This is a genomic window from Marinobacter litoralis (assembly GCF_003336705.1).
Taxonomy (GTDB): Bacteria; Pseudomonadota; Gammaproteobacteria; order Pseudomonadales; family Oleiphilaceae; genus Marinobacter; species Marinobacter litoralis.
Window position 1 is genome coordinate 230686 of the sequence record NZ_QMDL01000004.1, and the last position, 53535, is coordinate 284220.

The 53535-nt window shown below is 54.3% G+C and carries 52 protein-coding genes (1 of these 52 only partly in view); 23 read left to right on the top strand and 29 right to left on the bottom strand.

Translation table 11 applies throughout. The annotated features are described in order from the left end of the window. The 3 genes from purM to DOQ08_RS14555 all read left to right on the top strand — a co-directional run. Positions 1-809, top strand: the 3' portion of a protein-coding gene (purM, locus tag DOQ08_RS14545; protein WP_114335707.1) for a phosphoribosylformylglycinamidine cyclo-ligase. Its footprint begins 250 nt before the window's first position; only the last 809 of its 1059 coding nucleotides appear in the window; its start codon lies beyond the left edge, outside the window; it ends in the stop codon at positions 807-809. After that, positions 806-1468, top strand: coding sequence for a phosphoribosylglycinamide formyltransferase (gene purN, locus DOQ08_RS14550; protein WP_114335708.1), 663 nt, complete (start codon positions 806-808; stop codon positions 1466-1468). The genes purM and purN overlap by 4 nt, the downstream gene beginning before the upstream one ends. Before the next feature lie 72 nt (positions 1469-1540). Next, complete coding sequence (locus DOQ08_RS14555; protein ID WP_114335709.1) at positions 1541-2281, top strand: DUF3108 domain-containing protein; 741 nt, start codon at positions 1541-1543, stop codon at positions 2279-2281. Here the strand turns inward: DOQ08_RS14555 and DOQ08_RS14560 are convergent. From DOQ08_RS14560 to apbC, 4 genes are all read right to left on the bottom strand, one after another. Further along, the gene (locus tag DOQ08_RS14560; protein ID WP_114335710.1) at positions 2272-3555 is read right to left on the bottom strand and encodes a valine--pyruvate transaminase; all 1284 of its coding nucleotides are present in this window, start codon (positions 3553-3555) and stop codon (positions 2272-2274) included. The two genes, DOQ08_RS14555 and DOQ08_RS14560, sit on opposite strands and share 10 nt — an antisense overlap. Before the next feature lie 62 nt (positions 3556-3617). After that, positions 3618-4217, bottom strand: a complete 600-nt coding sequence (locus DOQ08_RS14565; RefSeq protein WP_114335711.1) for a YjaG family protein — start codon at positions 4215-4217, stop codon at positions 3618-3620. Then, positions 4214-4780: a dCTP deaminase gene (gene dcd, locus DOQ08_RS14570; protein ID WP_114335712.1), complete on the bottom strand. Its 567-nt coding sequence runs from the start codon at positions 4778-4780 to the stop codon at positions 4214-4216. Before dcd ends, DOQ08_RS14565 begins: the two co-directional genes overlap by 4 nt. Before the next feature lie 303 nt (positions 4781-5083). Further along, on the bottom strand, positions 5084-6184 hold the full coding sequence (gene apbC, locus DOQ08_RS14575) for an iron-sulfur cluster carrier protein ApbC (protein ID WP_114335713.1): 1101 nt from the start codon (positions 6182-6184) through the stop codon (positions 5084-5086). A 178-nt stretch (positions 6185-6362) separates the two neighbouring features. Here apbC and metG point away from each other — a divergent pair, with 178 nt between their 5' ends. The 8 genes from metG to nth are packed head-to-tail and all read left to right on the top strand — an operon-like array spanning position 6363 to position 14572. Beyond that, a complete protein-coding gene (gene metG, locus DOQ08_RS14580) occupies positions 6363-8396 on the top strand; it encodes a methionine--tRNA ligase (RefSeq protein WP_114335714.1) in 2034 nt (677 codons plus the stop codon). A 25-nt stretch (positions 8397-8421) separates the two neighbouring features. Further along, positions 8422-9003: an electron transport complex subunit RsxA gene (rsxA, locus tag DOQ08_RS14585; protein WP_114335715.1), complete on the top strand. Its 582-nt coding sequence runs from the start codon at positions 8422-8424 to the stop codon at positions 9001-9003. Positions 9004-9015: 12 nt separating this feature from the next. After that, entirely contained in the window at positions 9016-9588 is a 573-nt protein-coding gene (gene rsxB, locus DOQ08_RS14590) for an electron transport complex subunit RsxB (protein ID WP_114335716.1), read from the top strand. Beyond that, a complete protein-coding gene (rsxC, locus tag DOQ08_RS14595; protein ID WP_114335717.1) occupies positions 9588-11405 on the top strand; it encodes an electron transport complex subunit RsxC in 1818 nt (605 codons plus the stop codon). The genes rsxB and rsxC overlap by 1 nt, the downstream gene beginning before the upstream one ends. A gap of 21 nt (positions 11406-11426) precedes the next feature. Continuing rightward, entirely contained in the window at positions 11427-12485 is a 1059-nt protein-coding gene (gene rsxD / locus DOQ08_RS14600; RefSeq protein ID WP_114335718.1) for an electron transport complex subunit RsxD, read from the top strand. Then, entirely contained in the window at positions 12482-13183 is a 702-nt protein-coding gene (rsxG, locus tag DOQ08_RS14605) for an electron transport complex subunit RsxG (RefSeq protein WP_114335719.1), read from the top strand. Before rsxD ends, rsxG begins: the two co-directional genes overlap by 4 nt. Before the next feature lie 2 nt (positions 13184-13185). After that, on the top strand, positions 13186-13902 hold the full coding sequence (locus DOQ08_RS14610; RefSeq protein WP_114335720.1) for an electron transport complex subunit E: 717 nt from the start codon (positions 13186-13188) through the stop codon (positions 13900-13902). Positions 13903-13933: 31 nt separating this feature from the next. Continuing rightward, a complete protein-coding gene (gene nth / locus DOQ08_RS14615) occupies positions 13934-14572 on the top strand; it encodes an endonuclease III (protein ID WP_114335721.1) in 639 nt (212 codons plus the stop codon). A 78-nt stretch (positions 14573-14650) separates the two neighbouring features. Here the strand turns inward: nth and DOQ08_RS14620 are convergent, their stop codons facing one another. From DOQ08_RS14620 to DOQ08_RS14700, 17 genes are all read right to left on the bottom strand, one after another. Further along, complete coding sequence (locus DOQ08_RS14620; RefSeq protein ID WP_114335722.1) at positions 14651-15226, bottom strand: chalcone isomerase family protein; 576 nt, start codon at positions 15224-15226, stop codon at positions 14651-14653. Positions 15227-15419: 193 nt separating this feature from the next. Beyond that, positions 15420-16415: an RNA polymerase sigma factor RpoS gene (gene rpoS / locus DOQ08_RS14625; protein WP_114335723.1), complete on the bottom strand. Its 996-nt coding sequence runs from the start codon at positions 16413-16415 to the stop codon at positions 15420-15422. 171 nt (positions 16416-16586) lie between these two features. Continuing rightward, positions 16587-17384 carry a peptidoglycan DD-metalloendopeptidase family protein gene (locus DOQ08_RS14630; protein ID WP_206074875.1) on the bottom strand — a complete coding sequence of 266 codons (798 nt, stop codon included), beginning with the start codon at positions 17382-17384 and terminating at the stop codon, positions 16587-16589. Between the two features lie 278 nt (positions 17385-17662). Further along, positions 17663-18622: a DUF368 domain-containing protein gene (locus tag DOQ08_RS14635; RefSeq protein ID WP_227537700.1), complete on the bottom strand. Its 960-nt coding sequence runs from the start codon at positions 18620-18622 to the stop codon at positions 17663-17665. Then, positions 18622-19278 (bottom strand): protein-L-isoaspartate(D-aspartate) O-methyltransferase, encoded by a 657-nt coding sequence (locus DOQ08_RS14640; RefSeq protein ID WP_114335724.1) that lies wholly within the window; start codon positions 19276-19278, stop codon positions 18622-18624. Before DOQ08_RS14640 ends, DOQ08_RS14635 begins: the two co-directional genes overlap by 1 nt. Then, a complete protein-coding gene (gene surE / locus DOQ08_RS14645) occupies positions 19275-20045 on the bottom strand; it encodes a 5'/3'-nucleotidase SurE (RefSeq protein ID WP_114335725.1) in 771 nt (256 codons plus the stop codon). Before surE ends, DOQ08_RS14640 begins: the two co-directional genes overlap by 4 nt. 24 nt (positions 20046-20069) lie before the next feature. Next, entirely contained in the window at positions 20070-21128 is a 1059-nt protein-coding gene (truD, locus tag DOQ08_RS14650; protein ID WP_114335726.1) for a tRNA pseudouridine(13) synthase TruD, read from the bottom strand. Continuing rightward, the gene (gene ispF / locus DOQ08_RS14655) at positions 21125-21604 is read right to left on the bottom strand and encodes a 2-C-methyl-D-erythritol 2,4-cyclodiphosphate synthase (protein WP_114335727.1); all 480 of its coding nucleotides are present in this window, start codon (positions 21602-21604) and stop codon (positions 21125-21127) included. The genes truD and ispF overlap by 4 nt, the downstream gene beginning before the upstream one ends. A gap of 45 nt (positions 21605-21649) precedes the next feature. Next, entirely contained in the window at positions 21650-22351 is a 702-nt protein-coding gene (gene ispD / locus DOQ08_RS14660; RefSeq protein ID WP_114335728.1) for a 2-C-methyl-D-erythritol 4-phosphate cytidylyltransferase, read from the bottom strand. A gap of 150 nt (positions 22352-22501) precedes the next feature. Next, a complete protein-coding gene (locus DOQ08_RS14665) occupies positions 22502-22774 on the bottom strand; it encodes a septum formation initiator family protein (protein WP_114335729.1) in 273 nt (90 codons plus the stop codon). Between the two features lie 196 nt (positions 22775-22970). Continuing rightward, positions 22971-24266 (bottom strand): phosphopyruvate hydratase, encoded by a 1296-nt coding sequence (gene eno / locus DOQ08_RS14670; RefSeq protein WP_114335730.1) that lies wholly within the window; start codon positions 24264-24266, stop codon positions 22971-22973. 226 nt (positions 24267-24492) lie between these two features. Next, complete coding sequence (gene kdsA, locus DOQ08_RS14675; RefSeq protein WP_114335731.1) at positions 24493-25338, bottom strand: 3-deoxy-8-phosphooctulonate synthase; 846 nt, start codon at positions 25336-25338, stop codon at positions 24493-24495. A gap of 2 nt (positions 25339-25340) precedes the next feature. Further along, the gene (locus tag DOQ08_RS14680; RefSeq protein WP_114335732.1) at positions 25341-26969 is read right to left on the bottom strand and encodes a CTP synthase; all 1629 of its coding nucleotides are present in this window, start codon (positions 26967-26969) and stop codon (positions 25341-25343) included. 88 nt (positions 26970-27057) lie between these two features. Next, complete coding sequence (tilS, locus tag DOQ08_RS14685) at positions 27058-28401, bottom strand: tRNA lysidine(34) synthetase TilS (protein ID WP_114335733.1); 1344 nt, start codon at positions 28399-28401, stop codon at positions 27058-27060. Further along, positions 28385-29338, bottom strand: coding sequence for an acetyl-CoA carboxylase carboxyl transferase subunit alpha (accA, locus tag DOQ08_RS14690; RefSeq protein WP_114335734.1), 954 nt, complete (start codon positions 29336-29338; stop codon positions 28385-28387). Before accA ends, tilS begins: the two co-directional genes overlap by 17 nt. 102 nt (positions 29339-29440) lie before the next feature. Next, a complete protein-coding gene (gene dnaE / locus DOQ08_RS14695) occupies positions 29441-32923 on the bottom strand; it encodes a DNA polymerase III subunit alpha (RefSeq protein WP_114335735.1) in 3483 nt (1160 codons plus the stop codon). Between the two features lie 2 nt (positions 32924-32925). Further along, a complete protein-coding gene (locus DOQ08_RS14700; RefSeq protein ID WP_227537701.1) occupies positions 32926-33417 on the bottom strand; it encodes a TlpA family protein disulfide reductase in 492 nt (163 codons plus the stop codon). Positions 33418-33484: 67 nt separating this feature from the next. Between DOQ08_RS14700 and arsC the strand changes: the two genes are divergently transcribed. From arsC to DOQ08_RS14720, 4 genes are read left to right on the top strand one after another with little or no spacing between them, the layout of a single operon-like run. Further along, positions 33485-33838: an arsenate reductase (glutaredoxin) gene (arsC, locus tag DOQ08_RS14705; protein ID WP_114335736.1), complete on the top strand. Its 354-nt coding sequence runs from the start codon at positions 33485-33487 to the stop codon at positions 33836-33838. Between the two features lie 24 nt (positions 33839-33862). After that, positions 33863-34468 (top strand): NAD(P)H:quinone oxidoreductase, encoded by a 606-nt coding sequence (gene wrbA / locus DOQ08_RS14710; protein WP_114335737.1) that lies wholly within the window; start codon positions 33863-33865, stop codon positions 34466-34468. A 34-nt stretch (positions 34469-34502) separates the two neighbouring features. Further along, complete coding sequence (locus tag DOQ08_RS14715) at positions 34503-34862, top strand: DUF2069 domain-containing protein (RefSeq protein ID WP_114335738.1); 360 nt, start codon at positions 34503-34505, stop codon at positions 34860-34862. 26 nt (positions 34863-34888) lie between these two features. After that, complete coding sequence (locus tag DOQ08_RS14720; protein WP_114335739.1) at positions 34889-36694, top strand: GspE/PulE family protein; 1806 nt, start codon at positions 34889-34891, stop codon at positions 36692-36694. Here DOQ08_RS14720 and DOQ08_RS14725 read toward each other — a convergent pair whose 3' ends face one another. The 8 genes from DOQ08_RS14725 to smrA form a co-directional block, all read right to left on the bottom strand. Next, positions 36695-37759: a DUF3080 domain-containing protein gene (locus DOQ08_RS14725; RefSeq protein WP_114335740.1), complete on the bottom strand. Its 1065-nt coding sequence runs from the start codon at positions 37757-37759 to the stop codon at positions 36695-36697. 12 nt (positions 37760-37771) lie between these two features. After that, positions 37772-38464: an acireductone synthase gene (mtnC, locus tag DOQ08_RS14730; RefSeq protein ID WP_114335741.1), complete on the bottom strand. Its 693-nt coding sequence runs from the start codon at positions 38462-38464 to the stop codon at positions 37772-37774. After that, complete coding sequence (locus DOQ08_RS14735) at positions 38461-39021, bottom strand: 1,2-dihydroxy-3-keto-5-methylthiopentene dioxygenase (protein ID WP_114335742.1); 561 nt, start codon at positions 39019-39021, stop codon at positions 38461-38463. The genes mtnC and DOQ08_RS14735 overlap by 4 nt, the downstream gene beginning before the upstream one ends. After that, the gene (locus DOQ08_RS14740; RefSeq protein WP_114335743.1) at positions 39018-39644 is read right to left on the bottom strand and encodes a methylthioribulose 1-phosphate dehydratase; all 627 of its coding nucleotides are present in this window, start codon (positions 39642-39644) and stop codon (positions 39018-39020) included. Before DOQ08_RS14740 ends, DOQ08_RS14735 begins: the two co-directional genes overlap by 4 nt. A gap of 83 nt (positions 39645-39727) precedes the next feature. Next, complete coding sequence (locus DOQ08_RS14745) at positions 39728-41929, bottom strand: xanthine dehydrogenase family protein molybdopterin-binding subunit (protein ID WP_114335744.1); 2202 nt, start codon at positions 41927-41929, stop codon at positions 39728-39730. Between the two features lies 1 nt (position 41930). Then, positions 41931-42419: a (2Fe-2S)-binding protein gene (locus DOQ08_RS14750; RefSeq protein ID WP_114335745.1), complete on the bottom strand. Its 489-nt coding sequence runs from the start codon at positions 42417-42419 to the stop codon at positions 41931-41933. Positions 42420-42460: 41 nt separating this feature from the next. Next, entirely contained in the window at positions 42461-42661 is a 201-nt protein-coding gene (locus DOQ08_RS14755) for a hypothetical protein (RefSeq protein WP_114335746.1), read from the bottom strand. Between the two features lie 51 nt (positions 42662-42712). Beyond that, positions 42713-43294 carry a DNA endonuclease SmrA gene (smrA, locus tag DOQ08_RS14760; RefSeq protein WP_114335747.1) on the bottom strand — a complete coding sequence of 194 codons (582 nt, stop codon included), beginning with the start codon at positions 43292-43294 and terminating at the stop codon, positions 42713-42715. A 194-nt stretch (positions 43295-43488) separates the two neighbouring features. Between smrA and DOQ08_RS14765 the strand changes: the two genes are divergently transcribed. The 8 genes from DOQ08_RS14765 (at position 43489) to DOQ08_RS16105 (ending at position 53424) form a co-directional block, all read left to right on the top strand. Further along, positions 43489-45405 carry a DUF294 nucleotidyltransferase-like domain-containing protein gene (locus tag DOQ08_RS14765; RefSeq protein ID WP_114335748.1) on the top strand — a complete coding sequence of 639 codons (1917 nt, stop codon included), beginning with the start codon at positions 43489-43491 and terminating at the stop codon, positions 45403-45405. A 14-nt stretch (positions 45406-45419) separates the two neighbouring features. Beyond that, positions 45420-46124, top strand: coding sequence for a 3'-5' exonuclease (locus DOQ08_RS14770; protein WP_114335749.1), 705 nt, complete (start codon positions 45420-45422; stop codon positions 46122-46124). A 210-nt stretch (positions 46125-46334) separates the two neighbouring features. Further along, on the top strand, positions 46335-46598 hold the full coding sequence (locus tag DOQ08_RS14775; RefSeq protein ID WP_114335750.1) for a DUF4212 domain-containing protein: 264 nt from the start codon (positions 46335-46337) through the stop codon (positions 46596-46598). Positions 46599-46604: 6 nt separating this feature from the next. Continuing rightward, a complete protein-coding gene (locus DOQ08_RS14780) occupies positions 46605-48374 on the top strand; it encodes a sodium:solute symporter family protein (protein ID WP_114335751.1) in 1770 nt (589 codons plus the stop codon). A 97-nt stretch (positions 48375-48471) separates the two neighbouring features. Further along, complete coding sequence (locus DOQ08_RS14785) at positions 48472-48978, top strand: hypothetical protein (protein WP_114335752.1); 507 nt, start codon at positions 48472-48474, stop codon at positions 48976-48978. Positions 48979-49004: 26 nt separating this feature from the next. Next, positions 49005-52517, top strand: a complete 3513-nt coding sequence (locus DOQ08_RS14790) for a PAS domain-containing hybrid sensor histidine kinase/response regulator (RefSeq protein WP_114335753.1) — start codon at positions 49005-49007, stop codon at positions 52515-52517. A 155-nt stretch (positions 52518-52672) separates the two neighbouring features. Continuing rightward, positions 52673-53266: a response regulator gene (locus DOQ08_RS14795; RefSeq protein WP_227537702.1), complete on the top strand. Its 594-nt coding sequence runs from the start codon at positions 52673-52675 to the stop codon at positions 53264-53266. Beyond that, positions 53263-53424 carry a hypothetical protein gene (locus DOQ08_RS16105; RefSeq protein ID WP_227537703.1) on the top strand — a complete coding sequence of 54 codons (162 nt, stop codon included), beginning with the start codon at positions 53263-53265 and terminating at the stop codon, positions 53422-53424. The genes DOQ08_RS14795 and DOQ08_RS16105 overlap by 4 nt, the downstream gene beginning before the upstream one ends. The last annotated feature ends 111 nt before the right edge of the window (positions 53425-53535 follow it).

Sequence of the window (53535 nt, forward strand, 5' to 3'; positions counted from 1 at the left end):
TCGGCATCGATCTGGTTGCCATGTGCGTGAACGACCTGATCGTTGGTGGCGCCGAGCCTCTGTTCTTCCTGGATTATTACGCCACGGGCAAACTCAACGTAGACATCGCAGCCAATGTTGTTGAAGGCATCGGCAAAGGCTGCGAGCTTTCTGGCTGCGCACTGGTAGGCGGCGAAACCGCTGAAATGCCTGGCATGTACGAAGGCGATGACTACGACCTCGCCGGCTTCTGCGTGGGCGTTGTCGAGCGTGAAAATATTCTTGACGGCAGCCGCGTTCAGTCCGGCGACGTACTGCTGGCCCTTGGCTCGTCAGGACCGCACTCGAACGGCTACTCGCTGATTCGCAAAATCATCGAAGTAAGCAATGCCGACTTGAGCCAGCCCATGGGCGACACCACTCTGGCTGACGCTCTTATGGCTCCGACTCGCATCTATGTGAAGAATCTTCTCAAGCTGATTCGTGACGTAGACGTTCGCGCCATGTCACACATCACCGGCGGCGGACTGCCTGAAAACATTCCCCGCGTTCTGCCAGACAACACGGTTGCCGCAATCGATACGGAAAGCTGGGAATTGCCCCCAGTATTCCAGTGGCTGAAAGACGCCGGCGGCGTAGCGGCAGAAGAAATGTACCGCACTTTTAACTGTGGCATTGGCATGATCGTTTGCGTTCCTGAAGATCAAAAAGATCTGGCGATCGACACACTGAATGCGATGGGTGAAACCGTATGGCAGGTCGGTGTCATCGAGAGCGCAGAGAATGCAACCTCAGCCGTTCGTTACGCGCCAGGGCTGCTTAAAGCATGATGGCAGACCCAGCGCCGCTACCGAAAATTGTTGTTCTGGCCTCAGGCAGCGGAACCAATCTGCAAGCTCTGATCGAAGCCACCCGGGAACGGGATTTCCCGGGGGAAATCATTGCTGTCGGGTGCAATCGTCCCGGTGCATTTGCACTGGAGCGCGCAGCTCAAGCCAACATCCCCACCTTCGTCATTGATCATACGAAGTCGGATTCACGGGAGGCTTTCGATGCCTCCCTGATGGCTGAGCTGCACCGGCACAATCCGGACGTTATCGTACTCGCCGGATTCATGCGCATCCTGACTCCCGATTTCGTTCGCGCTTTCCGGGGCCGAATGCTGAACATTCACCCTTCCCTTCTGCCGGCTTACACCGGCCTGAACACGCACAAACGCGTGCTGGAAGCCGGCGACAAAGTTCACGGTGTTTCCATTCACTTCGTGACAGAAGAGCTGGACGGCGGCCCCGTTATCGCGCAATCCGAAATTGCGGTGAACCCCGATGACACCCCCGAAACTCTGGCCGAGCGTGTTCAGCAACAGGAGCACATGCTCTATCCAATTGTTCTGCGCTGGTTCTGCGAAGGGCGCATTCAGCTCTCCGCTAATGGCGTGCAATTCGACGGAACATTACTCCCGAAACCCATGCGCCTCGCCGACAGCTGAACAGATTGTCATCCTCACTTAGCCAAGGAACGGCTAGACTGTCATAAGCACAGACTGGGAAGAGGCCATTGGATGCAACGCTACATAACGCCAAGTAAGATTATTTCGCTACTCGCGGGGCTTGTATTTTCCAGTCTCGCGGTGAGCGCCTCAACAGATAGCTCCGCCAAATCCGAGCTATCGCCATACGAAGCCAGCTACACAGCGTCCATGTCTAAAGGGGTGAGCCTGAACGGCCAAGGCATTCGCACACTCACCGATCAGGGCAATAACGTGTGGCTATACCGCACCGACGTTGACTCCTTTATCGCCGATATCAACGAATCCCTCATTTTTAAATGGGAAGACGGCCACGTTATCCCTTTACGCTATCGCTATAGTCTGTCCGGCTTTTTGATCAAAGACCGAAAACAGTCGATCGACTTCAACTGGCAAGAAGGCATAGCTACCGGAAAATACCGCGGCAAATCGTTTAAAGTAGAACTAGAGGAAGGCACGCTGGACCCTCTGGGCTACCAACTGCAACTGCATCAGGACTTGAAGGCAGGGAAGCGAGACATCACCTACCGTGTGCTGGACAAAGGGGATTACGACACCGATCGTTTTGCCGTTATTTCCGAAGAAAGCCTGAGCGACCGCGGCCGTACGATGAAAACCCTGAAAGCCGAAAAGGTGCGTGAAGAAGACTCAAAACGCCAAACCTTGATGTGGTTTGATCCGGAGCAAAACTACCTCCTGGCCCGCCTGCTTCAGGTCGAGCCAGATGGCAGCGAGTACGAGTTACGATTAAAAGATGCGCGGGTTCAGGACTGACCCGAAGCAGGCTGCTCTGCCCACACTGCCTTTACCTCGTCAGCGATGATACGCAGGCCATTAGCCACCTGCTCATCATCCTGCGAGTACGTCACCCTCAGACACTCGTGGCGATGCTTCCAGTCATCATCCGGCAAGCCGGGGAAGAAATAGTGCCCGGACACCACCAGCACCCCACGCTCTTTCAACCGCTGGTATAGCTCCAGGCTTGAAATCGGCAAATCCGGGAACCACAACCAAAGGAACATTGCCCCTTCCGGCTTGTGGATGTACCAGCGGCAACTGTCTTCGCCCATCGCCACCCGAAATGCCTCAACCGCTCGTTCCATTTTTGCTTTGTAGAACGGGCAAATCACTTCGCGACTCAGCGAGAGTATTTCACCGGATTTAACCAACGGTTCCGCCAGCATAGCCCCGAAACTACCCGTTGCCAGGTTCATGATGGCATTGATACCCGACAACGCTTTGATAACCGGCTCCGAGGCAATCACGATGCCGGTACGTGCGGCCGGCAAACCCAGCTTGGACAAGCTGAGGCAAAGGATGATTTGCTCGTTCCAGGTGGGCTTGGCGTCCACGAACAGCAAGCTCGGGAAAGGCGTGCCGTAGGCACCATCCACAATCAACGGAATGTCGTGCTCGCGGGCCATTCCCTCAAGCCTCGCCAATTCCTCATCGGTAATGACGTTACCGGTGGGGTTGGTAGGACGCGACACACAGATAGCACCAGTTTCACCGGTTACTTCAACGGCATCGAAATCCACTCGATATTTGAACTCGTGCGCATCAGTAAATGAAATGTCAGGCTGCACAGCATGGAATAGGTCTTGATCAATACCCGCATCGGCATAGCCAATGTATTCCGGTGCCAAAGGCAACAATATGTGTTTGCGCTGTCCGTTTCCGTATTCGCCGCCAAACATGTTGAACAACATGAAGAAGGCCGCCTGACTGCCATTGGTCAGCGCAATGTTCTCAGGCTTAAGCCCCCACCCGTATTCCTCATTCAACAGATCGGCTAGCGAGGCTATGAACTGCTTTTCGCCCTGAGGGGGATCATAAATGCCGACCAAACGGCGCACCTGATTTTCGTCGGTGGCCATTTCAGCCAGAATCTCTTGCACTCTCTGCTGAACTTCAGGAATGTGCCCGGGGTTGCCACCCCCCATCATGATCATGTCCTCACCGGACGCCATGGCATTCCCCAGGTCATCCATCAGAGAGGTGATGCCGGCATCGGCGGTGAACTTACGACCAAAAGCAGAGAGTTTCATGTCTCTTATCCGTTTAAAAGCATTTAGGAGGTTTATAAGAATGCTACTGCGGACTGCGGCAATCAGGTATCGAGGGGGATACCCAGATTGCTGACACCTTCGTTAGAGGCATCATTGCGCAGTTCTTCGATGAAGTCTTCACTCGGCACGCGCTGGCGCTTTAGAGCGAGCACGGTGTCGCGCTGGAAGATTTTGTCTTCTTTAAGCAAGGGATGCTGCTCGAACAATCGGATCAGCTCGTCGTCGTCCATCCCCTCGCCTTCCGACATTTCCACGAAATCCATGACGGTTTTGGTGGCCAGCTGAGACGCTTCTGTAGCTCGGTGCTTGTTCGGGTTCAGCCGATTCAGCAAAGCCTGCTCAAGCAGCTGACAGAAGTCGAAGGCGGGGTATACGCCATAGGCGTCGAATTCATCGACGTTCGGGCTGAGCGTTTCGAGCTTGCTGAGCAGTTGCGGGATCGCGGCTTCGGAGGTATCAAGCTGCAGGGTTCCCCAGGCAAGATCGAGCAGTTGGCGCATTTTGCCACCGCTTTTCATGCCTACTGCATCTGCGAACAGGGCGTAGTTGGGGAAGGCGCGCTCGGCCAGGGCAAGCAGGTAGGCGCATTCGCGCCAGCCTTGCAGTTGTGAAACGGCTTTCAAAAACTGGTTGGCGTTCATGTCCGCGGCAGGGTCACGCCTGTCTGGCCAAGGTATTTTCCGCCACGGTCTTTGTAGCTGGTTTCGCACATTTCGTCAGATTCGAAGAACAGCATCTGTGCCACACCTTCGTTGGCGTAGATTTTCGCTGGCAGGTTGGTGGTGTTGGAGAATTCCAAGGTCACCTGGCCTTCCCATTCGGGTTCCAGCGGGGTTACGTTTACGATGATGCCGCAACGTGCATAGGTGCTTTTGCCGAGGCAGATGGTGAGCACGCTTCTCGGTATGCGGAAGTATTCAACAGTGCGCGCCAGTGCGAAGCTGTTCGGCGGGATGATGCACACGTCGCTGGTGATGTTGACGAAGCTGTTTTCGTCGAAGTTTTTCGGGTCTACGGTGGCGCTATGTACGTTGGTGAAGATTTTGAATTCGTTGCTGCAACGTACGTCGTATCCGTAGCTTGAGGTGCCGTAGGAGATGACGCGGCCGTTTTCGTTTTCACGAACTTGCCCGGCTTCGAAGGGTTCGATCATGCCGTGCTCTTCGGACATCCGGCGGATCCACTTATCGGACTTTATGCTCATGGGGAATTCTCGTTTCCAGCTGGGAAAAATTGGGGCGTAGTTTACCTTGTCCTTGGGGTTGTGTCGAAGGCTTGGGCGTTTATCAGTCACGCTTTTGGATTTGCTGATCTCAGCTGCGAGAGCGGCCTTGTCAAAAGATCGAACTCAGGCGACTGCGGCATCGGGCACGCCTTCCAAAAACCGCTACTAGCACATCCATGTGCGCTTCTCTTCGGCCATCCATGGCCTACGACATTTTTGGAAGGCGTGCCCGATGCCGCGATCAAACGTTTGTAAAAGCCGCCCTGCAGAACCGTTTATTCGTTATGGCTCAACGACTGAGACACTGGAAATCGTTCCACCTAGATTCCGTTCCCTCGTGGACAGCTCCGCACCTACCCTGCGAGCAATATCGCGGTAGCGGCGTGCCACTTCGGAATCCGGTTCGGCAACGACGGTTGGCGAACCGCTGTCGGTTTGTTCGCGGATGGTCATATGCAGGGGCAGCTGGCCCAGCAGTGTGGTGTCGTATTCTTCCGCGATGCGTGCGCCGCCTTCGCAGCCGAACAAGTGTTCTTCGTGGCCGCAGTTGCTGCAGATGTGGACGCTCATGTTTTCGATCACGCCGATCACTGGGATGTCCACTTTGCGGAACATTTCGATGCCTTTTTTGCCGTCCAGCAAGGCGATGTCTTGCGGGGTGGTGACGATGACGGTGCCGGTGACCGGGACTTTTTGGCCGAGGGTGAGCTGGATGTCGCCGGTGCCCGGTGGCATGTCTACTACCAGATAATCGAGCTCATCCCATAGGGTTTGTTGGAGTAGCTGCATGACGGCGCCACTGACCATGGGGCCGCGCCAGGCCATGGGGGTCTTGTCGGTGGTGACGAAGGCCATGGAGTTGGCTTGCAGACCGTGGGCCTGCATGGGTACGAAGTATTTGTTTTCGCGTACGTCCGGGCGTTTGCCTTCGGGTACGCCGAGCATCATGCCGATGCTGGGGCCGTATATGTCGGCATCCAGGATTCCGACTCGCGCGCCTTCGGCGTGCAGGGCCAAGGCCAGGTTGACCGCGGTGGTGGATTTTCCGACGCCGCCTTTGCCGGAGGCCACGGCGATGATGTTTTTCACGCCGGGGACGGAGGCAATGTCTTTGTTGATTTTGCAGGCGTGGATTTTTTGGGCCACGTGCACTTCGGCGCTCTCGACGCCGTCAACGAATTCAATGGCATTGGCGACGATTTGTTTCAAGCCGCCAGCAATGCCCTTTGAGGGGTATGGCAGCTCCACCATCAAGGTGACATTTCCCTGCTCGTCTGCCGTTAGGTTTTTCACGGCGCCCAGCTCAAAAAGGTCTTTGTTCAGGTATGGGTCACGGTATTCGCGTACGGCGTCTTCGAGTGCCTTTTGGGGGATCTGGGTCATCGGGGTCTCCGGAATAAGCTTATCACCCTGAATGCAGGTGAAAATTGATGGCTTGGAAGGTATCATCTGTGGCCGTTTCTGACCATATGGGGTCTTCGTCTGGAACAATCAATTCTGATTGTCTTCAAAACCCTGTTTGGCTTTCCACCCCGTATCAACATAAGGTTCGGACATCACCATGACGCAAGCGAGCAATCAACAGCGCGATATTCTGGTTACCAGCGCTCTGCCCTACGCCAACGGGCCCATTCATCTCGGGCACCTGCTGGAATACATTCAGACTGATATCTGGGTGCGCTACCAGAAAATGCGTGGCCACAACTGCTATTACGTTTGCGCCGACGATGCCCACGGTACCGCCATCATGCTGCGGGCCGAACGTGAGGGCATTACGCCTGAGCAGTTGATTGACCGGATTCGCCAGGAGCATCAGGAAGATTTTTCTGATTTCCACATCCAGTTCGACAACTATTACTCGACCCATTCGGAAGAAAACCAATATTTCTCCGAGTATATCTACCGTCAGATTCAAGCCAACGGCAACATTGCCACTCGCAAGATCAAGCAGTTCTTTGATCCCGAGAAAGAGATGTTTCTGGCCGACCGCTTCATCAAGGGTACCTGCCCGAAATGCAAAACGGACGACCAGTACGGCGATAACTGTGAAGCCTGCGGCGCCACTTACACGCCAGCAGAGCTGATTAACCCGCGCTCAGCCGTTTCCGGCGCCACGCCGGTCGAGAAAGAGTCCGAGCATTACTTCTTCAAACTGCCGGAATTCCATGATTTCCTGAGCAAGTGGACTCGCAGTGGCGCACTGCAGCCGCAAGTGGCCAACAAGCTGGCCGAATGGCTGGATGCAGGCCTTCAGGAATGGGACATCAGCCGCGATGCGCCTTACTTCGGTTTTGAAATTCCGGACGCGCCGGGCAAGTTCTTCTATGTGTGGCTGGACGCGCCAATTGGCTATCTAGCCAGCTTCAAGAACCTGTGCAACCGTGAAGGCATCGACTTCGAACACTTCTGGAAAAAAGATTCCACCGCTGAGGTTTACCACTTCATCGGCAAGGACATCATTAATTTCCACGCACTGTTCTGGCCGTCCATGCTTCACGATGCCGGTTTCCGCACGCCAACTGCGGTTTGGGCGCACGGCTTTGTGACCGTTAACGGTAAGAAGATGTCGAAATCTCGCGGCACCTTCATCATGGCTCGCACCTATCTGGATCATCTGAACCCGGAATATCTGCGCTATTACTTCGCCGCCAAGCTTACCGGTGGTGTTGATGATATGGACTTGAACCTTGAAGACTTCGCAGCGCGTGTGAATTCCGACCTTGTGGGCAAGGTGGTGAATATCGCCAGCCGCAGCGCCGGGTTCATCACTAAACGTTTCGATGGTCAGCTCGGCCAAGTTACTGAGCAGGAAAAACTGCAAGAATTCATCGACGCTGGCGAGCAAATTGCCGAGTTCTATGAATCCCGTGAGTTTGGTCGCGCCATGCGCCGGATCATGGAGCTGGCAGACATCGCTAACCAGTACGTGAACGACGAACAGCCGTGGATCATTGCCAAGCAGGAAGGTCAAGACGACAAACTGCAGGCGATCTGCACCAATGCCATCAATATGTTCCGTTTATTGATGACATATCTGTCGCCGGTATTGCCAAAAACCGCTCAGGCTTCTGCATCGTTCCTGAACGATCGCCTGACCTGGAATGAGCGTGCGAACCTGTTGGAAAATCACAGCATCGATAAGTTCAAACCTCTGATGAGCCGCGTCGATATGGCTCACGTTGAGAAGATGCTGGAGGCCTCCAAGGAAGAAATGCCGGCCGCTACCGGTCAGCAGCAGGCACCCGCGTCTGATCTGGAACCTATCGCGGATGAAATCGAATTCGGCGATTTCGCGAAGGTCGATCTGCGAGTGGTGAAAATCGTCAAGGCCGAGCATGTGGAAGGTGCCGACAAGCTTCTTCGACTGACTCTTGATGTGGGACATGGCGAGCGAAACGTGTTTGCAGGTATTAAGTCTGCCTACAAACCGGAAGAACTCGAAGGCCGCCTGACCGTGATGGTTGCCAACCTTGAGCCACGCAAGATGAAATTCGGCATGTCCGAAGGCATGGTTCTGGCGGCTGGGCCCGGCGGTAAAGACATTTTTATTCTGTCCCCCGATTCCGGCGCGACGCCGGGCATGCGGGTGATGTAAGCAGCAACAGGCAGAGACGCTCCCGATGACAGAGTATTTGCTTATTTTGGTCAGCACGATCCTGGTAAACAACTTCGTGCTGGTTCAGTTCCTCGGGCTATGCCCTTTCATGGGGGTTTCCGGAAAACTGGAAACCGCCATGGGCATGTCGCTGGCAACTACCTTTGTGCTGACGCTGGCGTCTGTGTGCAGCTATTTGGCTTACACCTACTTGCTGGAGCCACTGGACCTCGCCTTTTTGCGCACCATCACCTTCATTCTGGTGATTGCTGTTGTCGTTCAGTTCACGGAAATGGTTGTGCGCAAAACCAGCCCTTTGCTGTATCGGGTACTCGGCATCTTCTTGCCGTTGATCACCACCAACTGTGCGGTATTGGGTGTTGCTCTGCTTAACATCAATAAGAACAACAACTTTATAGAATCTGTTCTATACGGTTTCGGCGCGGCCGCCGGTTTTTCTATGGTACTGGTGCTGTTTGCAGCAATGCGTGAACGCATCGCTGTGTCGGATGTCCCCGTTGTGTTTCGCGGAGCTTCGATCGGCCTGATCACCGCTGGCCTCATGGCACTGGCATTCCTGGGCTTTACTGGCCTGGTTGCGGTTTAAGGAGCGCGCATCATGTGGATTAGCTTCCTGATTGCCGTTGCCGTGCTGCTAGCATTAGCGCTGGTGTTTGGCGGGCTGCTTGGCTTTGCTTCTGAGCGATTCAAAGTCGAAGGCAACCCTCTGGTCGATCAGATCGACTCCCTGTTACCTCAAACTCAATGCGGCCAGTGTGGCTATCCGGGCTGTCGCCCCTATGCCGACGCTATCGCCGACGGTGATGCCATCAACAAATGCCCCCCGGGCGGCGAAAGCACGATAAAAGCTCTGGCTGATCTGCTCGACGTTGAGCCTCAGCCGCTTGATGCCGAACACGGTGCCGAGCAAGCTGTGCGAGTCGCCGTTATCCGGGAAGACGAATGTATCGGATGTACTAAGTGCATTCAGGCGTGTCCGGTTGATGCCATCCTGGGTGCTGCGAAACACATGCACACGGTGATCGAAAGCGAATGCACAGGCTGCGACCTGTGCGTGGAGCCTTGCCCGGTTGATTGCATTGACATGGTCACCGTTGAACCGGATATCCGTACCTGGACACCGCCCGCACCAGACATCATTGCCACTGACCGCCAGGGAGCCACCGTCTGATGAGCCAGTTGTGGGATTTTTCAGGCGGCATTCATCCGCCCGAAAACAAAATTCAATCCACCCGCCGCCCCATCCGGACAGCGGGTATTCCTGAACGCCTGATTCTACCTCTGCAACAGCACATCGGCGCGCAGACGGAAGCTATGGTCAACGTGGGCGACCGGGTTCTTAAAGGCCAAAAGCTTGCCGATGTGACGGCAGGTATGGGTGTACCGGTTCATGCACCAACCTCCGGAACCATCCAGGCTATTGAACTCCATCCCGTCCCCCACGCTTCCGGCATGTCGGATCTTTGCGTCATTCTGCAGCCGGACGGCAAAGATGAATGGGCAGAATTGCACCCCGTTGAGAACTACCAGAAACTCGACCGCGAAGAGGTGCTGCATCTCATCCGTGAGGCGGGTATAGCGGGCATGGGTGGCGCGGGCTTCCCGACGACCATCAAATTAAGACCACCCCGCGACCGTAAAGTCGAAACGCTGATTCTCAATGGTGCGGAATGCGAGCCGTACATCACAGCCGATGACATGACCATGCGCGAGCACGCCGCCGAAGTGGTGTCGGGCATGCAAATTATGGCTTGGATTCTCCGCCCGTCTCGCTGTGTTATTGGCATCGAAGACAATAAGCCCGAAGCGATTGCTGCCCTGCGCGAAGCGATACAAGGCACCCAAATTGAAGTCACGGTTATCCCGACCAAATACCCTTCTGGCGGTGAAAAACAACTGGTCCAGATCCTGACGGGCTTGGAAGTTCCAAGCGGCGGCATACCAGCTGATATTGGCGTGATGTGCCAGAACGTCGGTACCGCCGTGGCGGTTTCGCGAGCGATCTATGAAGGCAAACCGCTGATTTCCCGCATCGTCACCATCACCGGTGACGCAGTTCGGGAAGCCGGCAATTTCGACACCTTGCTCGGCACTCCGGTCAGCGCGCTGCTATCCGAAGCTGGCTTGCAGTCGAATTTGCTTAACCGGTTGGTGCAAGGTGGCCCAATGATGGGTTACACACTCACCACCGACGCGGTTCCGATCGTAAAAACATCGAACTGTGTGATCGCGGCTACAGCACAAGAGCTGCAGACTCCTCCGCCCGAGCAGCCCTGTATTCGCTGCGGCGAATGCGCACAAGCATGCCCGATGGAACTGCTGCCTCAACAGCTGTTCTGGTACTCGAAGGCGGAAGAGTTCGAGAAAGCCGAGCACCTTAACCTGTTCGATTGTATCGAATGCGGCGCTTGCTCTTACGTTTGCCCAAGTTCGATTCCCTTGGTGCAGTACTACCGTTTTGCCAAAGGCGAAATTCGGACACAGCGGGAAGAACAGCTCAAATCCGACCGGGCGAGAGAGCGGTTCGAAGCTCGCCAGGCACGCCTTGAGCGGGAGCAGCAAGAGAAAGAACAGCGCCGCAAAGAACGAGCAAAAGCTGCCGCCGAAGCCCAGGCCAAAAAGAAGGCCGAAGCCGAACAGACCGCCGCTGAGGGCGAGGCCGTTGACGACCGTGCAGCGAAAGCGGCTTTGGTGCAACAGGCGCTGGAGCGCAAAAAGGCCAAAGCAGCCCAAACGAAGGCAGAGCCCGTCGCGACTCAGGAACAACCCGACATCGAAGCTTTGGAGAAACAGGTGATCCAAGCCGAAGCCAAGCTGAATACGATGCAAGGGATGCTGGACGAAGCAAAAGCTCAACAAGCCGATAACGTAGACAAGCTGGAGCGCGCGGTTGCCAAAAACCATGACCGGGTCAAACGGGCAAAAGACGCACTCGCCGAAGCTCGTAAACAAATCCCGGCTGAACCCGAAACTCCATCGTCCGAGTAACTTATTTCAGGCTGATCGTTCATGGCATTAATTCAACAGTCTTCACCGCACGCCCACAAAGCTCGCCCAACCTCCCGCGTGATGCTTTGGGTCATTCTGGCGGCGCTCCCGGGCTTGCTCGCCCAGACTTTGTTCTTTGGCTGGGGCAATCTGATCAACGTGATTTGGTGCGTGGCATTGGCCATGGCCACCGAAGCCTTGATTCTGAAGCTCCGCAACAAGCCCGTTGGTTTTTTCCTGCGTGACAATACCGCCGCTGTAACCGGCCTGTTACTGGGTTTGTCCCTGCCTCAGCTCGCGCCTTGGTGGGTTTCGGCCGTTGCCGTTATTACCGCTATTGTCGTGGCAAAACAGCTATATGGCGGGCTTGGTTCGAATCCCTTCAACCCGGCCATGGTAGGTTACGCTCTGGTGCTGGTGTCCTTTCCGGTGGCCATGACCACAAACTGGGCCCAGCCTGCCAGCCTTTGGGCTGGCGCGCCCGGATTCAGTGAGACGCTCTCAACGATTTTTTCCGCCAGCCAAACCGCTATCGATGGCTGGACCATGGCGACACCATTGGATGAGTACAAGCACAAAATTGCCACTCACACCGCCGCCGAAGTGCTGAAACACCCTACCTTCGGTGAACAAATCGCCCGCGGCTGGGAATGGGTTAATCTGGCATTCCTCCTTGGCGGGTTGATGCTTATCGGGTTGAAAATCATTACCTGGCACATTCCGGTAGCCTTCCTTGCAGGCATTGGCATTATGAGTTTGGCGTTTGGCAGCAATGCGGACCAGTACGCCCCGCTGCAACTGCATCTATTGGCGGGTGGCACCATGCTCGGCGCGTTTTTCATTGCCACCGACCCTGTCTCTGCCGCCACCAGTCATCAAGGCAAGCTGATTTACGGTGCCAGCATCGGGGTTCTGATCTATCTGATCCGAACCTGGGGCAACTACCCGGATGCGGTCGCTTTCAGCGTGCTTCTAATGAACTTTGCGGTGCCGTTTATCGATCATTACACACCGCCGCGCACCTACGGCCACCACAAGGCCCGTCGCGGTTTGCCCAGTAAGAACGGAGCCAAGTCATGAACGCAATGATGACCTCCATTCGCCGTAGCGCTATTGGCTTGGGCCTGTTTGCTGTCATTACGGGCGGAACCATCGCGCTGACCCAAGGCATTACTAAAGACCGGATTATTGAACAAGCCGAGCGCGCAGAAGCCAAAGCGCTGTTCGAAATCATCCCGGAAAACCAGCACGATAACGACCTGCTGAAAGATGTGGTGACGCTGCCCTCCAATGCCCAGCAACCTAATCAGGAACCTGTATTTGTCTGGGTCGCCCGGCGCGACGGTCAGCCAGTAGGGATCATCATGCCTACTTCAGCTCCGGATGGTTACTCGGGTGAGATACGCTTGCTGGTAGGCATCGATATGAACGGCGAAGTTTTAGGCGTTCGGGTGACCAACCACCGGGAAACACCGGGTCTGGGGGATCGAATCGAAACCCGTAAATCAGACTGGGTTTACAATTTTGAAGGACGTTCCCTGGGCAATCCACGCCCCAAACTCTGGAATGTCAAAAAGAATGGCGGTGTCTTCGACCAGTTCACCGGTGCCACCATTACCCCGCGGGCTATCGTGAAAGCCGTTCAGAGATCGCTCATCTACTTCCAGAAAAACCGGCAAGAAATCCGCGAGCGCTTGAACGAAGCACCACCTGGCAACCCTAAAACGCAGCGGCCCGAAGTCATTGCGGGTGAGCTCAACTCTGCGGAGCATTCGTGACTATGGCCACTAAAACTTCCTCCGAGATCATCAAAGACGGCCTCTGGACCAACAACCCTGCCTTGGTTCAGGTGCTCGGCCTATGCCCTCTGTTGGCCGTCACCAGCACGGTCGTTAACGCCATTGGTTTGGGCCTTGCGACCTTACTCGTACTGATTGGATCCAACCTGTCGGTGTCCCTGATCCGTAACTTTGTTGGCGAGTCTGTTCGCCTCCCGGCTTTCGTAATGATCATCGCCTCGTTCGTAACCTGCGCGGAATTGCTGATGCAGGCATTCACCTACGAGCTGTATCAAATTCTCGGCATATTCATTCCCCTGATTGTCACCAACTGCGCCATCCTGGGACGTGCCGATGCTTTTGCCTCCAAAAACGCTCCTCTACCGTCACTTCTTGACGGTGCGATGATGGGTTTGGGCTTTTTGCTGGTGCTGATTGTCCTTGGCGGTATGCGGGAGTTACTCGGCCAAGGCACACTGTTTGCAGACATGCACTTGCTACTTGGCCCCGAGGCGGCAAACTGGACCATTCGCCCTTTCGAGCAATACCCTGACATGCTGTTTATGGTACTGCCGCCAGGCGCATTCGTTGGCTTAGGGCTTCTGATTGCTCTTAAGAATGGCATTGATCAGCGCATGCAAGAAAGGCGACTCGCTGCTGCACCCAAGCAAGCCGAAGCAGGCAGTAAACGGGTTCGCGTAACGGGCAGTATTTCCTAATTCTTGTGCAGGGCTCCATTTCAGGAAGATCATGAACAAAGATAAGCGCATCGAAATTTTCACCCGACTCAGGGACGAAAACCCGAACCCGACAACGGAGCTAAACTATAGCTCCCCCTTCGAGTTGTTGATTGCGGTTATTCTCTCGGCACAGGCCACAGACGTTGGCGTGAACAAAGCCACCGATAAACTTTATCCGGTGGCGAACACGCCAGAGGCTATTTACGCGCTCGGCGTAGACGGACTGAAGGAATACATTAAAACCATCGGCCTGTTTAACAGCAAAGCCGAAAACGTGATCAAGACCTGTAAGATCCTGATCGAGAAACACAACAGCGAAGTACCCGACAATCGCGAAGACCTTGAGGCTTTACCCGGTGTCGGCCGGAAGACCGCCAATGTGGTACTGAACACCGCGTTCCGGCAACCTGCGATGGCTGTAGACACCCACATTTTCCGTGTCTCCAATCGCACAGGTATAGCGCCTGGTAAAAACGTACTGGAAGTTGAAAAACGACTGATGCGGCTGGTTCCGAAAGAGTTTTTGATGGATGCGCACCATTGGCTCATTCTGCACGGCCGATACACCTGCGTCGCCCGAAAACCAAAATGTGGTGCCTGTCTGATTGAAGATCTTTGCGAATTTAAACAAAAGCGAGATTACCAATAAACGGTGTAATACCTTATCTCAGGCACAAAAAAACCGGCAGCAGCCGGTTTTTTTGTGCCTGAGATACCTGAGTCCTACTTAGCTCTTGCCAAGCATTTTTGCTTTCAGGTCTTTCTGGGCGGGCTCATCTGACAACCAAATGCCAAACAACGCTTTCTTGAACTCAAAGTCACCCACGGTGTCTTTCTGTTCGCCATTCTTAAACACCTGAACACCGCTATCAGGTACATACACCAATTCAAAAACATCGCCCTCTTTGATTTCGTCCTTGAACACGGCCAAGAACTGGTCAACATCGGCTTGAATAGAAGACAGATCGCCGTCGGTTGCTGCCTTGAAACCGTCCATCGTTGCCTCAGTCATGCGATCGCTCGTGATCATGCCCGAGGTGATATGCAAAGCAATGGCTTGCGGCTCATCAGCATTGATTACCGCGCTACCATCGCTAACCTTATTTTGAACGTATAGGCCACCTACGTAGAGGTCCATAAACCATTTCGAGCGAGTGCCTGCACCATTCAACTGAAGCTCCTGACCCGCTGCGGTGTAGGTATCCGGAATATCAACTCCGGCTACTTCAAGAGCGTGCACGGGCGTTACTAATGCCCCGGCCAAAAGCAAAGAGGCAAATCCTGTTGTAAGAGTCTTCTTCATCGTCCTTTCCTTCAATCGTTATTGTCGAATGCGTTTTGTCTCGAGGCCCACACCCGGCCTACAACCGAGACCACATTCTAGCAACGAAGCTGAACCGATCAGCGGCACCTGGTTCTCATTTGCTGGTGCCCATAAATGAAAAACCGGCCATGTTTCCATGGCCGGCTTCTTGTCGCCGCAGATCGAGCGCAACCTATTCGAACAACAGGTTACTAGAAAGACCTTCTTTTTCAAGGATTTCTCTTAAACGGCGCAGGGCCTCAACTTGAATCTGACGGACACGCTCTCGTGTCAGACCAATCTCCTGCCCCACTTCTTCCAAAGTACTGATCGGATAACCACGCAGACCGAAACGGCGTGACAACACTTCCTGTTGCTTGTCACTCAGCTGGTCTATCCAATTCTCGAGACACGAACTCATGTTGTTGTCTTGCAACACATCAGCCGGGTCGGACGCACCTTCATCGGCCACGGTATCCAAAAGCGATTTGTCACTTCCGGCACCAAGAGGCGTATCCATGGAAGCCACCCGCTCGTTAAGCCCCAAAAGGCGCTTAACGTCTTTGACCGGCTTATCCACTAGCTGGGCGATGTCTTCAGCCGTTGGTTCGTGATCCAGCTTTTGCGTGAGCTCTCGCGCGGCGCGCAGATACAGGTTCAATTCTTTAACCACGTGGATAGGCAAGCGAATCGTTCGAGTCTGGTTCATGATCGCCCGCTCGATCGTCTGGCGAATCCACCAGGTGGCATACGTTGAAAAACGGAACCCACGCTCCGGGTCGAATTTTTCAACGGCCCTAATAAGGCCCAGGTTACCTTCTTCGATTAAATCAAGAAGTGTGAGCCCGCGATTAACATAGCGTCGGGCAATTTTAACCACCAGCCGCAAATTGCTTTCAATCATGCGTTTGCGACCAGACTCCTCCCCCTTTCGGGCCAGGCGTGCAAAGTACACTTCTTCTTCTGGGGTCAGTAGAGGGGAAAAACCAATTTCATTAAGGTACAGCTGAGTTGCGTCTAGCTGTTTCTGGGAAGCAAGGTACTTCCCGCGGTATGTAAGGTCATCTTCTTTATCGGCTGCCGATTTGGTAGCTGGCGCTTTGCCGGGCTTACCCTCGGTCAACATCGACTCATCCAATTCGTCTACTTCTGCTACGCGATCAATGACGTCTTCTTGTTCTAGTGACATGATGCATCCCGCCTCTCAATAATCCTGTGATCGCCCAAAACTTCTTTTTGTTATCTCGGGCCCATCGGTTTTGCTTCTATTCAGGACATTAACGTTTCAGTTGGCAATTTCCGTTGCCCTTTTTCTTGTTTTACTTTTTGGTGCATCCCGGCTCCCTCGGGGAACCTTCTTCTAACGCCTTGGCAGATATCGTGAGGGGTCAACCGGGTTGCCATTTTTCCGAATTTCAAAATGCAACATCGGCTTGTCCGTTCCACTACTGCCCAGTTCGGCGATAACCTGCCCTGCTTTTACTCCCTCTCCTTCTTGCACTAAAATCTTGCGGTTGTGTGCGTAGGCACTCAGGTAGTGTTCGTTGTGGTTCACGATAATCAGGTTACCGTAACCGAGCAACCCGTCTCCTGCATACACCACGCTTCCATCTGCTGCTGCTCTAACAGCATCCCCGGGTCGGCCAACAATATCAATGCCTTTATTGACTTTTCCCGACGTAGAATACGAAGCAATTACGGTGCCAGCATGCGGCCAACGCCACTTGATATTGGCAACAGTCTGTCTGTTTTTTGAGCCAGAACTCCGAACCGGAGGGGCTTTCGATACCGCCTTTTCTGAAGCAGCGGTCCTCGACGACGTTCTGGATGCCGGTGGTTTCGCCACCGGCTTTCGCCTGCTCTGAGCAGATGAGTCGGCCGTGTGCCTTATTTTTCCCTTCCGGTCCAGCCTGAGCACCTGTCCCGCTTTTATATTCCAAGGCGGCTTCAGGCCATTGGCATCCCCGAGCTCACGATAATCCCGGCCATAGCGCCAAGCAATGCCATACAAAGTTTCGCCGCCTTTCACCACATGACTTCCCCAATAAACCGGTGGGTTATAACGATCGTCGTTGTAGATGGCAGCCGTATTACAACCGGAAAGAAAAATCGCAGAAAAGAGGAAGATCAGAAGGGTTGGCAGGTAGCTTTCTCGCAAACGGCCATCCGATGAGCTGCCGCTTGATGGGCGGCGCTTCCCGGGGTTCGCTGAATAGTGGTACCTGCTTTTAAAAATCACAAATAAGCCAACGCCTGATTATAATAAATCCATCTAAGAAACTGGACGTGCTGCACGCACATTCTTATGTTTCAGGACTAACCTTTTAATATATTGCACGTTTCGGCAGTGATTCCAAGTTACTGCTGGCTCAGGTTTGTTACCTTCCGGAACACGTTTTTTGTGCGCCAAGTAACACTTTTCAGCAGACAGACTACTCATTTCCGGGAATCAGCCCGCCGACGGCCCACCATCTCAAGCCCTACAACGATCGCTAACCCCACACAGGCCATCAACGTTGCCAAGCCCACTAAAGGCTCCTGACTGTAAAGCGTAGCCCAGGTATCGGGACTTACCGGCAACTGGGTTAAGGGCACCTGCTCTCCTGAACTGTTCGTGCGCCAGCTCAAGGTTTCCTGCCAGGGCCAAACTTTCACCAGAGCACCGATCATAAACCCGGTTAACAAGGCCAGCACGATGTCGTGAGCGTGCTTGAAAGCCAAGGTAATGAGGCGGGCTACTGACAACAGACCGATCAGGCAGCCCGCCATGAATATACCCAAATCACCGATAGCAGCCGTCTTTATGGCCGCCAGAACCGGTGCGTACATGCCGATAATCAGCAACAAAAAACTGCCTGAAATACCCGGCAGTATCATGGCACAGATGGCGAGGGCCCCAGCACCAAGAAAGGCTAGCGCGGAAGGGTCAACTTCACTGGCTGGCAAGGTGGTTACCCACCAGGCAAAGACCACTCCGGTGAGCAAAGGAATCAATAACACCGGAGAATAACGCTTCACTTGCTGGCCCACGTGCCAAACAGAAGCGACAATCAACCCAAAGAAAAAGCTCCAAATTAGGATTGGGTGTTCATCCAGGAGCCATGTAATCAATGAGGCCAGGCTGACTATGCTGGTCAGGACACCCGCCAGCAACGAAACCAGAAAAAAACCATCAATGGCCCGCCAGAAGCCCAGAAAATCACCGCGGACCAGCTGCCGGAAAAAAGCGACGGGAGCAGCACTGATTGCCTCCAACAACCGAAAGTAAATTCCGGTGATGAAGGCGATGGTGCCGCCGGATACGCCGGGAACGATATCCGCAGCGCCCATAGCCATGCCTCTCAGGAAAATACCGACCGGATGGTGGGTTCGATTATTCTCATTCACCTCGGACATCAACGAACCACCCCACCCAATAGCGGAACAAACTTAACCGGCTCCAACTCTCTGCGCTCGAAGTTATCGCCCCTACGGACAATTTCCACCAGCACCTGGTCATGCTCACCCACGGGTGCAATCAGGACTCCGCCATCGGCAAGTTGTTCCAACAATTCTTTAGGAACATCAACCGGTGCCGCGGTAACGATAATGCCATCGAAGGGCCCACGGTCTGGCCACCCCATTCCCCCATCGGCGTGCTTGAGCATGACGTTACGTATATTCAGTTGACGAAGCCTATCCCGGGCCCGCTCTTGCAACGGACGGATTCGTTCAACGCTGTACACTTCTTTGAACAGCTGGGAGAGCACAGACGTTTGATACCCTGACCCAGTACCTAACTCCAATACTCTGGTTGGCTCGTGAGCCAGCAGCAGCTCGGTCATGCGGGCAACGATATAAGGCTGTGAAAGCGTTTGGCTATATCCAATCGGCAACGCTGTGTCTTCATAGGCCCGGTGAGATAACGCCTCGTCCAGAAATATATGGCGCGGGATTTGCCCGATCACTTCCAGCACCTTGTCGGATTCGATGCCTGATTCCCGCAGGCGCTGAACAAGGCGCATCCGCGTGCGCCGGGAGGTCATTCCGATACCTTCAATCTGAGCGTTCATTGATCGACAACCTCGACACCGTCCAGGCCTTCTAGCCAGCTCTTAAGTTCAGGAAGCGCTGCGTGACGGGTCATATCAGTATGCACCGGCGTAATCGATACGCATTTTTGACTGATTGCATAGAAATCGGTTCCCGGCCCGGCATCACCACCGCGGCCCGCGGCCCCTATCCAGTAACGCTTTTTACCTCTCGGGCAGGTCACCGGAACAACGCCCTCGGCACGTTCACGATGCCCCAAGCGGGTGATGCAGAATCCAGCGAGTTCCTCCCAAGGCACATCGGGCACGTTGACGTTGAGTATGGATCTGGGCCCCAGGGTCAAGGCGTGAGGATTTTCAAGTAAACAGCGAACAACCTGCGCGGCGGTCTCGTAATGAAAACGCCCTTCATTCACCAAAGACACGGCAATGGCAGGCAAGCCAAGATGGCGCCCTTCAGTGGCTGCCGCCACGGTACCCGAGTAGATAATGTCATCGCCAAGATTGGCGTGGGTATTAATCCCTGAAACCACTCGATCGAAAGGGCTGTTGAACAAGCCATTGACCGCCAGATGAACGCAATCCGTCGGCGTGCCGTCAACAGACTGGAAACCGTTCGGGTGTTTCTCAACGGTCAGCGGACGGCTCAAGGTCAGAGAATTGCTGGCGCCACTGTGATCGCGGTCCGGTGCAACCACCTCCAGCTTGCCCAAACCCTGCAGCCCTTCATACAAAGCCACCAAGCCCGGCGAGTGAACGCCGTCATCGTTTGACAATAGAATTCGCAAAATGATCTCCAGCTAGCTCGCTTATTACTTATTATCACGGCTGAGGCTCATGTCCTGCAGCTCGAACAGGTCACCCAACACAGTGGTTGCGTACTGACCTGGCGGCAGTAAAAAATGAAGCCGCAACGTATTATCCTCAACCCAATCCCAGCGTAACTGAATAGGCTGAGTGACCAACGCGCGACGTTCCGGCTTCATGCGGGTGCTTGAAAAAAGCCGCTCAAACTCCGGATGCCTCGCAATAACTGATCGTTCTAATTTTTCTTGTTCGCCGGTGGCTTGGGTACCACCATCCCCCCAAAGCGGGCCTGTTGATTCTCCGTTTTCAGACGGTTCTCCAGGCAATTGAGCAAACCAATTACCCGCACTGACTCGCTCCGCCAATACCTCGTTAAACAACCAGGAACGTGCCGCCGAAAAGTACAATACGTTTTTCGAGGCACGTCCGCCACCGCCACGGCGACCACCGCGCTTTCGGTTTAGACGAGTAGGGTCAAGTGTCACGGCTTTATCCAGATTACCACCAGCCAACCCAAACCTCTGAGGACCAAAGTAATTGGGCGCACCACGCTCAGCTAACAGATTCAACGCTGCGTCAATCTGAGACCGATCACCACTGACTTCCCGTAAGACCAGCTCGAAGCCATTGTGCTCATGCTCACCTCGACGGAGTTTTCGCGCGTGCCTGCGATGAGCCAGTACCGGCCAACGCCGGGCGATCGCTGACAGCAATTCTGCATCTTCGGATTCCATACCCGGCCGGTACAAACTGAACCATTGCACCGTCACGGCATGGCGGTCTTTCAGGCCGCAAAAGCCCACTTCAAATGTTTTTGTATCGGCCAGGATAGCCAATTCACTGGCCACGTACTCGGTGTTATCACCGGTTTTCTCCAGTCGCACACACAGGTGTTCACCGGCACCCTTGTCCCCCGCCTGGGCCCCTTCAAACTCCGGCCCCAGATACTCGGTCACCCGAAAATCTTCAGGACTGGCCTTGAGCAAAGCGGATGCGGGCCGGATGCCCGAAGAAGTAGGCCAATCAAGACGCCAGCGTGCTTTGCCTTCCTTCGACTGAGTCACAGCGTCACCGGCTCAAGCAAGCACACCGCCTGGCATGCAATGCCCTCGCCTCGACCGGTGAATCCGAGTTTCTCGCTGGTTGTAGCCTTTACGCTCACCCGGTTAACAGGCACCCCCAAATCCGCAGCGATGTTCAAACGCATCGTTTCAACATGAGGCGCCATCTTCGGAGCTTGAGCAATAATCGTGGTATCGATATTAACCACCGAAAAGCCCTCATCCTGAACCCGCTGCATCACCGTTCGCAGCAATTCACGGCTATCAGCCCCGGCCCACTCATCACTGGTATCCGGGAACAAATGACCAATATCGCCCAATGCCACTGCACCTAACAGGGCATCGGCCAGCGCGTGCAAAAGAACGTCGCCATCCGAGTGGGCTTTCAGCCCCTGACTGAAGGGAATCTCAACCCCTCCCAAAATGACAAAATCGCCCTCACAAAAGGCATGGACATCAAAGCCCTGGCCAATACGCATGGTCATCTCCGAATCAAAACAAGAATGTACGGGGAGGCAAAAACCTTACTGCCGACTTAGAATGAACTCGGCTAAACCAAGATCGGACGGCACCGTAATCTTCAAATTATCCGCCCGGCCTTCCACCAAAAGAGGCATATTACCGGAAAACTCCATGGCAGAGGACTCATCTGTAACGCCATGGCCACTTTTAAGGCACAGTTCCAGCGCCGACTTCAGAGCACCGAAGCGAAACATTTGAGGCGTCAACGCCCGCCATAGCTGGCTTCGGTCCACGGTTTCTTCAACCTCAGGCTCTGCGCCCCTGCCCGCTAACTTCAACGTATCCGCCACCGGCGCCGCAAGCAGCCCACCTACCGGGTGCTCAAACAGCGTATCAATCAGATTGGAGAGATCATGAGGATGCAAACACGGCCGCGCGGCATCGTGCACTAATACCCAATCGTTATCATCTGCTTGCCCATCCAATGCATGCAGCGCCGAAAGTACGGAGTCTGCCCGCTCGTTCCCGCCAGTGCAGGTCTGGATTCGGTCGTCGTTAGCGGATTCACTGTCGGGCCACCACTGATCCCGGGAATTGAGCGGCACCATGCAACCTTTAAACGGCGCATTATCCAGCAAGCGAGACAGGGTTATATCGAGGATAAATCGGTCAGAGATTTTCAGGTACTGCTTGGGACATTCGGCTTTCATGCGCTGGCCGATACCAGCGGCAGGAACCACAAGCCAAAGATCAGAATGTTTCATCGGAAAACCCGCACCACGTTAGAAGAGCGCCGGGGAGTGTCTCTCCGGGAATGTCGTGGCCATGGATGGCCGGAGAGAAGCGCACATGGAAGTGCTCGTAGCGGTTCCCGGAGAGACACTCCCCGGCGCTCGAAACACCCAAACTACAACTTACTTTTCGACAACGAGGAAAAACGTCTCATCGTCCCGAATCAAGCCCAGGTTCATGCGGGCCCGCTCTTCCACCGCCCCCTGCTGATTTCGCAGGTTACGAACCTCTGCATAAAGCCGGTCATTCCGAGCTGCCAGCCCGGCATTCTCAGCCTGCTGTTTGGCAATCGCTTCTTCCAGTGCCCAAACTTGCGCAAAGCTACCCTCCCCGACCCACAGGCGAACCTGTAGCAGGAGAATCAGCACAGCAAGAATGGCCCAAAGCGTTTTCATTCAGATCAGCTCAGAAAATAACCAGTTTCAGATTAACGTCAGAAAGTAAGTATAGACGCTCAGGTAGATTAGCAAGAATTCATCGCAAGTTATTGGACGAAAAGGCCATTGTGTCTGAATTTTCATCCAGAACGCGATGGCCTTAACATTTTGTCACCTGATAACTCGCGCTATCAGGCATACCGCCGGCTAGTGTTTAGCCTTGGCCTTTGATCTCGCTCAGACCGCGGTAAGGCGCTTTGCCTTCCAGATCACCTTCGATACGCAGCAACTGGTTGTACTTAGCTACACGATCAGAACGGCACAAAGAGCCTGTTTTGATCTGGCCAGCGCAAGTCGCCACAGCGAGGTCAGCAATGGTTGTGTCTTCAGTTTCACCGGAACGGTGAGAGATAACCGCAGTGTAACCGGCCTCCTGAGCCATTTTGATCGCGTCCAGAGTTTCAGACAAACTACCAATCTGGTTGAACTTAATCAGGATGGAGTTACCAACGCCCTTCTCGATTCCCTGCTTGAGGATCTTGGTGTTGGTTACGAAAAGGTCATCACCGACCAACTGTACTTTGCTGCCCAGCTTGTCAGTCAGCACTTTCCAGCCGTCCCAGTCGCTTTCGTCCATGCCGTCTTCGATGGATACGATCGGGTAACGCTCGCACAAGCCTGCCAGGTAATCCGCAAAGCCTTCAGAGTCGAAGCTCTTGCCTTCGCCAGTCAGCTGGTACTGGCCGTCTTTGTAGAATTCGGAAGAAGCACAGTCCAGCGCCAGAGTAACGTCTTTACCCAGTTCGTAACCGGCTTGTTCAACGGCTTCCTGGATTGCAGCCAGTGCAGCTTCGTTAGATGGCAGGTTAGGTGCAAAACCACCTTCGTCACCGACTGCGGTGTTCAGGCCTTTGGCCTTCAGAACTTTCTTCAGGCTGTGGAAGATTTCAGCACCCACGCGCAGAGCTTCGGCGAAGCTGGTTACAGACACGGGCTGAACCATGAATTCCTGAATGTCGACGTTGTTATCGGCGTGCTCGCCACCGTTCAGGATGTTCATCATTGGAACCGGCATGGAGAACTTGCCAGACGTGCCGTTCACATCAGCAATGTGCTCGTACAGAGGCTTGCCCAGTGAAGTGGCGGCAGCTTTAGCCGCAGCCAAAGACACGGCCAGAATGGCGTTTGCGCCCAGGTTGGCTTTGTTCTCGGTGCCGTCCAGGTCGATCATGATCTGGTCCAGAGTGCGCTGTTCAGCTGCGTCTTTTCCTACCAGTGCGTCACGGATCTGGCCGTTGATGGCCGCTACCGCTTTGCGAACACCTTTACCAAGGTAGCGGGAGCTGTCACCGTCACGGAGTTCCAGCGCTTCGCGGGAACCGGTAGATGCTCCGGATGGTGCACAGGCACGGCCCAGGGTTCCGTTTTCCAGAATTACGTCGGCTTCAACGGTTGGGTTACCGCGTGAATCCAGAACCTCACGAGCTTTGATGTTGGCAATCTTGGTCATTCGGATGTTTCTCCAGTCTTAACTTTTAATTTTGTGCCGGAGCAAACAACTGGAAGGCCTTGGCGAAAAACGCTACGAGCACATCCATGTGCGCTTCTCTCAGGCCATCCATGGCCTTCGAAATTTTCGCCAAGGCCTTCCAGCCGTTTGCTCTCAAAGTTCGCAGTATGCCGTCGCGTACTAAACGCTTCGTATATGCGGTCTTTCAAATTGCGGACACCGCCAATCAGGCGGTGTCTATAGGTTTAAAACTTTTTACCAGACCATCTACGGCTTTCACCCGCTGAAGGAACGGCTCCAGCTGGCTCAGGCGCAGAGCGCATGGGCCGTCGCATTTGGCTTGATCGGGGTCAGGGTGTGCTTCCAGGAACAGGCCCGCTAACCCTTGCGACATACCGGCCAGAGCCAAGTCGGTCACTTGCGCGCGGCGGCCGCCAGCGGAATCGGCTCGTCCACCCGGCATTTGCAGCGAGTGGGTGACGTCGAACATCACGGGAACATTCATCGACTTCATGATGCCAAAGCCCAGCATATCGACCACCAGATTGTTGTAACCGAAGCTGCTGCCCCGCTCACACAAGATGATGTTGTCGTTACCTGCTTCTTCACACTTGGTGATGATGTGTTTCATCTCCTGAGGCGCAAGGAACTGAGCTTTCTTGATGTTGATCACCGCGCCGGTTTTTGCCATAGCAACGACCAGATCGGTTTGACGGCTCAAAAATGCAGGCAGCTGGATGATATCGCACACTTCCGCGGCAGGCGCAGCCTGTGCGGGCTCGTGGACATCTGAAATAATGGGGACACCAAACTTGCTTTTAATGTCCGCCAGTATCTGCAAGCCTTTATCCAAACCGGGGCCGCGGAAAGAATTCACGGACGAGCGGTTGGCCTTGTCAAAGGAAGCCTTGAACACGTATGGAATGCCCAGCTTGTTGGTTGCTTCCACGTAGGCTTCTGCAACCTCCATGGCCAACTCGGGCGATTCCAGAACGTTCATGCCGCCGAAAAGCACAAACGGCTTTTCGTTAGCGACTTCAATGCCAGCGACGTTAACCACGCTCTTCGCCATGCTTACGATCCCTTCTTGTTCGCCAAAGCGGCCTCAACAAAGCCTTTGAACAGCGGGTGGCCGTCGCGAGGTGTTGAGGTGAATTCCGGGTGGAACTGACACGCCACAAACCAAGGATGGTTTGGTGCTTCTACAACCTCTACCAATCGGCCATCGGTAGAGCGGCCAGAGATATGCAGGCCAGCTTCTTCCAGCTTTGGCAGGTAGTGGTTGTTAACTTCGTAACGATGACGATGACGTTCACGAATGGTTTTCTTACCGTAACAAGCGGCAATGGTAGAACCTTCGGTCAGCACACAGTCCTGAGCACCCAAACGCATGGTACCGCCCAGGTCTGAAGCTTCAGTACGCTCTTCAGTGTTGCCGCTGGCGTCCAGCCATTCGGTAATCAGGCCAACAACCGGCGCCGGTGAATGCTCACGGAACTCGGTACTGTGCGCATCTTTCAAACCAGCCACGTTACGAGCGTATTCGATAACGGCTACCTGCATACCCAGGCAGATGCCGAGGTACGGTACTTTGTTTTCACGGGCGTACTGGACTGTGCGAATCTTGCCTTCTACGCCACGCTCACCGAAGCCACCGGGGACCAAAATAGCGTCAGCGGACTCAAGCACTTGAGTACCTTCGCGCTCGATGTCTTCGGAGTCGATGTAATTGATGTTGACCTTGGTGCGGGTCTTGATGCCGGCATGCAACAGGGACTCGATCAGGGACTTGTAGGCCTCCAGAAGCTCCATGTACTTACCCACCATGGCGATGGTGACTTCTTGCTGCGGATTCATCAGAGATTCCACAACTTCGTCCCACTCACTCAGGTCTGCTTCCCGTGCATCGAGATTGAAGCGGTCTATCACCAGCTGATCCAGGCCGTATTCGTGAAGCATCCGCGGAATCGCATAGATAGACTTGGCATCCTGCATCGGAATGACTGCGCGCTCTTCAACGTTGGTGAACAGGGCAATCTTTCGGCGGGAGCTGGCATCGACTTCGTGCTCGGAACGGCACAGAAGAATATCGGGCTGCAGGCCGATGGAGCGCATTTCTTTAACAGAATGCTGAGTCGGCTTGGTTTTGATTTCGCCAGCGGTGGCGATGTACGGAACCAGCGTCAGGTGCATGAACAACGCACGCTGAGCCCCAACCTCTACTTTCAGCTGACGACACGCTTCGAGGAACGGCAGGGATTCGATATCACCTACGGTTCCGCCGACTTCAATCATCGCCACGTCAGAACCGGCAGCACCTTCGATAACACGGCGTTTGATTTCGTCAGTGATATGCGGAATCACCTGAACGGTGCCACCCAGATAATCACCACGACGCTCTTTGCGGATAACCTCTTCGTACACCCGACCGGTGGTGAAGTTATTACGCTTGCTCATCGGTGTGCGGATGAAACGCTCGTAGTGGCCAAGATCAAGGTCGGTTTCGGCACCATCTTCGGTGACAAACACTTCACCGTGCTGGAACGGACTCATGGTGCCGGGGTCCACGTTGATGTACGGATCCAGCTTGAGAATAGTGACCTTCAGGCCGCGTGCCTCCAGGATGGCTGCCAATGAGGCAGACGCAATACCTTTGCCCAAAGAGGACACAACACCGCCGGTGACGAAAATATAACGCGTCATGCAGATTCCATGATTATCTGGTTCGGTAAAGGGGGGAGATTGTTCATCTCAAGATGGGACATCAGACTACCAGAAAGCCCTCACCTACTCAATCAAAATCCCGCTCCACGATAAGCCGCCAACCGGTCGCCGGGGCGCTTCCGGAGTATTGGTCAGAACACCACAAATCGCCAACCGCAACCAACTCTTCACCTTCGCTACGCTGCCTGTAAATCAAGGGCAGCAAAGCTCTTTCCCATGGTGGAACGCCCTGTTCTTGAAGCCAGGTTTTCAATGCCCGGGACGGCCCTTCAGGGCGGATTCTTATCCGTTCACCCCCCTGCCTCGTAGATACCCGTATTGGCGGCGGGGGAATTTTTGAGTTACTCGTTGGCGGCGCCTGCGTTAAACGGAGCTGCCAGCCTCCCCATACCGCCAATTTATTCGGGAAAAGGTTGATGGGCCCTTTCGGCAGGATCACGTTGGGCACGAGATAGAGATAACCGCGATATCGGCGCAGGCTGAACCCGGCACCTCGAATTTCCGGCGCACGGTCCTCTGCCGCGTTCAGGAGATCAGAAAGGCCTTGATCCAAGCTGGCGCTCGGCGGTACCTGAAACCGTTTTTCTTGCAGCCACCAACGCACCAGATTTCGCTGTTCGAGTGCGCTTAATTCTCGCAATTTCGCCAACGCCAACCGACCTCTGTCTGAGCAAGACTGCCAGTGCAACTCAGCCAATCGCTGATTTAACTCCGCGCTTTCCCGGCATGCGGCGGCGCTGTGCCCCATTCGCTTGAGCAATCCCGGCCAACGTTTTTTCAAACCCGGAATGATGGCATGGCGTAGAAAATTTCGATCATAAATCTGGCTGACGTTGCTCGGGTCCTCAATCCAACTCAGCCCTGAACGACCGGCCACCTCTTCCAGTCGGTCGCGGCCAACCGCCAACCATGGACGGTGCAAGCTTCCCTGCCCCATAGGCCGACTTGCCGGCATTCCAGCAAGGCCACTTACTCCCGAGCCGCGCAACAACCGGAACAGGACCGTTTCAGCCTGATCATCGCCATGGTGAGCCATTAGAATCAAATCACCATCACCTAGTCGCCGCGCGAACACCTGATACCGGGCATTCCTAGCAGCCTCTTCTAGCCCACCAGCCCCCGTGTCGGATACTTCTACGTCAACGCATTCAACCAAAATAGGCACACCCAAGCCCTCACAAACATCGCGACAGAACTGCTCGGTCTGCTGATGATTAGCCTGGAGCTGGTGATTGATATGTATGGCTGTGATATCGGAATGGCAGGATGCTACTACGTGAAGCAGCAACGCCGAATCCAGGCCACCGCTAAAGGCGACCCAGAGACGGGAGTGTTCAGGGAGAGTGTTGATTGGCCCTAGTAGGTCGTTCGGCCAATCAACGGGCCGGGCGGGGTTACCGCCCGCCTTCATACTTGGTCAAACGCTCGTACCGGCGCGCAATCAGCTCATCCTGAGGCAAACGACACAGCTCAGCCAAGCCTGTTTCCAATTGCGCTTTTAGCGTTTCAGCCATATTTTCAGGGCTACGGTGCGCTCCGCCTAACGGCTCTTCGATCACGTTATCGGCAACGCCCAGCTCTTTCAGCCGGTCCGCCGTCACACCCATGGCCTCTGCGGCAAGCGACGCATATTCAGCACTCTTCCAGAGGATGGAGGCGCAGCCTTCGGGCGAAATAACGGCATAGGTTGAATACTGCAACATGTTCAATTGGTCGCATACGCCGATGGCGAGAGCACCACCGGAACCGCCCTCACCAATAACCGTCGAAATGATCGGCGTTTTCAGCCGCGACATCACCGCCAGGTTAAAGGCAATCGCTTCACTTTGCCCACGCTCTTCGGCTCCGATCCCCGGATAAGCACCCGGGGTATCGATAAACGTCAGAATCGGCATTTTGAACCGTTCGGCCATTTCCATCAGACGCAAGGCTTTTCGATAGCCCTCCGGGCGAGGCATACCAAAGTTACGCTTAACTTTGTCACGCACCTCTCTCCCTTTCTGATGCCCAATGACCATGACCGGTTGGTTGCCCAAACGAGCGGTGCCACCCACGATGGCGTGATCGTCTGCGTAGCGGCGATCGCCGTGCAGCTCATCGAAATCATCAAAGATCAGGTCGATATAATCCTGAGTGTAAGGCCTGCGCGGATGTCGGGCCAAACGGGCTATATCCCAGGGCTTGAGATCAGAGAAAATGCTCTCGGTCAGACTGACGCTCTTCTTTTTGAGGCGACTGATCTCATCGGTAATGTTGATATCGGTATCGTTACCCACCATTCGAAGCTCTTCAATTTTGGCTTCCAGGTCGGCGATCGGCTGTTCGAAATCCAGGTAATTAGGGTTCATGATGTTCCATCATTTGATTGCCAGGCGGGCCAACGCCCACCCAAACCAGAATTTGGGACAAAGATAGCAGTGCTTGCCGCAGAGCAAAAGCGGACATTGGTCTTAATCATAGACCAGTTCTACGGCTTGGTCGCCCACCAGGTGCTTCAGTTCAAATAGAAGATCGTCATCCGGCTGGACCCGCCAGGACTCCCCTAACTCGATGCGCGTGCGGGCTTCTCCACTGCTGTACTCAATCCATATCGGGCTACCGTCGTTACGGAAAGGCCGCAGTGTGTCGTCTAACTTGTCCAACAGACCATTTTGTAATTGGTCAGCGTGCAACTCCAATCGAATGCCCCGGCTGAACTGCTGCCGCGCTGTGGCCACGTCTGTGACTGAGCTAACGCGCATTTTCATCTGACCTGAGTAATCGTCGTGGCTGACCTGCCCTTCCAGCACAATGACTTGATCCGATTGCAGCAACTCCCGGTTTTCGAAATAGGCCTCGGAAAACAGGGTGGCTTCAATCCGGGCGCTTCGGTCATCCAAGGTGATGAAGCACATGGTTGAACCTGTGCGGGTTTTCATGGTGCGCTGCGCGACCACCAAACCCGCCACTCGCTGAGGCGACTTGTTGGGCTTCAGATCCGAAATCGACGAGCGCACAAACCGTCGCACCTCTTTCTCGTACTCATCAAAAGGGTGGCCGGTAAGATAAATACCCAGCGTATCTTTTTCACCTTTCAGCCGTTGCTTTTCGGGCCATTCGCGTACATCGGCCACGTCGGCATAAACGTCTTCATCGTCGCCGCCACCGAGCATTTCGCCAAACATATCTACCATGCCTACGGCATCGTTCCGAGACTGCTGGCCGGCCTGCTGAATGGCTTTATCGATACTCGCCATCAGCTGAGCCCGCGTAGCTCCGAGCTTGTCCATAGCACCGGCGCGAATCAACGCTTCCATGGCACGCTTGTTAACTTTCTTCAAATCCACCCGGCGAGCAAAATCGAAAATATCCTGGAACGGGCCACCTTCTTTTGCGGCCGCAACGACACTTTCGATAGGACCTTCACCCAAGCCTTTGATCGCGCCCAAGCCGTAAACAATCTGGCCGTCATCGTTGACGGTGAAGGTGTACTCGGAACGGCTGACGTCTGGCACCAACAGGTCCAGCTTCATGTTCCGGCATTCTTCGACCAGCGTGACCACCTTATCGGTGTTCTGCATATCCGCAGTCAGTACCGCGGCCATAAACTCAGCCGGGTAATGGGCCTTCATCCAAAGGGTCTGATACGACACCAAGGCGTAAGCTGCGGAGTGGGATTTGTTAAAACCGTAGCCGGCGAATTTCTCAACCAAGTCAAAGATGTTCTCGGCCAGCGTTTTATCAATGCCGTTGTTGGCACAACCCTCCAGAAAAGAGGCCTTCTGTTTGGCCATTTCTTCGGGCTTTTTCTTACCCATCGCCCGCCGAAGCATGTCGGCGCCACCCAGGGTGTAGCCCGCCATCACCTGAGCGATCTGCATGACCTGCTCCTGATACAGGATAACCCCGTAAGTGGGCTCCAATACTGGTTTCAGGCCTTCATATTGATAATCCGGGTGCGGGTAGGACAGCGGTTGCCGGCCATGCTTCCGGTCGATAAAGTCGTCAACCATGCCCGATTGCAGCGGGCCCGGCCGGAACAGCGCCACCAGAGCGATCATATCTTCCAGCGAGTCTGGCTGCAGGCGACGAATCAGGTCTTTCATGCCTCGGGATTCAAGCTGGAAGACCGCCGTTGTTTCAGCCTTTTTCAGCATGTCGAACGAGGCTTTGTCGTCCAGAGGAATCGTCGCTATATCAAGTTCCGGCTCCCCGCGCTTTTCACGGCGCGGGTTAATCATGTGCAGAGCCCACTTGATGATGGTCAGGGTCCGCAGCCCCAAGAAGTCGAACTTCACCAACCCGGCTTCTTCAACGTCACCTTTATCGAACTGGGTGACCAGACTTCCACCTTCGTCATCACAATACAGCGGCGAAAAATCCGTGATCTTGGTGGGCGCGATAACGACGCCCCCGGCGTGCTTACCGGCGTTCCGGCACACACCCTCAAGTTTAAGAGCCATTTCCCAGATTTCCTGGGCCTCTTCGTCCTGCTCCAGAAATTCCTTGAGCTGGGGCTCCTGCTCAATCGCTTTGTTCAGAGTCATACCTACTTCGAACGGAATCAGCTTGGACAGCTTATCCGCCAGCCCGTAGGACTTACCCTGCACACGCGCTACATCTCGCACCACCGCCTTCGCCGCCATGGTACCGAAGGTAATAATCTGCGAAACCGCTTCACGGCCATATTTCTGGGCGGTGTATTCGATAACCCGGTCACGGCCCTCCATGCAAAAGTCGACGTCGAAGTCGGGCATGGATACCCGCTCCGGGTTCAGGAACCGCTCAAACAGCAAATCGTATTCAAGGGGGTCCAGATCGGTAATCAACAACACATAAGCGACCAGCGAGCCGGCACCGGAACCCCGCCCCGGCCCAACGGGCACGCCGTTATTCTTGGCCCACTTGATGAAGTCCATAACGATCAGGAAGTAACCCGGGAACCCCATCTGGATGATGATGTCGAGCTCAAATTTCAGCCGCTCCTCATAAACCGCCCGTTTTTGATCGTATTCCGGATCATCTTTGCTGAGAATCGTCTCCAGCCGCATTTCCAGGCCTTCTTCCGACACTTTGCGGAAGTAATCGTCCATGGTCATGCCATCCGGGATCGGATAGTTCGGCAGGAAGTATTCACCCAGCCGCACCTTCACTGAGCAACGGCGAGCGATTTCGACGGTGTTTTCGATGGCTTCGGGAATGTCGGAAAACAGTTCGATCATTTCCTCGGCGCTGCGCAGGTATTGCCGGTCACTGAACCGGCGATCACGACGCGGGTCGTCCAAAGTGCGACTTTCACCAATGCAGACCCGGGCTTCATGGGCCTCAAAGTCGTCGGCAGTCAGGAAGTGCACATCGTTGGTCGCCACAACGGGCAGGCCCATTTCAGCTGCCAGTTCAACGCTCAGGTGCAGGCAATCTTCATCACCGGCCCGATCCGTACGCTGCAATTCCAGGTAATAGCTGCCGGGGTACAAGTCTTTCCAATACTGCGCGCGCTCTCGCGCCAAATCTGGTTTGTCAGCCAGCAAGGCTTTTCCTACGTCGCCCATTTTTGCGCCGGACAACGCGATCAAGCCACCTGCGCGAGCCTCCAACCATTCTTTTCTGACAATCGGTTTGCCGTACTTCTGGCCTTCGGTATAACCCAGAGAAATGATTTCGGTCAGATGCAGGTAGCCGTCGTTATCGCGTGCGAGCAACGTCAAACGGAACGGATTTTCGGGCTCATCCGGGTTTTCCAGCCACAGGTCGGCACCGATGATCGGTTTGATGCCTGCGCCCATGGCACCTTGATAAAAGCGAACCAAGGAGCACATATTGGACTGTTCAGTCAGCCCGACCGCAGGCATACCCAGTTCAGCCACTCGGCTGATCAGTGGTTTGACCCTAACCAGGCCATCCACCATGGAATATTCGGAGTGTACGCGCAGGTGTACGAAAGTATTTGCCATGTTCAATTGCCGATCACTGTGCGGATATCATCTTCGGTTTGAGGGCCAAAGCGCGTCTCGATGAGCTCACCGCCCGGGCCAACAATAAAGGTAGCAGGAAGGGCTACCGGCATATTCCAGCCAAACACTGGCGCGGGGTCTTTCGCCAGCATGGTGTATTCGATCCCCATTCGCGCCCCTAGATCCCGCAAAGACTCACCTTCGATGCCATCAAAATTAACGCCCAAAACGGTAATATCCGGCGCTTTGTCGAGCTGGTTCAATTCAGGGATTTCCTCAAGGCAGGGCTTGCACCATTCGGCCCAATAATTCACCAGCACCCATTGCCCGCGATAGCTGTCCCAGCTTTTGAGGGTGCCATCGGCTTTCTCCAGCTCCACTTTACTGCAACCAGAGAGAGCCAACCCCGCACTCAGCACCAGCAATGCTAACCAACGTGGCTGAGATAAAGACGAGGCGATTCGTGGAATGGACAAGTACCGAGGGTACTGCAAGGGATTTCCTCCTGTTAGACTACGCCCCAAAATAGACCGCAATCACAACTGTTAATCGAGCATGACCATGACAGAACAAACCCGTATTTTCCATAACCCACGGTGCTCAAAATCACGTCAGACCCTTGAGCTACTTGAGCAAAAAGGCATCGAACCGGAGATTATACGCTACCTGGAGACACCTCCGACAGAGCAAGAGCTATTACATATTCTTGATTTACTGGGATGCGAACCCCGGGAGCTCATGCGCACCAAAGAACCCGAATACAAAGAACAGAACCTGGCCAACCCCGAGTTGACCCGTGAGCAGCTGGTTCAAGCGATGGTAGCCACCCCCAAGCTTATTGAGCGCCCCATCGTTCTTGCGAACAACAAAGCCGCCATCGGCCGCCCGCCAGAAACTGTACTGGATATCCTTTAAACAGAGCCCTCTCAGGAGCTAGGCATGAGCAATTCCAGCCCTTACATACTTGTTCTCTATTACAGTCGGAACGGCCAGACGGCTGAAATGGCCAAGCAGATCGGGCGCGGAGTTGCCCGCGTGGCTGGAATGGAAGCGAAAATCCGCACCGTGCCTCCCGTGTCGCCAGATACCTCTGCGAGCCTGCCTGCGGTGCCGGATACCGGCGCGCCCTACGCCACGCGAGAGGATCTCGCCGATTGCTCCGGCCTGGCCCTGGGCAGCCCGACACGTTTTGGCAACATGGCGGCACCGCTCAAGCATTTTCTGGATGGCACCGGGGACTTGTGGCTGAACGGCAAACTAGAGGGCAAACCCGGCGGTGCTTTTACCTCGACCGGTAGCCTGCATGGGGGACAAGAAACCACCCTGCTCACGATGATGTTGCCCCTGTTGCACCACGGCATGGTATTGTGCGGCCTCCCCTATTCGGAACGCGCCCTGAACGACACCACCTCCGGCGGAACACCCTACGGGCCTTCTCACTGGGCAGGCACTGGCGCCGAACAAGATCTAAGCGAACACGAACGAATTTTGTGTCAGGCATTCGGTGAACGACTGGCTCGCTTGGCCCAGAAACTGTCTGACTGATTCTTACAACGACGCTAAATATCCGGAACCTTTTATGCTTCATAATGAAAAAGCCAAAACCACTGCACGCGTAACCAGCGGGCTCTACCTCGCCGTATTGGCTACACTGGTTCTGACCACGTTCTACCCTGCGCCGGTTGAGGGAGTTTCCATCGGTCTGATGTTGTCGGTCAAATTGTTACCTTTGCTGGCGTTTATTGTTCCCGTATTCCGTGGTCACAATCGCGGTTATATCTGGATGTCGTTTGTGCTGATTTTTTACTTCACCCAAGCGGTGGTATCCGCTTGGCTTAGCGAAGGCGCACTCGGGCCTGTCATCATGACAGTACTAACGTTCCTGCTGTTCACCGTTGCCATGATGCATTTGAAAGTGAACCGCGCGGTTGCCGCCTAACGCACCCCATTTGAGAGGCAATACGGATGGCTGATCAAACACTCGCAATGCCAGCGCCACCCCACCACCGCACACTCACACTGAGAGATGTGTGCACTGCACTGGTGGAAAGCGAGGAAATCAGCCAACAGGATGCCGAAAAAGTGCTGACGGCCAACCTGGGCTCGGCCTCAGAAGGCGCAAACAAAACGCCCAGGCACCCTCTCGAACTAGTCGCCATTGCAGGCCTGAGCAGCCAAATCGACGGGCGCACGCTGGATCTGGAACGTTTGACCCACTGGCTGGCAACCTGGGGACAGCAAACCTACTACCACATAGACCCTCTGAAAATTGACACTCCGGCCATTGCCCAGGTTATGTCGTATGCATTCGCCCAGCGCCACGGCATTCTGGCGGTCGAGATCACCAACGACGAAGTGGTGATTGCCAGCAGCGAACCGTTCAAGCGAGAGTGGGAGAGCAACCTTCGCCAGGCTGTTCGTAAAGACATTCGACGCGTGGTCGCCAATCCGGAAGCTATTCGCCGGTATACCGTCGAGTTTTACCAACTTGCGGCCTCGGTCAGCAAAGCCGGTGGCGGAAAAAAAGCGGGGCCGGCCGGCAACCAGAATTTGGAACAACTGCTGGACCTAGGCTCCAGCGATAACCCCGATGCCAATGACCAACATGTGGTCAAAATTGTCGATTGGCTGTTGCAGTATGCCTTTGAGCAGCGAGCATCGGATATCCATATCGAGCCTCGGCGGTCCGTGACGCAAGTGCGGTTTCGCATCGATGGTGTGCTGCATAATGTCTACGAATTCCCCGAGCATGTCGGCACCGCCATCACCAGTCGCCTGAAAATTCTGGGCCGTTTGAACGTTGCCGAAAAAAGGCGACCGCAAGACGGGCGCATTAAAACCCGCAAACCCGACAATCGGGAAGTCGAACTTCGCTTAGCCACCATGCCCACCGCCTTTGGCGAAAAAATGGTGATGCGAATCTTTGATCCGGAAGTGCTGCTGAAATCGTTTGAACAGCTCGGTTTCAGCAAGGAAGACCGCAGCCGATGGCACAGCATCACCTCACGCCCTCACGGCATTGTGCTGGTGACCGGCCCCACAGGCTCAGGCAAAACCACGACACTGTACTCTACCCTGAAGCAGCTGGCCTCGCCGGAACTGAACATTTGTACCATTGAAGACCCGATTGAAATGGTGGAGCCTGCATTCAATCAGATGCAAGTCCAGACCAACATCGACCTCACTTTCGCCCGCGGCGTAAGAGCACTTCTCCGCCAAGACCCTGACATCATCATGATCGGTGAGATACGGGACTTAGAAACCGCCGAAATGGCGGTACAAGCCGCTCTGACTGGCCACTTGGTGCTATCGACATTGCACACCAATGACGCGCCAAGCGCGATTACCCGTTTAATGGAACTGGGCATCCCACCCTACCTGATCCGGGCCACGGTGCTCGGTGTCATGGCGCAGCGTTTAACCCGCAATCTTTGCCCGCACTGCAAGCAACCGAGCGAAGCCGACGAGCAAGCCTGGCAAACGCTGACCCGCCCGTGGAAAGCACCGGCACCTAAGCAATTTTTCCACCCGGTAGGCTGTCTGGAGTGCCGCAATACGGGCTACATGGGGCGCTCAGGGGTTTACGAAATCATGACGATGTCCGATAACCTGACCCACCAGATAACCGATCGCTGCGAGTTGGAAGCCCTGAGACGGGACGCTTACAAAGAAGGCATGAAATCGCTCAGGTTAAGCGGTGCCCAGAAGGTAGCAGCCGGGCAAACCACGGTTGAAGAAATCCTTCGGGTAACGCCGGAAAGCCAGCGCTAATCAGGCTCCGGGCCGCAGGCCACACTGGGCCAACAAGTCCTGCCAGTGCCGGGTATGGCGCATCATCGCCTGGTCCAGTTCGCGCCATAGGCTACCGCCGGAATCCTCCGACAGATGCCGGCTATACCAGCTATCGAACGCCTCCGGAATCACTCCTTTTTGCTGTTCGGCCAGACGGGCAAAGCCACGAATCAAACTGTCCCGAGCCCGGCTAACGGCGCTCATATAGGGCTGAACCTCGCCGATATAGATCTTGAAAAAGAAACTCTGAACGATGTTGGACTGATTGTTGGACTTACCGTTTAAACATAACGGTCGCCCTTCAAGCCTACTCCGCAGTGTTTCTGTGCCCGAGTTCAGCGTCGCAATCAACAAACGTGCACTGTTAATCACCTGCCCCGCCAGAAACTGCGCTTGCCAGCGCTGGTGTATCTGCCCGAGATCACTCAACGGTACGCCCAGTTTTTGGTTGTTCAGAGCTTTGACAATCTCGTTCAGTTGATCCAGATCCAGAGCCAGGTCGGTCAGCGCATTCTGCTCGGCCGCCACGGGGTAGTAGCCTTTCGACAAGGTAAACAGTTTTTCAATCTCTTCGGTGCCCCACGTGGCATTCCATACCGCCAGCGAAAGCGTCTCGCGCTTGCTTGCAACGGCTTGCTCGAGCGTGGCCTGCAATTCCGCGTCGTCAATCTGTTGCACGCAACGTTCCGCGCTTTGGATAAAACGAATTTCATATCGCAGACGGTTGATTGGCTGCATCACCCGGCCCATCACGGAATTTCTTTCACCCACCACGTATTGGAGTTCACAACCGTAAAGGGAAAGAAAATCGAGCATACCCAGCTCCAGCTCGGGAATCTGCAGAACACGGTCACGGCGCTTGGGGAGTGTGGTGGCGGGGGGCAATTCTGAAGGCACGGAGGCTTCGGGGGCGTCGAGCACCCGGGCCAGCCGGCTCAGGTACTCGTCCATCATGGGTTCTGCCTCGGTGAACGGATTACATCCCGACAAAAGCAGAACAAGAAAACCCGGAATCAGCCATTGCGTTCTTCTGTCGCCGGGCATCGTTTCTAGCTCCTAACGTTTGCGCAGGAGTGCATCAACCTCTGCAAAATTACGGGCGACAAAACGGTCAGTGTCAGGCAGATCACCTTCGCGGATCAGCCACGCCGTTTTCAAGCCTGCCTGTTCGGCCGCGTCGAGTTCCGCTTCAACATCCGACAGGAATAGCACCGTCTTGGGTTCAACGCCAAGCTCAGCCAGTATGTTGTGATAAGACTGGGCTTCTTTTTTGCCGCCCACCATGGTGTCGAAGTAGCCGGAGAAGAACGGGGTGAAGTCACCTTCATTGCTGTGACCAAAAATCAGTTTCTGGGCTTTAACCGACCCGGATGAATACACGAAAAGCCTCAAACCACGGTCATGCCATCGCTGCAGGTAGTCCGCCGCGTCCGGGTAGATATGCCCTTTCAATTCACCGCTTCGGTAGCCCTGCTCCCAGATCATTCCCTGGAGTGCCTTCAAGGAACCTTCTTTGCGATCTTCGGCAATCCAGTTTTGAAGCACATCAATCAACCCTTCAACATCTTTGCTATCGGTCCCGCTTTTTTCGGCCACGATCGCCAACTGCTCGGATACTGCACGAGTGGTGTGGTGATGCTCACGAATAAAATCCGGCAGATGCTTACTGGCGTAGGGAAACAGCTCGTCGTGTACAAACGAAATCGAGCTGGTGGTGCCTTCGATGTCGGTCAAAATAACGCGAATCATGCCTTCACTCCTGCCAAGGCCTCATACCTAGGTATCTGTGCAGCAATATCTTCGCCGGTAAAGCTAGCCACCCACCCTTCGGGATTGGTAAACAAGCGAATACAGGTAAACTCCGGCTCTGCCCCCATATCAAACCAGTGCCGGGTGCCATTAGGCACACTGATCAGGTCGTTTTTCTGACACATCACCGCGTAGATCTGATCGTCAAAATGCAGGTAAAACAACCCTTGGCCGCGCACAAAAAACCGCACTTCGTCTTCGCTGTGAGTGTGCTCGTCCAGAAACTTTTTACGAAGTTCGGTTTTCTGAGGATGGTCTGAGGTAAGGCTGACCACGTCGGCTGTCTGGAAACCACACTCTTGCTTGAGCTGATTAACTTCGTCGGCATACACCGCCAAAATCTGCTCCTGACTGGCATCCGACGGAAGATCGCGGGTGGGCCAACGCTCAAAGCGGACACCTTGCTCCTTCAACGTGTCGCTAATCACTTGCGGATCAGACGTGACCGTATGAGCGGTGTCCGGCTGGTTCTGGTTGAAAATGCTCAGGGTCGTCATCGGCAGACTCTCATGGTTTCAAGTTCACATTCAAAAAGGAATTCAAACGCTTCCACATGACGAAGGCAATCCTCCATCGTCTCGCCCCAGGTATAAAGGCCGTGGCCCCGAATAAGATAACCTGGCTGCTCCGGGTGATGCTGGAACCACTCTCGAGTTCGTTCCGCCAGCGCCGGAATATCCTGGGTGTTTTCAAAGACCGGAATTCTCAATCGGCCGTCGTGGCTGTCTACGCCCGGAAACGCCTTCTGCAGCTCATACCCTTCTACCTCAAACGGCGCACCGGCTTCAATCAACCGACTTAACACTGTCGCCTTTACGGAGTGCGTATGCAAGACAGCGCCGACATCCGGATAGATTTGGTAGAGAACGGTGTGCAAGAGAGTTTCAGCAGAAGATTTCGCATCGCTCTGGACAGGGTTGCCGTTAAGATCCACCACCATGACATCGTTGGTGGAGAGCCGTCCCTTATGCCGGCCCGATACGGTAATAGCAATATGGTCGGGATCTAGACGTGCGGAATAGTTGCTGCTGGTGGCGGGTGACCAGCCTCGATCGTAAAGAAAGCGCCCGGCATCAACAATGGCCTGAGCCGCTGTGGCGTATCGGGTTACATCAAACATTGGCTCACTCCCGGTTAGAGTTGGCCCTTCGGGGCGGATATCGGCCGCCATTATAGGGCGGCCGATCGCTCCGGCAAACCGCTTTATCCGGCGGTCAACGGCAACCTGCGTTGGCGTTTTCCAGTCAACGCGAACAAGGCGTTCCCCAATGCTGGAATCACCGGCGGTACGCCCGGCTCACCAACACCGGTCGGCGCAATCTCGCTATCGACAATATCTACCACCACTTCTGGCACCTGATGCATGCGTAGCACGCGCGAATCGTGAAAGTTGCTCTGCTGAACTTCCCCGTTCTTGAAGGTGATTTCGCCAAACAGGGCCGCGCTCAGTCCAAACAGGATACCACCTGAAATCTGATCCTCGACTACTCGTGGATTCACCACCTGTCCACAATCCACGCTACAGGTAACTTTATGAACCTGAATTTCACCGTGCTGGATGCTGGCCTCAACGACCTGCGCAACGTATGTGCCGAACGACTTGAACAAGGCAATGCCGCGTGCTCGACCTTCCGCCACAGGCGATCCCCAGCCCGCCATCTCGGCCGCCCGCTCAAGCACCGCAAGATGGCGAGGCTCGTTAGCCAACAGCTTTCTGCGGAACTGCAGTGGATCTTCTCCAGCCTCATGAGCCAGTTCGTCCATAAAGGTTTCAACTGCGAAACCATTATGAGAATAACCGACAGAACGCCACCAGGTAATCGGCACGCCGGGGTCTGTGTGGGTATGACGAACACTGACGTTTTCAACCTGATAAGGGTAACCAACGGCACCTTCAATGGCGGAGATGTCTTTGGGTGTAGCAATGCCTTCAGCCATAAGCCCTACGCGGCCCAAAGTGCTGTAGAGAAACTTCGGCGCCCAAGGGTACTGTGCGGGTGCAGCATTACGGACATACCAATCCAGAATCTGAGGGCCCACAATCTGGTGGTCCCACCCGGTCAATTCGGCGTCGTTAAAGCTGGCCTTCATCCGATGCAACATCGCTGGTCGCCAGAATCCGTGACGAACATCTTCTTCCCGGGACCAGATCAACTTGACCGGCTTCTTGATTTTGTAGGCAACAATCGCAACTTCTTCCACGTAATCCTGAGTCAGACGTCGGCCAAAGCCGCCGCCCAGGAACGTGGTATTCACCGTTACGTCACCTGGCGACAGGTTCGAGTGCCGCGCCGCGGCGATACGCGCCAAATCCGGAGCCTGAGTCGGTGCCCACACTTCCATACCGCCATCACGATACCAAGCCGTTGCGTTCATAGGCTCCATGGCGGCGTGATCCAGATATGGCTGTTCATATTCCGCCTCGACCACGCGACTCGCATTTTCAACGGCATCGTCGAAATCGCCGTCAGAACGCTCCTGAGCACCCGCGTCTTCGTTGGCTGCCTCGCGATAGCCTTCAAAAACCTGATCGTTATCCAGATTGATCGCTTCGGCGAAATCCCATTCAACTCTCAAAGCTTCCTGCGCCTTGCGCGCCCGCCAGTACCGGTCGGCAACCACCGCAACACCGCGTTCGGTAATGAACGCGTCCAGTACGCCCGGCCACGCCATCACATCGCTCCGGTTGAAGCCGGTCGCTTTGCCGCCATATCGGGGGCAACGCGTCATCACCGCGTACACCATCCCGGGCAACTCAACATCGATGCCGTAAACCGCTTTACCGGTTGCCTTGGCCTCGGTATCCAACCTTCCGGCTTGGCGCCCGATGTACTTCCACTCGGAGCGCGGTTTCAAGGCCACGTCACCACGGACAATTTCTTTATCCGCCAGCTCAACCAGCTGGCCGTAACGTAACGAGTCGATACCATTGGGGTGAACAACCCGGCCGTCCTGAGTAGTGCAGTCAGCCGCGTCTACCTTCCAAACGCGAGCAGCTGCCATCACCAACATTTGCCGTGCCAAAGCGCCCGCTTCCCGCAGCGGAATCCAACTGGTGGCCACACTGGTGCTGCCGCCCGTAAGCTGCAGGCCAAACAAAGGATTGCGATATTCCGGTGCGACTGGCGCAAACTTCACTTTAATGCGGGCCGGGTCAACATCCAGCTCTTCCGCAACCAGCGTGGTCAAGCCGGTGTAGGTTCCCTGCCCCATCTCGACTCGGGCCAAGGTAAAGAAAATGTCGTCGTTCGTGGTCAACTCAAGCCAAATATCGGGCGACCATTGCCCGGTTTCCTCTTCAAAACCGGTTTTAATGGTCGAGCATCCCGGCAGTGATACGGCGAGCACCAAGCTGCCAGAAGCAGCCGTACTGACTTTCATGAATTCACGGCGATTCATCGTCATCTCAGGCTTCTCCCTGCTCTGGCTCGTAATGGCCAACGCCATCAACAACAGATTCAACGGCCGCAACAATGCGGGAGTATGTGCCGCAGCGACACAAATTACCCGACATAGCCGTTACGATTTCGTCTCTCGACGGGGAAGGCGTGTTCGCCAGCAAATGAGCTGCTGTCATAATCTGCCCAGACTGACAGTAACCGCACTGGGGGACTCCTTCAGCCACCCATGCTTTTTGAAGCGGATGCAGCTCGCCGTTTTCAGACAACCCTTCGATGGTAGTGATCTCGGCACCGTCCAAATATTCAACAGGTGTGGAGCAGGAGCGGGTTGGCTGGCCGTTTACATGCACGGTACACGCGCCGCACAAACCGGCGCCACAACCAAACTTGGTTCCTTTTAATTTCAGCTCATCTCTCAACACCCACAACAAAGGGGTATCAAGCTCTACGTCCAGACTATAGTGCTGGCCATTTACTGTCAGGCTTAACGCCATGTTCCACTCCCGTATTATTGTAATCCGGCTGCCAATAACCGTTACTTAACGACTTCGTTACCGTTTTTATCGACCCAGATTTCGCGGTTCCCGGAGTCCATTTTTCCATTTGAATTCCAAACTTCGCGATCCTGGGTCGCCTCTTCCACCTTGCCGTTGTCGTTCCAGATTACGCGGTCTTTACAGCCCGCCAAAGTGATCAGGGCGATCATTGCCACAATTGCAAAAGAACCTTTTTTCATTATTGCCACCTCTGTGTATCAAGAAATCGTTGGTCAGCGCACAACGCCTGCTCAGGCGCCACCGTGCATTTCTCTGTTTTGCTGCTTTTCATGATCGCTCTTGCGGACCATGACGTAGGCCGCACCGGTACCACCATGTCGTTTTTGCGCCGAATGGAACGCCAGAACCGGTTCCAGCTCAGGTAACCATTTCGCCAGATAGCTTTTCAATTGGGCAACGCCATCCGGATTACGCTCTCCCTTACCGTGGAGAATAATGACAGAACGCAGGCCGTAATTTACGCAATCATTAATGAACTGGAACACCTCTTTTCGGGCCTCTTCGACCGTCATTCGGTGCAAATCAAGCCTGGCTTCAATGGGATACTGTCCCAACCTGAGTTTTTTAAACACGCCATGCTGAACCCCGGGCCTCTGCCAACTCAAGACATCGTGTGCCGTTAGCGGTTCGACCACATCGGCTGTTAATGGATTAACATCACGGACCTTAGCTTCTACCGCGGCTTGTTGGCGAACCAAATGCCCGGGAGTCAGTTCCGTGCGCGCTGCCACATCGGCACGGTTCGATTTGCGTATGCGCCGCACATCTTTCATTTCTTCAAGGAAAGCCAGGCGCTCATCTTTGGAGGTCATAACACATACGAATCCAGGTTGACGAGTAACGGGACTCTACCACTGCACCGACATCCCATAAAGCGAAGCTCACTCTCGCGTAGGACGAAAATCGTAGGGCACCGCCCACACTTACTGAACTACACTTCGGAAAGCCCACTGAAATACTGAGGCTGCGCAAGCATCCGCACCTGCCCGGCACGATGGAACTCTTTATGACAACAGACACGCCCGACACTACGCTTCCGCAGAACACGCGCGCGATCATGACGTTTTTGAGAGAACACGCGCCTTTTTCGAATATGGACGATCCACATCTGGCGCATTTTGCGGAGAACGCAAAACTGACGTTTTTCAGTGATGGAGAGGAGGTGCTATCCCCCGATGGCGGCGTCGTTACAGATTTCTGGGTGGTGAAACAAGGCCGTATCCGAGGCGAACGTTACAATAAAAAAGACGATCGTACCGAAACCACCTTCGAAATCAGCAAAGGTGAATGCTTTCCGCTTGCCGCGCTGATTGGCGAGCGTCCCACGCGCACGCTTCACCGGGCCGCAGGCGATACATTTTGCCTGAGCATTGATCACCCAGCCTTTGTGACCCTGTTTGCGGAAAGCGAACCTTTTCGGGATTTCTGTCTTCGCGGTGTGAGCAGCCTGCTCGATCAGGTAAATCAACGTATTCAGTCAACAGCCATGGCTTCCATCGGCTCAAGCAGCAGCTTGGACACGCCACTTGAGCGCTACGCATTGCGGGCCCCGATCGTTTGTACGCCGGACCTTCCCGTTAACGAAGCCGTTGCCCGGATGCATGAAAATAATGTCGGCAGCATTGTGGTCACCGACGAACAACAACAGCCAACCGGCATCTTCACGCTCCGGGATTTGCGCATGTTGATCGCCGAGGGGGTGGACTCTCTCAGCACGCCCATCAGCCAAGTAATGACACCAGACCCGTGCCGCCTGCTCACCAGCGAGGATGCTTTCGACGCAGCTATGCTGATGGCTGAGCGACACTTCGCACACGTATGTGTGGTGGATGACAACAACCGATTGGTTGGTGTGGTTTCGGAACGCGATCTGTTTTCATTGCAGCGAGTTGATCTGGTGCACTTGGCCAGAACCATCAGCACGGCCTCCCAGTTAAGCACGCTGATCAGCCTGCGCCATGATGTGTCTCGATTGGTTGACACGATGCTTGCTCACGGTGCGGATTCAGGGCAGGTCGTCAAAATCATTACCACTCTGAACGACGTTACGGTGCGCCGTGTACTGGAACTAAACCTGAAGCAACATGACCCCGGAATCCCCTTCACCTGGCTAACCTTTGGCAGCGAAGGCCGTCAGGAACAAACCCTCCTGACCGATCAGGACAATGGCATCTTGTTCGATACACCCGCCGGCATGACAGACGAGCAAGTCCGCGAAAAGCTATTGCCGTTTGCCCGCAAGGTCAATGACGAGCTGGCGCAATGCGGCTTCACGTTGTGCAAAGGAAACATTATGGCCAGTAATCCTAAGCTGTGCCTTAGTGAAGCGGAGTGGGACGACTGGTTTCAGCGTTTCATTGACGCATCCACTCCCCAGAACCTGGTCTATTCCTCCATCTTTTTGGACATGCGGGCGGTTTTCGGGCCGGACGAGCCGCTCAGGAGGCTGTTTAGCAAAGTGCTGACACGGATTCAGAAAAATGCACTGTTTCAGAAGATGTTGGCCGGCAACGCGCTACAGCGTAAGCCGCCCCTCACAATGTTCCGCACCTTCCGCTATCTGAATGACGACAACAAAAAAGTACTGGATCTTAAACGCCAAGGTTTGGCACCGTTCGTTGAATCAATCCGGGTGTTTGCTTTAGCGAACGGAATCAAGGCCGCCAACACACTGGAGCGTCTCGATGAACTCGCTAAAAAAGGCATTTTTGACCACAAAGATGCAGGAGCGTGGAAAGAGTCCTACAGTTTGATTCAAGCAATCCGGATGCGGGCCCATCAAGACATGCTCGCCAATGACGAACCGCTCACTAACTACATCGACCCGGACGACCTGAACCCTCTCGACCGGCGCATCCTGAGAGAATCCTTTCGTCAGGCCCAGCGGCTCCAGCAAAAACTGGAACTGGCATACCAACTATAGGCCCTGGCAGCATTATGTTTTCGAACGTTAAACACTGGTTATCCGCAAAACGCAACGGCCGTCCAAACATCGATACGGAAAATCTGCCAACACCCAAAGCGGCGGGAGATCAAAGCCTCTTCAATTCACGCCTAATCGTTTTAGACCTCGAAACAACCGGTTTAAACACGGCCAAAGATGAAGTGATCGCCATCGGGGCGGTAGCCATCGAAAAAGGCGCGATACATCTGGACGATCAGTTCGATTTAATTCTTCGCCGCCCCGAACTGGACATTCGGGAAACCGTTCTGATTCATGGTATTGGCCCGGAAGCCCTCACCCAGGGCCAGGAAACAAAAGAAGCTTTGCTGCATCTATTGGAATGGATGAATGGCGACCCCATCCTGGCCTATCACGCCGAATTTGATAAACGGTTTCTTGAACGAACGTTGAGGGCTCAGCTCGGGTACTCCCGCTCCCACGTTTGGATGGACGTTGCAGAGCTCATGCCTGCTTTTTTCCCGAAAGCGCAGCCTAAAGGCCGGGGGCTCGATCATTGGTCGGACCTTTACGGGCTGGAAGTTAGTGAACGGCATCACGCTGCTGCCGATGCGATGGTGACCGCCGAACTGACCTTGATCGCTCTGAAGGCAGCCAATAAGTCGAACGTAAAAACACTAAAAGATCTCTCTCAAAAGCTACGTTATCAACGACGTTTACAGAAAATGAAGAGATTTTAGTTTCTTCGGTCTATACCAGCAAAGCCAGTCACTGTGCGCCTCAGGGGGCGAATTAGTAAGACCATTTGCCAATATCCTTAATGTCATTGACGAGTAAAGTCGATAGTGACAACAAGTCAGAGAACAACACTATGAACAATAAATTCTCTAACCGCATGACCCAAAAAGATCTCCAGCCGAGCTCTACAAAAACAATATGGGAGTAAGTGTATGTCAGGACATAGCTACGACGCTGAAAACTACTGGAAAGCAAATCTACGCCTGATCTTCGGGAGCCTGATCATCTGGGCTCTGGTTTCGTATGGCGCTGCAATTCTCCTACGTCCAATGCTTGCCGGCATTGAAGTAGGTGGTACCGACTTGGGCTTCTGGTTCGCCCAGCAAGGTTCCATCATCACGTTTATCATTCTGATTTTTTTCTATGCCTGGCGCATGAACAAAATCGATGAAAAATTCGGCGTGCACGAGGAGTAATCACCCATGAGCCAATTTGCAATTAACTTGCTATTCGTTGGGGGCTCCTTCCTCCTTTACATCGGTATCGCCGTTTGGGCAAAAGCAGGTAGCACCAGTGACTTTTACGTGGCCGGTGGTGGTGTCCATCCGGTCACGAACGGTATGGCCATTGGCGCCGACTGGATGTCCGCGGCTTCCTTCATCTCCATGGCCGGCCTGATCGCTGCCGGTGGTTATGCCAACTCTACCTTCCTGATGGGCTGGACCGGCGGGTACGTTCTGCTAGCCATGTTGCTGGCACCGTACTTACGCAAGTTCGGCAAGTTCACGGTGCCGGAATTCATCGGTGACCGTTACTACAGCGCCAACGCACGTCTGGTCGCTGTTATTTGCTTGATTGTCGCGTCGGTCACTTACGTTATCGGTCAGATGGCGGGTGCTGGTGTCGCTTTCTCTCGCTTTTTGGAAGTTGAAGCAACCAACGGTTTGATCATCGCTGCAATTGTCGTCTTTATCTACGCTGTTCTGGGTGGCATGAAAGGCATCACATACACGCAAGTTGCACAATACTGCGTGCTCATCGTGGCTTACACCATTCCAGCGGTGTTCATCTCTTTGCAGCTGACTGGCAACCCGATTCCGGGTCTTGGTATGTTTTCTACCCACACAGAATCTGGCCTGCCGCTGCTGACCAAGCTGAACCAAGTTATCACTGACCTGGGCTTTAACCAGTACACAGCCGATGTCGATAACAAGCTAAACATGGTGTTGTTCACCCTGTCACTGATGATCGGTACTGCCGGTTTGCCTCACGTCATCATCCGCTTCTTCACGGTTCCAAAAGTATCGGATGCGCGCTGGTCTGGTGGCTGGGCACTGGTATTCATTGCTCTGCTTTATCTGACGGCACCAGCCGTAGCGTCTATGGCTCGTCTGAACCTGATGACAACCATTTACCCTGAGGGCACTCAGGCTCAGCCGATCGAATACGATCAGCGTCCTGGCTGGATTGCCACCTGGGAAGAAACCGGTTTGATCACGTACGAGGACAAAAACAACGACGGCCGTATCCAGTTGTATAACGACAAAAACGCTGACTTCGCCGCTACCGCTTCCGAGCGTGGCTGGGCAGGCAACGAAATGGTCGTTAACAACGATATCCTGGTATTGGCTAACCCTGAAATTGCCAACCTGCCAGGATGGGTTATTGGTCTGATTGCAGCGGGTGGTTTGGCGGCTGCACTGTCTACAGCCGCCGGGCTCTTGCTAGCGATATCATCTGCCGTAAGTCACGACTTGATCAAAGGCCGACTCAACCCCAACATCAGCGATAAAGGCGAATTGCTCGCCGCCCGGATTTCGATGGCGATCGCGATCGTGGTTGCTACATGGCTAGGCGCAAACCCCCCAGGTTTTGCCGCTCAAGTCGTGGCGTTAGCCTTCGGGATAGCAGGCGCGTCACTGTTCCCTGCTTTGATGATGGGCATCTTCTCGAAGCGGGTAAATAATGTGGGCGCGATTTCCGGCATGCTGGCAGGCCTAACCTTTACTTTGGTGTACATTTTCACCTACAAAGGCTGGCTGTTCATCCCGGGCACCAACACCTTGGCTGACTCCCCTGAAAACTGGGTGCTGGGTATTTCCCCGCTGTCTATTGGTGCGATTGGTGCGATCGTTAACTTTGCGGTAGCCTTCGGTGTATCGAAAGTGACGGCTGAACCGCCGGTAGAAATTCAGGAATTGGTTGAGAGCGTCCGTTACCCTCGCGGTGCCGGTACTGCCCACGATCACTGAACTGCATGACGACCTGATTTGTTACTGATAATGACAGGTTGATACCGAACGGGCTTCCTCAGTGAGGAAGCCCGTTCTTTATTAAGGATACCGCTTTATGTTCTGGAATTTTGTGGCCACTATTATTTGCGGACTGGGAGCTGCCGGTATTGCATTGGGCATTCGCGCCATCACGGCCAAGAAAGCCCCAAGATGGATTATTCCGGTTTTTGCAGGGCTCGGGATGCTGAGCTATCTGGTGTATGGAGAGTACACTTGGTACGACCACAAACAAACGCTGTTACCCGATAAAGCTGTGGTGGTCGATACTGAACAGAAACAACTATTCTTCCGCCCGTGGACCTATGTATTCCCTTACGTCACGGCATTTTCAGCTGTCGATGTCGAAAGCATTGCCCGGGATACGAAGAATGCCGAGATTGTTCGCTTCACACTGTACCGGTTTGAGCAAACAGTAACGGACGCTGTTTCACACCGCGTTCACCTGATCAATTGCCAAACCCAAGAGTTAGTGCCCTTGGCCAGCAACGGAAGCCCTCGGGTAGACAACCTTAAACGACTCAACAACAACGATCCGCTGCTTAACACTGTGTGCGGTGCCTGATTGATCTGACTGGATAAACGCAATACATGATTAGTGCCTGGCTGCTTGTCTTAATATCGATCACTTACATCTCACTGCTGTTTTTGATTGCCTGGGCGGGCGACAAGCATCCGGGGCTGTACCGCCACACTCTGGCCCGCACACACATCTATAGCCTTTCTCTGGCCGTCTATTTCACCTCCTGGACGTTCTACGGAGCCGTGGGGCGAGCGACTCAGGAAGGTTTCGGCTTTGCGTCGATCTACCTCGGCCCGCTGCTGGTTTTCCTCTTTTTTGCCCCGTTACTTCGCCGAATCATCCATATCAGTAAGCGCAACAACAGCACCTCAATCGCCGATTTCATCGCGTCTCGGTATGGCAAATCCCAGTTGTTAGCGGCCATGGTCGCGGCTGTCGCACTGATCGGCAGCGTGCCCTACATCGCCCTGCAGCTTAAAGCTATCGCTTTGGGCTTCAGTGTTTTGTCCGATAACAGCCACCCCCTGCCCGGGCTCAGCACAATCTGGAACGATTCTGCGTGGTATATCACCCTCACGCTTGCCGTATTTACCGTTCTCTTTGGAACCCGGCACCTGGAATCCACCGAGCACCATCGAGGGATGATTCAGGCTATTGCCTTCGAATCGTTGATAAAGCTGGTTGCGTTCATCGCGGTCGGGCTGTTCGTTGGCTACGGTTTATTTAACGGATTCGGGGATCTGTTCCAAAAAGCCGCCGATGCAGATTTCATAGGAACGCTGACCACCGACAGCTTCGATGCACCTGCGTTCATCACTCAAACTCTGGTTGCCATGCTGGCCATCATCTGTCTGCCACGGCAATTCCACGTTATGGTGATCGAAAATGCCGATCACCGAGACTTTGATGTCGCCCGATGGGCGATGCCAGTGTATTTGATCATCGCAACCGCGTTTGTTATTCCGATTGCCGCTGCGGGTCTTTTATACACCGACAGCTTGGGCGCCAATCCCGACATTGTGATTCTGCAGCTTCCAATAATGGCCGGCCAACAATGGCTCGCTGTACTCGCCTTTCTTGGAGGCGGCTCTGCAGCGGCGGCTATGGTCATTGTCTGCTCCGTCGCCATATCCACTATGGTGAGCAACGAAATCATCATGCCCGGGCTTCTGAAATTCTTCAGGCCCCGGATGAATCGTCGGGCTGACTTAAGCTACTTGTTACTCACCATTCGGCGCGTCGCTATCTTCGTCGTTTTGCTAACCGCCTACGGCTTTTATCGCATGGCGGGGCAAGACTACAGCCTGACAGCCTTCGGCTTGCTCTCTTTCGCGGCCGCCGCGCAGTTCGGACCGGCTCTGGTTGGTGGCATTTTGTGGCGTCAAGGAAACGCGACAGGGGCGATCTGGGGACTTGGTTTAGGCTTCTCCGTTTGGTGTTACACCCTGTTGTTGCCGGCACTCGTGTCCACTGGCTGGATAGATGACGGTTTAATCAATCATGGCCTCTTCGGCTTGAGCTGGACGCGACCCACCGCGCTATTTGGGTCGGAACTCGATCAAATGACCCATGGCATTCTCTGGAGCCTCGGACTCAATACAGCCGTCTATATACTGCTGTCCCTGATAACCCGCCAACGTATTCGCGAGAAAATTCAGCTTGCGGCGTTCTTCCAGGAGTTTGATCCTCGGAATGACAACCCCACCAATCCGAGCTGGCAGGGCGAGGTGTTGGTATCCGACCTACAGGCTCTGACCGATCGTTTTATGGGCGAAGAGCGCTCGGAGAGCGTCTTTCATAACTACGAACGTCGCAACGCGATACGGCTTTACCCGCACCGGGAAGCCTCTACACACCTGAGAAAGTATATTGAACGACAGCTGGCTTCGGTAATCGGTGCATCAACCGCTCGGGTCGTGCTTGAATCGACTCTCACCGGCCGTGACATGCAGATTGAAGACGTTGTCAGTATTGTGGATGAAGCGTCCCAGGCTATGACCTTCAGCCGGGAACTTCTGCAATCAGCCATCGAAAACATCAGCTTGGGTGTCTCTGTGGTCAATCACCAGCTACAACTCGTTGTGTGGAACCAACGCTATCAAGAGCTTTTTAACTACCCTAAAGGCTATGTCAGGGTCGGGCGCCCGGTCGAAGATCTCATGCGTTATAACCTGATGAATGCCAATCTGTCCGCTCGACGCATCGATGAAATCATAGAAGACCGTTGTGCCAGTATGCGGGCCGGAGAACCCATGTCTTACGAGCGCCAACGCCCGGATGGCACCGTCGTGCGCATCGACGGCAGCCCGATTCCGGGTGGAGGCTATGTCACAACCTTCCAGGACATCACTCCAATGCGCCGAACCGAGCAGGCGCTAAAGGAAACTAACATCTACCTGGAGCAGCGCGTGCGTGAACGAACACAAGAGCTGCAGGTCATCAACGAGCAAATGCTCAAAGCCAAGTCAGTGGCAGAGCAAGCAAACCAGAGTAAGACACGATTTTTAGCTGCGGCTAGCCACGACTTGCTGCAGCCGCTGAATGCCGCTCGATTATTTACTTCTGCCCTATCAGGAAAAGCGGTAAACGGCGAAACGTCAGAACTGATCCAGCATATCGATAGCTCCTTGAGCGCTGCGGAAGAGATCATCAGCACCCTGCTGGACATATCAAAACTGGATGCAGGCGCCCTGGAACCCGACATTACTGTATTTCCGGTTAATGACCTTCTTAGCCATCTGGCAACGGAATTTTCAGCTATCGCAAAAGATCAGGGTCTGGAACTCAATGTGGTACCCAGCTCGGCTTGGGTCCGGTCTGATGCAAAGTTACTCAGACGGGCCGTTCAGAACTTCCTGTCCAACGCGATCCGGTATTGCGACAGCGGTCGGATTCTAATGGGATGTCGTCGCCTCAAGGGCTACTTAAGAATCGAAATTTGGGATACCGGCCCCGGCATGTCGGAAGAACAGTTAACCCACATTTTTGAAGAGTTTCGTCGCTTCCAGCACGGACGCGACAAAAAAGGGCTCGGATTGGGCCTCGCCATTGTCGACCGTATCAGCGGCATGCTTAGCCACCCGGTAACGGTGCTATCGACACAAGGCAAAGGCAGTGTTTTCGGTATTACCGTACCTCTTACCGCTGCGGAAACAACACGCACCGAGGTGGTCCGTAGCCAAACCGGTTCAAGACGCGTCTCAAGCCTTGGCGGCCTGCATGTACTCTGCATTGATAACGACCCAGCTATTCTGCAAGGCATGGTCGCCCTGCTCGGTAACTGGAAATGCGATGTGACGGCTGCGGAGAGCTTGGAAACCGCCGTTAGCAAGTTAGAAGGGCGTAAGCCGGATATCATCCTCGCCGACTATCAGTTGGATGACAACCGGAACGGTCTGGACGCGATGGACACAGTGCGGGCAGAGCTCGGACGTCAAATTCCGGGAATACTGATTACCGGGTATATGGCACCCGAAGTTCGTGAAGACGCCATCAACCGGGGCTACCAGATTCTATACAAACCCGTTAAGCCAGCAGCTTTAAGGGCTCTGGTCAACAAACTACTGAAACAAGCAAAGTAAAAGAGAAATGCCTACTCGATTGCACTGAAAGTTCTATACACGTCTCAAATTTGCAGGTTAGTCCCGTCAAGACCTGTCTATTTTCTGAGCGGCGCTTATAGTTCTCCGACGCACATCGTACCGCTTTGATAAAAGCGCATAGGGAGAAGGTCAACATGGCGCGAGGGCACGCACTGATTATCGAGGATTCGTCTACAGCACGAACCATTCTTGCGCGCCTACTTGATCGAGCAGACATTTCCAGTAAAGGCGTGGTCTGTGCCGAAGAAGCCTTTCCCATCCTCCAGTCAGAAGATTTCGATCTGATATTCCTCGACCACATATTACCGGGCATGAATGGCTTCCAGGCACTGGAAAAGCTCAAACAACAGCCCGAGACACGGGATATCCCCGTGTTCATGTATACCTCCCAGAATGCTGAAAAATACATACAGGAAGCGAGAGAACTGGGTGCAGCCGGTGTAATTCGAAAGCAAGTCGATAGGGAGCAGCTGTTAAGAACGCTAGACATCATACTGACAGATACCCCGGATCCAGACCACAGCGAAGCTCTGCGCATCGCAATCGAAGAAGGCGGATACCCTACCGTTGAATCAGCAGAGCAGCAGACGCGCAAGCTAACCGGAAGACTATCCACCCTGGAAGTGGCTTATGAGGAGCTGGAGCAAGAGCTCAAAGAGCTACGCTCGACCCTGATCGAGTCAGAACTGGAAGACACAAGACAGAAGAAAAAACGCAGACCAGAATGAAACTTCTCGCAGCCGGTAACCTGTTCTTGGCGGTGGCTTTGATTTGGCTGGTCAGCTGGCAAGGCGGGGTGTTGGATCAACACATTGAGCGAAGCAATGAGCAGTTTAGCCTTATGCGGAGCATCGTTGGCGGCATGATCGAACTGATTAATAAATAAGAGAATCAGGTCTTTTAGAAATGAAAAAACCCCAGCCTCTTTCGAAGCTGGGGTTTTGGTATTAAGAGTCTGACGATGACCTACTCTCACATGGGCAAGTGCCACACTACC

What these genes read in the sequence shown, in the direction of transcription:
- purN (WP_114335708.1), top strand. Translation starts at nt 806, where the DNA reads ATGATGGCAGACCCAGCGCCGCTACCGAAAATTGTTGTTCTGGCCTCA.
- DOQ08_RS14555 (WP_114335709.1), top strand. Translation starts at nt 1,541, where the DNA reads ATGCAACGCTACATAACGCCAAGTAAGATTATTTCGCTACTCGCGGGG.
- DOQ08_RS14560 (WP_114335710.1), bottom strand. Translation starts at nt 3,555, where the DNA reads ATGAAACTCTCTGCTTTTGGTCGTAAGTTCACCGCCGATGCCGGCATC.
- DOQ08_RS14565 (WP_114335711.1), bottom strand. Translation starts at nt 4,217, where the DNA reads ATGAACGCCAACCAGTTTTTGAAAGCCGTTTCACAACTGCAAGGCTGG.
- dcd (WP_114335712.1), bottom strand. Translation starts at nt 4,780, where the DNA reads ATGAGCATAAAGTCCGATAAGTGGATCCGCCGGATGTCCGAAGAGCAC.
- apbC (WP_114335713.1), bottom strand. Translation starts at nt 6,184, where the DNA reads ATGACCCAGATCCCCCAAAAGGCACTCGAAGACGCCGTACGCGAATAC.
- metG (WP_114335714.1), top strand. Translation starts at nt 6,363, where the DNA reads ATGACGCAAGCGAGCAATCAACAGCGCGATATTCTGGTTACCAGCGCT.
- rsxA (WP_114335715.1), top strand. Translation starts at nt 8,422, where the DNA reads ATGACAGAGTATTTGCTTATTTTGGTCAGCACGATCCTGGTAAACAAC.
- rsxB (WP_114335716.1), top strand. Translation starts at nt 9,016, where the DNA reads ATGTGGATTAGCTTCCTGATTGCCGTTGCCGTGCTGCTAGCATTAGCG.
- rsxC (WP_114335717.1), top strand. Translation starts at nt 9,588, where the DNA reads ATGAGCCAGTTGTGGGATTTTTCAGGCGGCATTCATCCGCCCGAAAAC.
- rsxD (WP_114335718.1), top strand. Translation starts at nt 11,427, where the DNA reads ATGGCATTAATTCAACAGTCTTCACCGCACGCCCACAAAGCTCGCCCA.
- rsxG (WP_114335719.1), top strand. Translation starts at nt 12,482, where the DNA reads ATGAACGCAATGATGACCTCCATTCGCCGTAGCGCTATTGGCTTGGGC.
- DOQ08_RS14610 (WP_114335720.1), top strand. Translation starts at nt 13,186, where the DNA reads ATGGCCACTAAAACTTCCTCCGAGATCATCAAAGACGGCCTCTGGACC.
- nth (WP_114335721.1), top strand. Translation starts at nt 13,934, where the DNA reads ATGAACAAAGATAAGCGCATCGAAATTTTCACCCGACTCAGGGACGAA.
- DOQ08_RS14620 (WP_114335722.1), bottom strand. Translation starts at nt 15,226, where the DNA reads ATGAAGAAGACTCTTACAACAGGATTTGCCTCTTTGCTTTTGGCCGGG.
- rpoS (WP_114335723.1), bottom strand. Translation starts at nt 16,415, where the DNA reads ATGTCACTAGAACAAGAAGACGTCATTGATCGCGTAGCAGAAGTAGAC.
- DOQ08_RS14635 (WP_227537700.1), bottom strand. Translation starts at nt 18,622, where the DNA reads ATGTCCGAGGTGAATGAGAATAATCGAACCCACCATCCGGTCGGTATT.
- DOQ08_RS14640 (WP_114335724.1), bottom strand. Translation starts at nt 19,278, where the DNA reads ATGAACGCTCAGATTGAAGGTATCGGAATGACCTCCCGGCGCACGCGG.
- ispF (WP_114335727.1), bottom strand. Translation starts at nt 21,604, where the DNA reads ATGCGTATTGGCCAGGGCTTTGATGTCCATGCCTTTTGTGAGGGCGAT.
- ispD (WP_114335728.1), bottom strand. Translation starts at nt 22,351, where the DNA reads ATGAAACATTCTGATCTTTGGCTTGTGGTTCCTGCCGCTGGTATCGGC.
- DOQ08_RS14665 (WP_114335729.1), bottom strand. Translation starts at nt 22,774, where the DNA reads ATGAAAACGCTTTGGGCCATTCTTGCTGTGCTGATTCTCCTGCTACAG.
- eno (WP_114335730.1), bottom strand. Translation starts at nt 24,266, where the DNA reads ATGACCAAGATTGCCAACATCAAAGCTCGTGAGGTTCTGGATTCACGC.
- kdsA (WP_114335731.1), bottom strand. Translation starts at nt 25,338, where the DNA reads ATGGCGAAGAGCGTGGTTAACGTCGCTGGCATTGAAGTCGCTAACGAA.
- DOQ08_RS14680 (WP_114335732.1), bottom strand. Translation starts at nt 26,969, where the DNA reads ATGACGCGTTATATTTTCGTCACCGGCGGTGTTGTGTCCTCTTTGGGC.
- tilS (WP_114335733.1), bottom strand. Translation starts at nt 28,401, where the DNA reads ATGAAGGCGGGCGGTAACCCCGCCCGGCCCGTTGATTGGCCGAACGAC.
- accA (WP_114335734.1), bottom strand. Translation starts at nt 29,338, where the DNA reads ATGAACCCTAATTACCTGGATTTCGAACAGCCGATCGCCGACCTGGAA.
- dnaE (WP_114335735.1), bottom strand. Translation starts at nt 32,923, where the DNA reads ATGGCAAATACTTTCGTACACCTGCGCGTACACTCCGAATATTCCATG.
- arsC (WP_114335736.1), top strand. Translation starts at nt 33,485, where the DNA reads ATGACAGAACAAACCCGTATTTTCCATAACCCACGGTGCTCAAAATCA.
- wrbA (WP_114335737.1), top strand. Translation starts at nt 33,863, where the DNA reads ATGAGCAATTCCAGCCCTTACATACTTGTTCTCTATTACAGTCGGAAC.
- DOQ08_RS14715 (WP_114335738.1), top strand. Translation starts at nt 34,503, where the DNA reads ATGCTTCATAATGAAAAAGCCAAAACCACTGCACGCGTAACCAGCGGG.
- DOQ08_RS14720 (WP_114335739.1), top strand. Translation starts at nt 34,889, where the DNA reads ATGGCTGATCAAACACTCGCAATGCCAGCGCCACCCCACCACCGCACA.
- DOQ08_RS14725 (WP_114335740.1), bottom strand. Translation starts at nt 37,759, where the DNA reads ATGCCCGGCGACAGAAGAACGCAATGGCTGATTCCGGGTTTTCTTGTT.
- mtnC (WP_114335741.1), bottom strand. Translation starts at nt 38,464, where the DNA reads ATGATTCGCGTTATTTTGACCGACATCGAAGGCACCACCAGCTCGATT.
- DOQ08_RS14735 (WP_114335742.1), bottom strand. Translation starts at nt 39,021, where the DNA reads ATGACGACCCTGAGCATTTTCAACCAGAACCAGCCGGACACCGCTCAT.
- DOQ08_RS14740 (WP_114335743.1), bottom strand. Translation starts at nt 39,644, where the DNA reads ATGTTTGATGTAACCCGATACGCCACAGCGGCTCAGGCCATTGTTGAT.
- DOQ08_RS14745 (WP_114335744.1), bottom strand. Translation starts at nt 41,929, where the DNA reads ATGACGATGAATCGCCGTGAATTCATGAAAGTCAGTACGGCTGCTTCT.
- DOQ08_RS14750 (WP_114335745.1), bottom strand. Translation starts at nt 42,419, where the DNA reads ATGGCGTTAAGCCTGACAGTAAATGGCCAGCACTATAGTCTGGACGTA.
- DOQ08_RS14755 (WP_114335746.1), bottom strand. Translation starts at nt 42,661, where the DNA reads ATGAAAAAAGGTTCTTTTGCAATTGTGGCAATGATCGCCCTGATCACT.
- smrA (WP_114335747.1), bottom strand. Translation starts at nt 43,294, where the DNA reads ATGACCTCCAAAGATGAGCGCCTGGCTTTCCTTGAAGAAATGAAAGAT.
- DOQ08_RS14765 (WP_114335748.1), top strand. Translation starts at nt 43,489, where the DNA reads ATGACAACAGACACGCCCGACACTACGCTTCCGCAGAACACGCGCGCG.
- DOQ08_RS14770 (WP_114335749.1), top strand. Translation starts at nt 45,420, where the DNA reads ATGTTTTCGAACGTTAAACACTGGTTATCCGCAAAACGCAACGGCCGT.
- DOQ08_RS14775 (WP_114335750.1), top strand. Translation starts at nt 46,335, where the DNA reads ATGTCAGGACATAGCTACGACGCTGAAAACTACTGGAAAGCAAATCTA.
- DOQ08_RS14780 (WP_114335751.1), top strand. Translation starts at nt 46,605, where the DNA reads ATGAGCCAATTTGCAATTAACTTGCTATTCGTTGGGGGCTCCTTCCTC.
- DOQ08_RS14785 (WP_114335752.1), top strand. Translation starts at nt 48,472, where the DNA reads ATGTTCTGGAATTTTGTGGCCACTATTATTTGCGGACTGGGAGCTGCC.
- DOQ08_RS14790 (WP_114335753.1), top strand. Translation starts at nt 49,005, where the DNA reads ATGATTAGTGCCTGGCTGCTTGTCTTAATATCGATCACTTACATCTCA.
- DOQ08_RS14795 (WP_227537702.1), top strand. Translation starts at nt 52,673, where the DNA reads ATGGCGCGAGGGCACGCACTGATTATCGAGGATTCGTCTACAGCACGA.
- DOQ08_RS16105 (WP_227537703.1), top strand. Translation starts at nt 53,263, where the DNA reads ATGAAACTTCTCGCAGCCGGTAACCTGTTCTTGGCGGTGGCTTTGATT.